The organism is Flavobacterium sp. YO12, assembly GCF_004119495.1.
In the GTDB taxonomy this organism is placed as follows: Bacteria; Bacteroidota; Bacteroidia; order Flavobacteriales; family Flavobacteriaceae; genus Flavobacterium.
Genome location: NZ_NRQU01000022.1, coordinates 1 through 57,671, shown reverse-complemented (window position 1 = coordinate 57,671; position 57,671 = coordinate 1). Strand labels below are relative to the sequence as shown.

General features: G+C 33.3%; 48 protein-coding genes, 1 tRNA gene and 1 pseudogene (1 of these 50 running past the window's edge). 30 read left to right on the top strand and 20 right to left on the bottom strand.

What is annotated here, in order from left to right; all coding sequences use genetic code 11:
- Positions 1-8 (bottom strand): annotated as a pseudogene (locus BOW55_RS09420) (carboxy terminal-processing peptidase) (it extends 2,178 nt beyond the left edge of the window).
- Positions 9-220: 212 nt separating this feature from the next.
- On the opposite strand from BOW55_RS09420, the gene surE reads away from it, so the two are divergent.
- The 6 genes from surE (at position 221) to BOW55_RS21300 (ending at position 5,002) form a co-directional block, all read left to right on the top strand.
- Complete coding sequence (surE, locus tag BOW55_RS09415; RefSeq protein WP_129023911.1) at positions 221-1,000, top strand: 5'/3'-nucleotidase SurE; 780 nt, start codon at positions 221-223, stop codon at positions 998-1,000.
- Complete coding sequence (locus BOW55_RS09410; protein WP_129023910.1) at positions 993-1,265, top strand: hypothetical protein; 273 nt, start codon at positions 993-995, stop codon at positions 1,263-1,265. The genes surE and BOW55_RS09410 overlap by 8 nt, the downstream gene beginning before the upstream one ends.
- 36 nt (positions 1,266-1,301) lie before the next feature.
- Positions 1,302-2,417: a lipid-A-disaccharide synthase gene (lpxB, locus tag BOW55_RS09405; protein WP_089052520.1), complete on the top strand. Its 1,116-nt coding sequence runs from the start codon at positions 1,302-1,304 to the stop codon at positions 2,415-2,417.
- A 10-nt stretch (positions 2,418-2,427) separates the two neighbouring features.
- Entirely contained in the window at positions 2,428-2,913 is a 486-nt protein-coding gene (locus tag BOW55_RS09400) for a C40 family peptidase (RefSeq protein WP_129023909.1), read from the top strand.
- 51 nt (positions 2,914-2,964) lie between these two features.
- Positions 2,965-4,383 (top strand): ComEC/Rec2 family competence protein, encoded by a 1,419-nt coding sequence (locus BOW55_RS09395; RefSeq protein ID WP_241686521.1) that lies wholly within the window; start codon positions 2,965-2,967, stop codon positions 4,381-4,383.
- 142 nt (positions 4,384-4,525) lie between these two features.
- Entirely contained in the window at positions 4,526-5,002 is a 477-nt protein-coding gene (locus BOW55_RS21300) for a hypothetical protein (protein WP_241686520.1), read from the top strand.
- 19 nt (positions 5,003-5,021) lie between these two features.
- On the opposite strand, the gene BOW55_RS09390 is transcribed toward BOW55_RS21300, so the two are convergent.
- The 6 genes from BOW55_RS09390 to BOW55_RS09365 form a co-directional block, all read right to left on the bottom strand.
- On the bottom strand, positions 5,022-5,474 hold the full coding sequence (locus BOW55_RS09390; RefSeq protein WP_089052517.1) for a hypothetical protein: 453 nt from the start codon (positions 5,472-5,474) through the stop codon (positions 5,022-5,024).
- A 218-nt stretch (positions 5,475-5,692) separates the two neighbouring features.
- Positions 5,693-6,160, bottom strand: a complete 468-nt coding sequence (locus BOW55_RS09385) for a thioredoxin family protein (protein WP_129023908.1) — start codon at positions 6,158-6,160, stop codon at positions 5,693-5,695.
- Positions 6,161-6,208: 48 nt separating this feature from the next.
- Positions 6,209-7,693, bottom strand: coding sequence for a peptide MFS transporter (locus tag BOW55_RS09380; protein WP_089052515.1), 1,485 nt, complete (start codon positions 7,691-7,693; stop codon positions 6,209-6,211).
- Positions 7,694-7,707: 14 nt separating this feature from the next.
- Positions 7,708-9,366 (bottom strand): peptide MFS transporter, encoded by a 1,659-nt coding sequence (locus BOW55_RS09375; RefSeq protein WP_129023907.1) that lies wholly within the window; start codon positions 9,364-9,366, stop codon positions 7,708-7,710.
- 77 nt (positions 9,367-9,443) lie between these two features.
- Positions 9,444-11,153: a peptide MFS transporter gene (locus tag BOW55_RS09370; protein ID WP_129023918.1), complete on the bottom strand. Its 1,710-nt coding sequence runs from the start codon at positions 11,151-11,153 to the stop codon at positions 9,444-9,446.
- A gap of 37 nt (positions 11,154-11,190) precedes the next feature.
- Positions 11,191-13,362, bottom strand: a complete 2,172-nt coding sequence (locus BOW55_RS09365) for a S9 family peptidase (RefSeq protein WP_129023906.1) — start codon at positions 13,360-13,362, stop codon at positions 11,191-11,193.
- Positions 13,363-13,542: 180 nt separating this feature from the next.
- Between BOW55_RS09365 and BOW55_RS09360 the strand changes: the two genes are divergently transcribed.
- Both BOW55_RS09360 and BOW55_RS09355 read left to right on the top strand, forming a co-directional pair.
- A complete protein-coding gene (locus BOW55_RS09360) occupies positions 13,543-14,856 on the top strand; it encodes a hydroxymethylglutaryl-CoA reductase, degradative (protein ID WP_129023905.1) in 1,314 nt (437 codons plus the stop codon).
- 131 nt (positions 14,857-14,987) lie between these two features.
- The gene (locus BOW55_RS09355; protein ID WP_129023904.1) at positions 14,988-15,902 is read left to right on the top strand and encodes a GYDIA family GHMP kinase; all 915 of its coding nucleotides are present in this window, start codon (positions 14,988-14,990) and stop codon (positions 15,900-15,902) included.
- Between the two features lie 244 nt (positions 15,903-16,146).
- Here the strand turns inward: BOW55_RS09355 and BOW55_RS09350 are convergent, their stop codons facing one another.
- The 6 genes from BOW55_RS09350 to BOW55_RS09325 all read right to left on the bottom strand — a co-directional run bounded on the left by BOW55_RS09350 (position 16,147) and on the right by BOW55_RS09325 (position 22,379).
- The gene (locus BOW55_RS09350) at positions 16,147-18,246 is read right to left on the bottom strand and encodes a peptidylprolyl isomerase (protein WP_129023903.1); all 2,100 of its coding nucleotides are present in this window, start codon (positions 18,244-18,246) and stop codon (positions 16,147-16,149) included.
- A 109-nt stretch (positions 18,247-18,355) separates the two neighbouring features.
- Positions 18,356-19,615, bottom strand: coding sequence for a hemolysin family protein (locus BOW55_RS09345; RefSeq protein WP_129023902.1), 1,260 nt, complete (start codon positions 19,613-19,615; stop codon positions 18,356-18,358).
- Between the two features lie 2 nt (positions 19,616-19,617).
- Positions 19,618-19,812 (bottom strand): hypothetical protein, encoded by a 195-nt coding sequence (locus BOW55_RS09340; RefSeq protein WP_089052507.1) that lies wholly within the window; start codon positions 19,810-19,812, stop codon positions 19,618-19,620.
- Between the two features lie 8 nt (positions 19,813-19,820).
- On the bottom strand, positions 19,821-20,372 hold the full coding sequence (gene lptC, locus BOW55_RS09335; RefSeq protein WP_129023901.1) for an LPS export ABC transporter periplasmic protein LptC: 552 nt from the start codon (positions 20,370-20,372) through the stop codon (positions 19,821-19,823).
- 50 nt (positions 20,373-20,422) lie between these two features.
- Positions 20,423-21,652: a hypothetical protein gene (locus BOW55_RS09330; protein ID WP_129023900.1), complete on the bottom strand. Its 1,230-nt coding sequence runs from the start codon at positions 21,650-21,652 to the stop codon at positions 20,423-20,425.
- Positions 21,645-22,379, bottom strand: a complete 735-nt coding sequence (locus BOW55_RS09325; RefSeq protein WP_129023899.1) for a type III pantothenate kinase — start codon at positions 22,377-22,379, stop codon at positions 21,645-21,647. Before BOW55_RS09325 ends, BOW55_RS09330 begins: the two co-directional genes overlap by 8 nt.
- Before the next feature lie 103 nt (positions 22,380-22,482).
- Between BOW55_RS09325 and BOW55_RS09320 the strand changes: the two genes are divergently transcribed.
- Positions 22,483-22,555: transfer RNA gene (locus BOW55_RS09320), tRNA-Phe, on the top strand.
- 89 nt (positions 22,556-22,644) lie between these two features.
- On the opposite strand, the gene BOW55_RS09315 is transcribed toward BOW55_RS09320, so the two are convergent.
- Positions 22,645-23,247, bottom strand: a complete 603-nt coding sequence (locus tag BOW55_RS09315) for a hypothetical protein (protein WP_129023898.1) — start codon at positions 23,245-23,247, stop codon at positions 22,645-22,647.
- Between the two features lie 202 nt (positions 23,248-23,449).
- Between BOW55_RS09315 and BOW55_RS09310 the strand changes: the two genes are divergently transcribed.
- Positions 23,450-24,946 (top strand): MFS transporter, encoded by a 1,497-nt coding sequence (locus tag BOW55_RS09310; RefSeq protein ID WP_129023897.1) that lies wholly within the window; start codon positions 23,450-23,452, stop codon positions 24,944-24,946.
- A gap of 12 nt (positions 24,947-24,958) precedes the next feature.
- Positions 24,959-25,189 carry a DUF6814 family protein gene (locus tag BOW55_RS09305; RefSeq protein WP_089057386.1) on the top strand — a complete coding sequence of 77 codons (231 nt, stop codon included), beginning with the start codon at positions 24,959-24,961 and terminating at the stop codon, positions 25,187-25,189.
- 119 nt (positions 25,190-25,308) lie between these two features.
- Here the strand turns inward: BOW55_RS09305 and BOW55_RS09300 are convergent, their stop codons facing one another.
- The 4 genes from BOW55_RS09300 to BOW55_RS09285 form a co-directional block, all read right to left on the bottom strand.
- Positions 25,309-28,179 (bottom strand): alpha-amylase family glycosyl hydrolase, encoded by a 2,871-nt coding sequence (locus BOW55_RS09300; protein WP_129023896.1) that lies wholly within the window; start codon positions 28,177-28,179, stop codon positions 25,309-25,311.
- Positions 28,180-28,254: 75 nt separating this feature from the next.
- Positions 28,255-29,076 (bottom strand): SusE domain-containing protein, encoded by an 822-nt coding sequence (locus tag BOW55_RS09295; RefSeq protein ID WP_129023895.1) that lies wholly within the window; start codon positions 29,074-29,076, stop codon positions 28,255-28,257.
- A gap of 24 nt (positions 29,077-29,100) precedes the next feature.
- The gene (locus BOW55_RS09290; RefSeq protein ID WP_129023894.1) at positions 29,101-30,708 is read right to left on the bottom strand and encodes a RagB/SusD family nutrient uptake outer membrane protein; all 1,608 of its coding nucleotides are present in this window, start codon (positions 30,706-30,708) and stop codon (positions 29,101-29,103) included.
- A gap of 37 nt (positions 30,709-30,745) precedes the next feature.
- Entirely contained in the window at positions 30,746-33,727 is a 2,982-nt protein-coding gene (locus BOW55_RS09285) for a TonB-dependent receptor (RefSeq protein WP_129023893.1), read from the bottom strand.
- Between the two features lie 236 nt (positions 33,728-33,963).
- Here BOW55_RS09285 and BOW55_RS09280 point away from each other — a divergent pair, with 236 nt between their 5' ends.
- The 14 genes from BOW55_RS09280 to BOW55_RS09215 all read left to right on the top strand — a co-directional run bounded on the left by BOW55_RS09280 (position 33,964) and on the right by BOW55_RS09215 (position 51,458).
- Entirely contained in the window at positions 33,964-34,995 is a 1,032-nt protein-coding gene (locus BOW55_RS09280) for a LacI family DNA-binding transcriptional regulator (protein ID WP_089052497.1), read from the top strand.
- Positions 34,996-35,175: 180 nt separating this feature from the next.
- Entirely contained in the window at positions 35,176-36,522 is a 1,347-nt protein-coding gene (locus BOW55_RS09275) for an MFS transporter (RefSeq protein ID WP_129023892.1), read from the top strand.
- Between the two features lie 27 nt (positions 36,523-36,549).
- A complete protein-coding gene (gene pgmB, locus BOW55_RS09270) occupies positions 36,550-37,203 on the top strand; it encodes a beta-phosphoglucomutase (protein ID WP_129023891.1) in 654 nt (217 codons plus the stop codon).
- A gap of 142 nt (positions 37,204-37,345) precedes the next feature.
- Positions 37,346-39,649, top strand: a complete 2,304-nt coding sequence (locus BOW55_RS09265; protein WP_129023890.1) for a glycoside hydrolase family 65 protein — start codon at positions 37,346-37,348, stop codon at positions 39,647-39,649.
- 27 nt (positions 39,650-39,676) lie between these two features.
- Positions 39,677-41,791 (top strand): glycoside hydrolase family 97 protein, encoded by a 2,115-nt coding sequence (locus BOW55_RS09260; protein WP_129023889.1) that lies wholly within the window; start codon positions 39,677-39,679, stop codon positions 41,789-41,791.
- 153 nt (positions 41,792-41,944) lie between these two features.
- Positions 41,945-43,807 (top strand): glycoside hydrolase family 13 protein, encoded by a 1,863-nt coding sequence (locus tag BOW55_RS09255; RefSeq protein WP_129023888.1) that lies wholly within the window; start codon positions 41,945-41,947, stop codon positions 43,805-43,807.
- A gap of 210 nt (positions 43,808-44,017) precedes the next feature.
- Positions 44,018-45,679: an alpha-amylase family glycosyl hydrolase gene (locus tag BOW55_RS09250; RefSeq protein WP_129023887.1), complete on the top strand. Its 1,662-nt coding sequence runs from the start codon at positions 44,018-44,020 to the stop codon at positions 45,677-45,679.
- Between the two features lie 212 nt (positions 45,680-45,891).
- A complete protein-coding gene (locus tag BOW55_RS09245; RefSeq protein ID WP_129023886.1) occupies positions 45,892-46,569 on the top strand; it encodes a glycerophosphodiester phosphodiesterase family protein in 678 nt (225 codons plus the stop codon).
- A gap of 195 nt (positions 46,570-46,764) precedes the next feature.
- Positions 46,765-47,973 carry an NAD(P)/FAD-dependent oxidoreductase gene (locus BOW55_RS09240; RefSeq protein ID WP_129023885.1) on the top strand — a complete coding sequence of 403 codons (1,209 nt, stop codon included), beginning with the start codon at positions 46,765-46,767 and terminating at the stop codon, positions 47,971-47,973.
- A gap of 6 nt (positions 47,974-47,979) precedes the next feature.
- Positions 47,980-48,627: an HAD family hydrolase gene (locus BOW55_RS09235; RefSeq protein WP_129023884.1), complete on the top strand. Its 648-nt coding sequence runs from the start codon at positions 47,980-47,982 to the stop codon at positions 48,625-48,627.
- Between the two features lie 3 nt (positions 48,628-48,630).
- Positions 48,631-49,203 (top strand): Crp/Fnr family transcriptional regulator, encoded by a 573-nt coding sequence (locus BOW55_RS09230; RefSeq protein WP_129023883.1) that lies wholly within the window; start codon positions 48,631-48,633, stop codon positions 49,201-49,203.
- A 59-nt stretch (positions 49,204-49,262) separates the two neighbouring features.
- Positions 49,263-49,940, top strand: coding sequence for an MBL fold metallo-hydrolase (locus BOW55_RS09225; protein WP_129023882.1), 678 nt, complete (start codon positions 49,263-49,265; stop codon positions 49,938-49,940).
- A gap of 73 nt (positions 49,941-50,013) precedes the next feature.
- Entirely contained in the window at positions 50,014-50,739 is a 726-nt protein-coding gene (locus tag BOW55_RS09220) for a hypothetical protein (RefSeq protein WP_129023881.1), read from the top strand.
- An 11-nt stretch (positions 50,740-50,750) separates the two neighbouring features.
- Entirely contained in the window at positions 50,751-51,458 is a 708-nt protein-coding gene (locus BOW55_RS09215; protein WP_129023880.1) for a hypothetical protein, read from the top strand.
- 33 nt (positions 51,459-51,491) lie between these two features.
- On the opposite strand, the gene BOW55_RS09210 is transcribed toward BOW55_RS09215, so the two are convergent.
- Complete coding sequence (locus BOW55_RS09210) at positions 51,492-51,968, bottom strand: TspO/MBR family protein (RefSeq protein WP_129023879.1); 477 nt, start codon at positions 51,966-51,968, stop codon at positions 51,492-51,494.
- Between the two features lie 152 nt (positions 51,969-52,120).
- On the opposite strand from BOW55_RS09210, the gene BOW55_RS09205 reads away from it, so the two are divergent.
- The 5 genes from BOW55_RS09205 to BOW55_RS09185 all read left to right on the top strand — a co-directional run bounded on the left by BOW55_RS09205 (position 52,121) and on the right by BOW55_RS09185 (position 57,008).
- On the top strand, positions 52,121-53,221 hold the full coding sequence (locus tag BOW55_RS09205) for a diphosphomevalonate/mevalonate 3,5-bisphosphate decarboxylase family protein (RefSeq protein ID WP_129023878.1): 1,101 nt from the start codon (positions 52,121-52,123) through the stop codon (positions 53,219-53,221).
- A 48-nt stretch (positions 53,222-53,269) separates the two neighbouring features.
- Positions 53,270-54,208: a mevalonate kinase gene (locus BOW55_RS09200; protein ID WP_129023877.1), complete on the top strand. Its 939-nt coding sequence runs from the start codon at positions 53,270-53,272 to the stop codon at positions 54,206-54,208.
- Positions 54,209-54,281: 73 nt separating this feature from the next.
- Positions 54,282-54,872 (top strand): DUF502 domain-containing protein, encoded by a 591-nt coding sequence (locus BOW55_RS09195; protein WP_129023876.1) that lies wholly within the window; start codon positions 54,282-54,284, stop codon positions 54,870-54,872.
- A 61-nt stretch (positions 54,873-54,933) separates the two neighbouring features.
- Positions 54,934-55,890 (top strand): geranylgeranylglycerol-phosphate geranylgeranyltransferase, encoded by a 957-nt coding sequence (locus BOW55_RS09190; RefSeq protein WP_089052478.1) that lies wholly within the window; start codon positions 54,934-54,936, stop codon positions 55,888-55,890.
- 209 nt (positions 55,891-56,099) lie between these two features.
- Positions 56,100-57,008 carry a pseudouridine synthase gene (locus tag BOW55_RS09185; RefSeq protein ID WP_089052477.1) on the top strand — a complete coding sequence of 303 codons (909 nt, stop codon included), beginning with the start codon at positions 56,100-56,102 and terminating at the stop codon, positions 57,006-57,008.
- 63 nt (positions 57,009-57,071) lie between these two features.
- On the opposite strand, the gene BOW55_RS09180 is transcribed toward BOW55_RS09185, so the two are convergent.
- Positions 57,072-57,671 (bottom strand): DUF937 domain-containing protein (locus BOW55_RS09180; RefSeq protein ID WP_129023875.1); only part of this gene is annotated, 600 nt, incomplete at its 5' end.

Sequence of the window (57,671 nt, the reverse complement as noted above, 5' to 3'; positions counted from 1 at the left end):
GCATTCATCAAATTTTTTAATCTAAGTTACGGTAAAAACTATGCCAACATGCCAAGTTCACTATAATTTTTTGTTAAAGATATAAAAATGTTTGATGTGCAAAAGTCTTCCCGAATTTAGTTTACAATTTTTATTTATTTGTTAGTATTCTACCAAAATCTGTTACTACATTTGTTTTAATAAGCTTTAATTTTGATAAATTAAAAATACAAATCACAGCATGAGTACTCAAAAACCTTTAATATTAGTAACAAACGACGACGGAATTCTTGCTCCAGGAATAAGGGCTTTGATAAGTGTTATGGAAACAATTGGCGATGTTGTTGTTGTTGCTCCAGATAAACCACAGAGCGCCATGGGACACGCTATTACTATAAATAACACTTTGTTTTTAGACAAAATTTCTAAAGATGAAGATACAATTACAGAATACAGCTGTTCTGGAACGCCTGTTGATTGTGTAAAACTAGCGGTAAACGAAATTTTAAAAAGAAAACCAGATTTATGCGTTTCAGGAATCAATCACGGATCTAACTCGTCTATTAATGTGATTTATTCTGGAACTATGAGCGCAGCTGTTGAAGCTGGAATTGAAGGGATTCAAGCAATTGGTTTTTCTCTTTTGGATTTTGACTGGAATGCCGATTTCGAACCTGTTAAAGCTTTTGTGAAGAAAATAACTTTAGAAACTCTGGCTAACAAACTGCCAGAAGGTGTGGTTTTAAATGTAAATTTTCCAAAACTAAGTCAAAAAGAAATTAAGGGAATAAAAATCTGTCGTCAGGCAAAAGCTTTCTATTCTCAAAAATTTGACAAAAGACAAACTCCTTTTGGAAAAGATTATTACTGGCTTACGGGTAAATTTGTAAATGAAGATAAAGGCGAAGATACAGATGAATGGGCGCTGGAAAATGGATATATTTCGGTTGTTCCGGTACAATTTGACTTAACCGCTCATCATTCGATGCAGCAGCTTAATACTTGGAATTTAAATGAGTAAAAAAGATATTATAATTGGATTTATTATCGGAATCTTGACTTCTATTCTTGGAAGTCTTTTATTCATTAAAACCTTTACATCACTTGATCTTTCGACAGGAATTCAAACTATTAAACAGCAAGGTTATTTAGGAAAAGTAATTACGATTGGCACCACTTTAGATCTTGCGGTTTTTCTAATTCTTTTAAACAGAAACAAAGAAATGATGGCAAGAGGTGTAATTTTGGCGGTGATTGTTTTAGCAATTTCAACTCTAATTATTTAAAAACCTATCTTTGCGCAGCAATAAAAATTGGTCAACATGAAATACTACATAATAGCTGGTGAAGCTTCTGGAGATTTACACGGTTCAAATTTAATGAAAGCATTGTATGAGGAAGATCCTCAAGCTGACATTAGATTTTGGGGTGGTGATTTAATGCAAAAGGCCGGCGGAACATTAGTAAAACATTATCGCGAATTAGCTTTTATGGGATTTGTTGAAGTTATTTTTAACCTAAAAACCATATTAAATAATATTAAAATCTGTAAAAAAGACATTACTGAATTTCAGCCTGATGTTTTAATTTTTATCGATTATCCGGGTTTTAATATGCGTATTGCAAAATGGGCTAAAGCACTTAATTACAAAACACATTATTACATTTCTCCTCAAATTTGGGCTTGGAAAGAAAACCGTATCAATGCTATAAAACATGATATTGATAAAATGTTTGTGATTTTACCTTTTGAAAAAAGTTTTTACGAGGACAAACATCATTTTCCTGTTGATTTTGTAGGACATCCATTGATTGACGCCATTCAGAATCAACCTTCTTTTAATGAAATTGCTTTTAGAACAGAAAATAATTTGGGTGAAAAACCAATTATTGCCGTTTTACCAGGAAGCCGTAAACAAGAGATAACAAAAATGCTGAGTGTAATGCTGAGTGTTGTTGACGATTTTCAAGATTATGAATTTGTTATTGCTGGTGCACCGAGTCAGGATTTTGAGTTTTACCAACAGTTTATAAAGAATAAAAACATAGCATTTGTTTCAAATAAAACATATGATTTATTACGTTCCTCTACAGCTGCTTTAGTAACTTCGGGAACTGCTACTTTAGAAACAGCTCTTTTTAAAGTTCCAGAAGTGGTTTGTTACAAAGGAAGTTCTATCTCTTACCAAATTGCAAAACGCATTATTACTTTAAAATACATTTCTCTTGTTAATTTAATTATGGATCAAGAGGTTGTAACTGAATTAATTCAAAGCGAATGCAATACAAAACGCATAAAAGAAGAATTAAACAAATTACTAGAACCTTCTTATCGTACCAAATTGCTTAAAAACTATGATATTTTAGAAGAAAAACTTGGCGGAGTTGGTGCCAGTAAAAAAACAGCTAAACTTATTGTTGCGGATTTAAAAGCTTAAATTTTTTATTTTGAAAAAAATACTCCTTTTCCTTCTTTTAACTGTGCTGCTTGCTTCTTGTAAATCAGCCTCTACTGCTGTAAGCAAAAAAGAATCGAAACGAGAAAATAGATACGTTGTAAATAATTTGATTGAAACAGCAACGGATAATATTGGTGTTAAATACAAAGCTGGAGGAACAACAAAAAGCGGTTTTGACTGCTCTGGATTAGTTTTTACTACATTCGAATCTGAACATATAAAGCTTCCAAGAAGTTCTTTTGAGCAGGCTAAAATTGGAATAGTCATAAAATTTAATGATGCTCAAAAAGGCGATTTAATATTTTTTAAAACCAACAGAAGCAGGCAAATTAATCATGTAGGACTAATTGTTGAAGTCAACTCGAATGAAATAAAGTTTGTACATTCTTCCACCTCAAAAGGTGTCATAATTTCGTCTACCAAAGAACCCTATTATCAAAATTCCTTTGCACAAATCAATCGAGTAATAGAGTAATTTTAATTAATTTATATTCTTTTTCTTACATAAATTTAATACTTTTAAACCATGAAAGTATTAGATTTTCCTTTAGTTAAAATTACGTTATGCTTTATTTTAGGCGTAATAATCTCTTATTATTGCCAGCCTTCTATCTCGACCGCTTGTATATTACTTCTTTTTAGCACGCTTCTATTTTGTCTGCTTTATTTTACATCAAAAAACAACAAAAAAACAACCATTTATTTTGGATTAAGCACTTATCTAATTTCATTATCTACAGGAATATGCGTATTGATTTTTCACACTGATTCTTTTGACAAGTCGAATTATACGCACTCAAAAACTGCATTCGAAAAACCACATTTCATAACTTTTATACTTCGCGAAAAACTCAAAAGTAACAATTACAGCGATCGCTACATTGGGCTCATAAAAGAAATTGACAATAACGTTTATTCTGGTAAAATAATAGTAAATATTCAAAAAGACAGCTTGCACAATCCTATGATTATAGGAAACATACTTAGAGTAAAAGCCACTTTACAGCGAACTCCTTCTAATAAAAACCCAAATCAATTCGACTATTCTAAATACCTATCAGACAAACAAATATATGCGCAATTGTATTGCGAAAAATCAGAAATCACAATAAGTAAAACCATCCAAAAAGACATTTGGTATTATTGCGGACGCTTGCATTCGACTATTCTAAAAAATCTTGAAAGTGCTCATTTTAATAAAGATGAAATGAATGTTGCCCTTGCATTAATATTAGGCCAGCAGCAAGAAATTTCCTCAGATATAATTAAAGATTATCAATATTCTGGAGCGACACATGTTCTTTCGGTTTCTGGATTACACGTTGGTTTTATAATGCTGTTTATCTCTTTTATTCTAAAACCAATTCCTAATACTCGCAAAGGTTCTGCTATTAAACTAATTTCAATTTTAATATCATTAGCTGGTTTTGCCATAATTTCTGGCTTATCGCCTTCTGTGCTGCGTTCAGTAGTAATGTTTTCATTTGTAGCAATTGGAAATCATTTGCGTCGAAGCGGAAATATTTATCATACCCTCCTAGTTTCAATTTTACTTATATTACTATTTGAACCTTATTTTTTGTTTGATGTTGGTTTTCAATTGAGTTATCTAGCGTTGTTGTTTATTGTTTGGCTTCAACCAGAACTAAAAAAAATATGGACTCCTAAAAACAAAGTATCAATTTATATTTGGGATGCATTAACCGTTTCTTTTGCTGCTCAAATTGGCACTCTGCCTCTATGTCTTTATTATTTTCATCAATTTCCTGGTTTATTTTTTGTAACCAACATTGTTATTCTTCCCATTTTATCTTTTATAATGATTGCTGGAATAATCGTTATGATAATTGCCATTTTTATAAGTCCGCCAATATTTCTTATTGAAATCTTTGAAAAAAAGCATTTATCTTTTAAACCAAACAATTCATTATGTTGCATCGTTTGAATCATTTGTTTTTCAAAATATAAGCTTTAACTCCTATTATCTATTTTCTCTTTATTTTCTAATTATCAGCTGTATTATTTGGTCAAAAAACAGAACTTTTAATCATTTTACCGCATTTGCACTATCTATAATTTTACTGCAGTTGTCTTTAATTTATACTAAAAAAGAAATCGCAGGTCAACATGAATTAATTGTTTACAACGTAAAGAAAAGTACGCTGATAACCACAAGGGCAGGAAAAAATATTACATTTTATGCTGCCGATACTATTTTAAAACCTAATACAAGAAACTTTATTCTTAATTCTTATTTAGTGGGAAATTTTGGGACTTTGAGTGAACCAAAAAAAATCAAAAACACACTATTTTTTAATGGTAAAAAAATTCTCATTATAGACAGCACGGGAATTTACGTTGATAAATTACAACCAGATGTTCTAATCTTAACACAATCTCCAAAAATAAATCTTGATCGAGTTTTAGCACATCTTCATCCCAAAATCATTGTGGCTGATGCTTCTAATTCATACAAAATGCAAAAAACATGGGAGGCAAGCTGTGCTAAAAAAAATATCCCTTTTCATGCTACTGCCGAAAAGGGATTCTACAAATTAAACTAAGAAAACTTAATTAAATTCACTATTCACTTGGGTGCAAAATATTATTAGATTCAGCGATCCATGCTTTTGCACCGCCGGGCTTGTAAGCAATTTTACCTAAAGCACTAAAAGTTGTTTTATTTTTTCTTATTGAAGCTATTGCATAGCAAACTTCAGGAAGATCTTCAACGCCAAAAGCATTTTTAAGTTTAATATTTTGCTCTTTATCTGTAGCTGAAGCTGAAGAATCTGACAGGTCTAGTTTTACCAAAACTACATTATCTCGAGACCACACAGCAAAATCTGGGGTTTTAAAAATCTCATTTTGTAAATTTTCTGGTACACCTGCACCAGTGAATAAAATTAACATTGGTTTTTTTTGTTCATTGCTGATTGCGATGGCATCTGTCATGTTTGTCCGCCAAGCCAGATTTTGCGCCTGCATAAAAAATGAACCTAAAAAAAATAGTAGGATAAGTAATTTTTTAGTCATAGTAGATTGGTTTTTGGTTAGTATAGCGTGACGAAATTAACATAATATTTTAATTATCCAAATTTAATAAACACAAAAAATACATTATATGTTTTTTAACCGATGTTTAAACATCAAACCACTAATTACTGCCTAAATGAAGATCTTTTTCTTATGTATAAAAAAACTCCTTACATTACTGTAAGGAGTTTATATTTATAGCAATCTATTTTCTCTTTTTATGACTTTTTAGGATGAACGATCTCTTCTGCCACAGTTAACCAAGCCGAAGGTCCGCCCGCAACATAACCAGTTTTTCCAAGACCTTTAAAATTAATTTTTCCGTCTTTAGATTCTGCACTAGTAAAAAACACGGTAGGAAATCCTTGAATTCCAAAAGCCTGCTGCAATTCATTATTCTGACTTTTTAACTCAGGCGTTTGAGGAACGCTTCTTGGATAATCAAGTTCTACCAAAACAACATTATCAACTGCCCATTTCTTAAATTCAACCGTTTTCAATACTTCATTCTGCAAACGAATACACCATCCACACCAATCACTGCCGGTAAAGAACATCAACATTGGTTTCTTCTCTTTATTACTTACTGCAATTGCTTCTTTAACATCTGTGTACCACTTTAGCTCTTGAGCTTGAGTTGTAAATGCACCAATCAAAAACAATGTTATTAAGAATATCTTTTTCATGTTCTTTTATTTTTTGACAAATTTAATCAAAAAGTCAATAAAAATTAACTATTTAACTTCTTGCATTAATTTTCTAATTATTGGAGAAATAGCAATCAAAATAACTCCCGCAATTAGCGAATAAATTGCCAATTGATAGTAACCCTCTGTGTAAGACTGTAATTTAGAGACTAAAGTATCTCCAGTATTTGATCTTGAAATCTCAGCTCCTAATTTTCCTGCAGCCAGCTGTCCAAAAGCACTAGCCAAAAACCACAATCCCATCATCATTCCAAACAATCTTTTTGGAGACAATTTTGTAATAATCGACATTCCAATAGGCCCTAAACAAAGCTCACCAATTGTTGTTACTAAATAAGCTAAAGTAAACACGTTTAATGATGCGATACCTTTTGAATCAGCAAAAAATCTGGTAAGATAAAATATATAGAAAGAGGCCGCTAGAAACAAAAATCCGATTCCAAATTTAATTAATGTGTTTGGCTCTATTTTTCGTTTCCCTAACCAAATCCACAATAGCCCAATAATAGGACTTAAAACAACTACAAAAAAGGTATTTGAACTATTATTGACAACATTTGGGTCAATATTAAAAAACAACAATTTATTATTCAAGTTATCTTTTGCAAAAAGCGATAATGAACCACCACTTTGTTCGTAAATCGAATTAAACAAGAAATAGAAAAATACAAATAAGAAAGCTGCAAATAGTTTCTTTTGCATTTTTACATCTCCAAGTTTAAACAATTCATATACAAAATACAAAACCGCAACAATACCAATTGTATACATGAAATAATCTGTATAATCAGTATTTTTTACCATTATAAAAATAAACGGTAAACTTAAAATTGATAAAGCGTATACTGCTATTTCGCGAATTCGTCTTTTACCCGGCTCTAGATTTAATAGTGGAGAATCTCCAATTGGCCCTAAATATTTCTTAGTAAACAAAAATGTTATTAAACCTAAAAACATTACTATTGCGGCTGACAAAAAGCATAATTGCCAAGAATAATATTTTCCTAAATAAACACATAAAGCACCTCCAAAAAGACCTCCTACATTGATTCCGGCATAAAACATTCCGTAACCAGCATCTCTACGTCCGTCACTTTCGTGATACAACTCTCCTACCATTGATGAAACGTTTGGTTTAAAAAAACCTGTTCCAATAATAGAAAATGCAATACCATAGTAAAAGAAATCATGAGGTGAAACAGCGATCAAAAGATTTCCAAGAATCATAACTATTCCTCCAAAAAACAATGATTTTTTAAATCCTAAAACCTTATCAGCAAAAATACCTCCAATAAAAGTAAATGCGTACACAAAAGCCTGAATTGCACCGTATTGTAAACTAGCGTGATCTTCTTTCAAAAAAAGCTGATCTACCATAAAAATAACAAGAACCCCCCGCATTCCGTAAAAGCAAAAACGCTCCCACATTTCAACAAAAAACAAGTACCACAATTGCTTTGGATAATTGCCTTTAAAATTTTGAATTTCCTCTAAAGTAATCTTCTGTTCCATTTATATATTTATAATTAATTGATTCCTCTTTCTTTCATCACCTTGTTAAGCTGTTTTACTAAAGCAAACATCAGCACAGTCGCAAACATCAGCAACGCAAAATTAACCCAAAAAAAGTTGACTTTATTATCATAGGTATCCCACATACTCGCCAAAACACCACTCAACTTATTTCCTATTGAAGTTGATAAAAACCAACCTCCCATCATTAATGAAGTAATATTAACTGGACTTAATTTAGAAACTACAGATAATCCCATAGGGCTTAAAAACAGCTCCCCAATTGTGATGATACCGTAATTTGCCACTAACCACCAAACGCTGACTTTCTCTGTTCCGTTGCCGCCAATTTTTACAGCTGCTATCATAACCAAAACAGACAAGGCCGAAATTAACAATCCAAAAGCAATTTTTGTGGGTGTTGAAGGTTCTTTTTTTCTCGCTCTTAAAAAAGAGAAAAATGCAACAACCAAAGGTGTTAATATGATTACCCAGCCTGGATTAATAGACTGACTTAAGTTTGTAGCCCAAAGATGCACTTTACTACCTTCGGCAGGCAGTTTTTCTGGAGCGACATTTCTAAAATACAATGGATAATTCTCTTCTTTTTGAACAACACCATTTACTTTTTGCAAACGAAACTGGTCATCATAAAGCTCTGTTGTTTCTTTTTTATATTCTACTTCTTTTGCTAATTTGATTTTACCAACAACCTGACCAGCTGTTCCAGTTACTTCTCGATCTGTATAACGATCTGCCCAAGTTGTAAGTGCTGAACCATTAAGTTTAAAAACACCCCAAAATAAAATCACTACGCCAAAAATAGCCAATAAAGCTCCTATTGAACGTTTGTCTTCTGCTTTGGCTCTAACATAAAGTGATCCGTAAAACAAAACGATTGGAATACAAGCAAAAATAAAGGCATCTGTACTGTCTGAACCAAAGATTGCACTATTCAAATTAGTTTCTGATGCAACTCCTTTTATCAACCAGCCTATTGCCCCAAAAACAAATGATGGTAATAAAATAAAAAGGATGATTTTATAAAATGGCATATCGCCTTCCTGCACACCTTTTTTCTGATCGTGTCCTACGTAATGTTTAGTTCCTAATAAAAACACTATTACACCTATAAACATACCAACACCTGCAGCCATAAAAGCCCAATGCCAGCCTAAAAGAATCTGCAAAGCGGCACCAAAGAAATTACAAATAAAAGCCCCAACATTAATTCCCATATAGAAAATATTGTAGCCTTCGTCCTTTTTATCCTTATATTCTTCATTGGTATAAAAACTTCCTAACAATGTAGAAATATTAGGCTTGAAAAAACCGTTCCCAATAATTACCAAAGTCATAGCTATATAAAGTACCGTAATATCATGTACTCCCATTAAGAAGTAACCGATACCCATTAAAATTCCACCAAAAACAATAGACTTTTTATATCCTAAATATCGATCAGCCACTAAGCCGCCAATAAAAGGAGTAAGAAAAACTAATGCGATAAAGGTTCCGTACAAATCAGAAGCCTCTTTCTCGGTCATGGCAAAACCACTCTCTACATCTTTAAGATATAAAGTAAAAATTCCAATCATTAAATAATAACCGAAACGTTCCCACATTTCAGATAAAAACAAATAAGGCAGTGCTTTTGGGTGCTTATTCCACATATTTACAAACTCTTTAAAATTAAAATTACCTACAAGCCTAAACCTATAGGTAATTTTTTATATATTATTACAATTATTTATCTAACACCGTGCATCATTTTCTTTAAAAATGGAGTCAAAGCAAATAATATAATTGCCGCGATTCCAGTAAGAACAACAAACACCATAAAAAACTCGTATAAATTATGGATTTCGAATCCTGCAAAAACAGGATTATGATTCATAATTTGATTTTTATCCAATAATTGTAATTGTTCTGCTGTAGGTACAACTGTTTTATCTAAAACAGCCTGTAAATCTATTCCCAATTCTTTTGCTTTATTGAACTTATCTCCAGTTGCAGGAATCAATGCTCCTAATGTCCCGGCTAACGCATAACCTGCCGCATTTGAAATAAAGAAAACCCCATATAATAATGATGCAAATCGTCTAGGAGCAAGTTTACCAACTAACGAAAGTCCTATAGGCGATAGACATAACTCTGCACATGATTGAATAAAATATAACAAAATCAGCCACTTAATAGCTAGTAGTCCAGTGTTTCCAATATCTTTTACATTATGCGCAATAATAAAATAACTTAATGAAATAATTGCCAAACCTAACGCTTGTTTCATAGGTGAAATAGGCTCTCTATTAGAAGCTCTCAATTTATCCCATAGAATACTAAATGGCACTGCTAATAAAACGATACAAATCCCATTAAATATTTGAACCATAGAAGCTGGCATTTCCCAACCAAACATTATGTTCCTATCGGTTTGATTTGAAGCAATAAATGTTAAAGAAGAACCTGCTTGTTCAAATGCTGCCCAAAAGAAAATAATAAAAAATGAAATAATATAAATTACTAAAATTCTTTGCGTTTCAACTTTAGTAAGAGTCGAATCTAACAAAATTAAAACAGCCAATGAAATTCCAGCGCCATATATAATTGGATATATTATTCCCTTTACAAGAGTCCCAATCTCAAAATTGGTAAATCCAAATTCACCAACTAATAGGTATCTAAAAATAAAAAACAAAACAAAAAATAAAGCAGTAACAAATGCAATGGATTTACCTGCGAATTTAGCTTGATCTAACACCTCTCCTGTAGTGTTATTTCTATTTGGCTTTGTCCCTATTGGACTTCCGTCTGGAGAAATTACATGTTTATCTTTAAGAAAAATAAAAATTATAGTTCCTAAAACCATTGCTATACCAGCCATCAAATAACCCCATTTAAAAACGGTAGGGTCTTGAACTCCATTTACTTTAACATCTGCAATCAATGGAACAAAATATTGACTTAATAATGCCCCAATATTAATTCCCATGTAAAAAATAGTAAATGCTGAATCTAATTTTGTTTTTTCTTGCGGTGGATACAAACTTCCAACCATAGAAGAGATATTAGGCTTAAAAAAACCATTACCAAATATAATAACAAACAAGCCCAACCAAAAAACAGTTTTTGAAAGACCTAAAGTAGTATCATAAATTGTAGCACTATAGAACAAAGAAAATTGCCCTATAGCCATTAATGATCCTCCTAATATAATGCATGCTCGGTTTCCTAAATATTTATCAGCAATAAATCCACCTAAAAGCGGAGTTAAATAACATAGTGCTAAAAAGCCGCCATAAATAATTGAGGCATTTGACTCCCCTAGCATTAAAGCGTTTACCATGAATAACGTTAAAATAGCTCGCATTCCATAAAAATTGAATCGCTCCCACATCTCTGTTCCAAATAATACCCAAAGACCTTTTGGATGCGCAGTTTTTACTTGAGTTTCTCCCATATTATTCATTATTATTTTAAGTTAATATATTTTTAGATTATAAATTTTCTTTGATAAAGTTAGTCATTTTATTATAAAGCTGAATTCTGGTTTTCCCGCCATAAATACCATGGTTTTTGTCAGGATAAATCTGAGAATCAAACTGTTTATTTGCTTGAATTAACGCTTCCATCATTTGCATTGAATTTTGAACATGAACGTTGTCATCAGCAGATCCGTGAATCAATAAAAACTTCCCTTTTAATTTATCAACGTGGTTTATTGGAGAGTTTTGATCGTACCCGCTCGCATTTTCCTGTGGAGTCTGCATGTATCTTTCTGTGTAAACGCTGTCATAAAATCTCCAGTTTGTAACCGGTGCAACAGCAATTGCCATTTTAAACACATCATTTCCTTGAAAAATACAGTTCGAAGCCATAAATCCGCCATAGCTCCATCCGAAGATTCCAATTCTTGAAGCATCAACATAAGGATAAGCTCCAATTACTTTTGCAGCATCTATTTGATCTTCAACTTCGTATTTTCCTAATTCTTTTTGAGTCACTTTTTTGAAATCGGCACCTTTAAAACCAGTTCCTCTACCATCAACACAAGCTACAATGTATCCTTGTTGTGTTAAAGAAGCAAACCAATAATCATCAGAGTTGTTCCAGTCGTTATTTACTTGCTGCGATCCTGGACCAGAATACTGATACATGAAAACAGGATATTTTTTTGAAGCATCAAAATCTTTTGGCTTCATGATCCATGCATTCAATTCGTTTCCTTTAGCTGTTTTTAAAACAAAAAACTCTTTTGCAGGAAGATTATATGCCTTCAATTTATCTGCAAGCGCTTGATTGTTTTCTATTACTTGAATTTCCTTTCCAGCTTTAGCCTCATTTAAAGTATAAGTTGTTGGTTGAGAAGCGCTAGAATAAGTATTAATAAAAAATTGGAAATTAGGACTAAATGTCGCTGCACTTGTTCCAACTTTAGAAGTTAAACGAGTTTTGCTTTTTCCATCTAAACCAGTTCTGTAAACATCTCTATTGATAGAACCATTTTCTGTAGATTGGTAGAAAATAGTTTTTGTTTTTTCGTCGAAACCGTAGTATGAAACTACTTCCCAGTTTCCTTTTGTAACCTGATTTTTAAGTTTTCCAGTTCTATCATAAAGATAGATATGATTGAAACCGTCTTTTTCGCTTGTCCAGATAAAACTATTATCTTTTAGGAATGTTAAGTTATCCGTAACATCTACATAAGCTTTATCTTTTTCATTTAAAACCACTTTTGCGGCAGCAGTCGTTCCGTCAACAAATAACAAATCAAGATTACTTTGATGACGATTTAAAACTTGAGCTGACAAAGTATTATTATCATTTGTCCACTGCAATCTTGCAATATAAAAGTCATTGTAATTTCCTAAATCAACTTTTTTAGAAGTATTTCCCGCAGCATCATAAATATGTAATGAAACTACTGAATTTTTTTCTCCAGCTTTAGGATATTTAAACGTTTCAATCGTTGGATATAAATCTTTGTGAAAAATCGACATCGAAAACTCAGGAACCTGACTTTCGTCAAAACGAATATAAGCTATTTTTTTACTGTCTTTACTCCAATCAAAAGCACGTACGAAAGCAAATTCTTCTTCATAAACCCAGTCAGTAATACCATTTATAATTGCATTTTTCTTTCCATCGGTAGTTACTGCAGTAGATTTTTTTGACGCTAAGTCGTAAACGTATAAATTATTTTCTTTTGCATAAGCAATCTTAGTTCCATCAGGAGAAAAAGTTGGCTCTTGAATTTGAAAATCGACAAGTTTTGTTAGTGATTTAGAAGCAATATCATATAAAAAATAATCTGCTGTAAAAGAGTGACGGAAGATTTTTTTAGAATTGCAGGCAATTAAAATCTTTTTTTCTGAAGCATCGAAAGTATAACTGTCAATTCCGTCTGAAAGTGCTTTATGGTTTTTAGTATCTATTAAGTTTGATACTTTTTTTAGAGTTGCAAAGTCATATAAATCGATCTGCATACTCCTGCTGGCTTGGTCAACATTTAAAACCGTATATTGGTTTGTGTTTTTTAAAGATTGCAATGCATCCATTCCTTTTGCCCGAAATGCCCCGCCGTAGATGTTTTCAACCGTTATCTTTTGCTGCCCAAAAACTGTCGCAACTATTAACAAAAGCACAACAGTAATTTTACTTGTATTCATCAGAATTATTTTAAATATAAAAAGAGCCCAATTTTAGTAAAAAAAATAAACATAATACACATTTTAAGTGTTAAATGTTAAAAAAAATAACGATTGCGTATTTTCAAGTTTGAAATACATTGCAAACAAAACTCTTAAAATAGTATCTTTGCCGCAACAATATTATTTAATATACTGAGAATGAACAACGCTGTTGCCGGATTTTCTAAATTATCCAAAAAGGAAAAAATAAACTGGATTGCAAACGAATATTTTTCAACGCCTGGAGAGGCCTTAAATATTATAAGAAATTACTGGAATTCAGACGAAAAGCTCCAACAATTGCATGACGAATTTATCGAAAACACGATTTCAAATTTATATATTCCACTTGGAGTTGCTCCGAACTTTTTGATAAACGGAAAATACAAAACCATCCCAATGGCAATTGAAGAAAGTTCAGTTGTTGCTGCAGCATCAAAAGCCGCGAAGTTCTGGTCGACACGTGGAGGTTTTAAAACAACAATTATTGATACTGAAAAAATAGGTCAGGTTCATTTTACCTATAATGGAGATGTTGAAAAACTTCAAACTTTCTTTCAAGAAATAAAATCAAAATTCTTCTCTGACACACAAAGCATTACAAAAAATATGCAGCAGCGTGGCGGAGGAATATTAGATATCCAGTTAAAGGACAAAAGAAGTTTACTTGAAAATTATTTTCAACTTCACGCCACTTTCGAAACAAAAGACAGTATGGGCGCAAATTTCATAAACTCTTGTTTAGAACAATTTGCATCAACTTTAAAAGAAGAATTTCAAGATTCTGATTTATTTTCTGATGAAGAAAGTTTGAAAGTAATAATGAGCATTTTATCTAATTATGTTCCAAATTGTATTGTAAGAGCCGAAGTTTCGTGCCCTATTCAAGATCTAGCCGAAAAACACATCCAAAATCCGTTGGAATTTGCAGAACGTTTTGTTCAAGCTGTTCAAATTGCCGAAGTAGAACCTTTTAGAGCAGTCACACACAACAAAGGAATTATGAATGGCGTAGACGCTGTAGTTTTAGCGACTGGAAATGACTTTAGAGCTATTGAAGCAGGAGTTCATGCTTATGCATCAAAAAACGAGCAGTATTCAAGTTTATCGCATGCTAAAATTGAAAACGGAATTTTTACTTTCTGGCTAGAAATACCTTTGGCTTTAGGAACCGTAGGAGGTCTAACTTCGCTGCATCCTTTGGTAAAATTGTGTTTAGAAATTCTTCAAAAACCTTCAGCGAGAGAATTAATGGAAATTACTGCTGTTGCCGGTTTAGCGCAAAATTTCGCTGCATTGCGTTCTTTAACTACAACTGGAATTCAGGAAGGACACATGAAAATGCACCTGAACAACATCATCAATCAATTTGAAGCTACAAGCGAAGAACGTCATTTAATCAAATCACATTTCAAGAAAACTGCCGTTTCTCATAGTGCTGTAGTTGAATTTATTGAAAACTTAAGAAAATAACCGAATTTAAAAATTCCAATATTTCAAGCTTTTAAGCAAATTCCAAATCCTAAAATTGAAATTTGGACTCAAGCGAAAGCGAACAGACGCAGCATTTTAAAATATTGGAATTTACATAATAAAGACAAAGTATGTCAACAACCTTTTACAGCAACGGAAAATTACTCATTTCTGGAGAATACTTAGTTCTAGATGGTGCGGATGCATTTGCACTGCCAACAAAATTTGGTCAAAATTTAGTTGTAGAAAATAGAGATAATAAAATTATTGAATGGAAAAGCTACGACTACGATCAAAAAATTTGGTTTGAAGACACTTTTACATTTGAGGAAATTATAACCAACGCTGATTCAGAAATCGAAACTGTAAGAACAACTTTAATTGATATTCTTCATGAGGCTTTTTTGTTAAACTCAGATTTCATCATGCAATCTAATGGGTACAAAATTAGCACGCATCTTACTTTTCAAAAAAATTGGGGATTAGGAACATCTTCTACCCTAATTAACAACATTGCTCAATGGACAAAAGTTAATGCTTTTACACTGCTTAAAAACAGTTTTGGAGGAAGTGGTTACGATATTGCCTGCGCTCAAAATAATACGCCGATTCTCTACAAAATAGAAAACAACAATGTAGAACCTGTTTCTTTTAAACCTGATTTTACAAAAAACATTTTCTTTGTTTATCTAAATAAAAAACAGAACAGCAAAGCAGCAATACATGCATATAACAGGCATAAAGACCAAAACCTAACTAAAAGCGTTGCTGAAAACAATAAAATCACTAAGGCAATTTTGAACGCTAAGACTTTAAAGGAGTTTGAATATGCATTAGAAAAACACGAAATCCACTTAAGTAATATTCTTGAAATTGAAACTATTAAAGAAGTTGCTTTTCCTGACTTTAATGGCACTATAAAAAGTCTTGGTGCTTGGGGAGGAGATTTTGTAATGGCTGTTTCTGAAGAAAATCCTAAAGCCTATTTTTCATCAAAAGGATACGAAACTATTCTTTCTTATGATGAAATGATTCTACAAGAATAGAGACAATTAACACAAACTAAATCAATTTGCTCTTCACATACTATGTGACGCTTTTTTAGATTCTGTTTTATTCTATTACACTAATTTGCTAAAGAGAGAACTCTCTTTTTGAAACGTTTTTTGATAAAAATCAAAACTATATTCTCTTTCTCCTTTTCCACATTTAAAATACTAGTAAACGAAAAAACCCGAAGTATCCAGTAGAACACTTCGGGTTTTATATTTTTAATTTAATTACTAAATATTAGTAGTTAAATTGTAATCTGTTATCTTCGATTTTAGCATTGTTTTTTAATGCTGGTAAAATTCTTCCTGCATCAGATGCACTTTGAGCTTTTACTTTAGCAATATACTCTGCATGATTTGGAAGAGCCGGAGCTTTAACTGTACTTATGTTTTTCACTACATAAACTCCAGTGTTTCCTTCAATTGGAGCAGAAATTTTATTAGCAGCTAAAGCAAATGCATTACCTACAACTTTAGGCTCTTGTCCAACTCCTCCAGGTAAAACTGGATTCTCTAAAGTAACATTAGCAGCTTGTTGTACAGCTACACCAGCACTTTTAGCGATAGCTTCGATACTTGAACCTGTCATTTTAGCTTTCAACATTTCAGCTTTTTTCTTGTTTTTCAAGATTGGCTCAACATAAGGTCTAGCCATAGTAACAGAAACTAAACCTGATTTGTTTTCGCTTTTGTATTGTGCAATTACGTGACCAATATTAGCTATTTCAAAACGTTTTACATCTCCTGTACTTGTTTCTTTGTCAAATGCCCATCTAATGATGTTTCTTTGATTTCCTAACGGACCAAATGCTTCATCCATTGCTTTTGCAGTAACCGGCGCAGCAACTTTTAAACCTAATTCTTTTGCTGTAGCAGCAAAATCTTTATTAGCAGCATCCATTTCAAATTTCGTTGCTAATGTAAATACTTTATCAGAAGTAACTTCAGATGGCTCAATTTTTTGAGCAATTGTAGCTAAACGAATACCGTCTTGTTTATCTGTAATTTTGATAATATGGAAACCGAATTGAGTTTCTACTAAACCAACTTTTCCAATTCCGTTATTGAATACAAAATCATTGAATGGTTTTACCATTTGACCTTGACCAAAATATCCTAAATCACCACCTTGTTGTGCAGATGAATCATCAGAGCTTGTAAAAGCAAGCATCATAAAACTATCTGGATTAGCTTGAACTTGAGCTAAAATTTCTTCAGCTTTCGCTTTTGCTTCTTCTTTTGTTCTTTTTTCTTTTGGACTTGGAGTTTGAGATCCTTCGTAACCAATTAAAATATGACTAGCTTTTGCATTAACACCAGCTTTAAAACCTAATGATTTAGAAATAGCATAATATCTTCCGTAAACATAAGGACCATAAATAGACCCCGCTGGTAAGCTGAATAATTTATCAGCATCTACTGCTGGAAGATTGTTTTTTGCAACATAAGTAGAATCGTAAGGAACATCAGAATTTGAGTTTACAAATTCAGCAATGTTTGTTGCATTTTTGAAACCTGGCAATGTATCGTTTTTACCAGTTTTTGCATTATACTCAACTCTTCCGTTTAATAAAGCTGTTAATTTAGCTTTAATTTCAGCTTCGTCTTCTTTTGAAGCTTTATCTTCAACTAAAACGTATTGAATTTCACGAGTAGCATCAGCTTTGAATTTTTTCTCGTTTTTCTTCATGTAAGCTACGATTTCATCATCAGAAATTTTCACTTCACTATCTTTTATAGACGAATATAAAGCAGCAGCATAAGCAAAGTTTACTTTGTTTGCTTCCATTTCATATTTCAACTTTCCTTCACTAGCAGTTGTGTAAAGTCCAGATTTTACTAAAGTATTGTAAATTTGAAATTTTGCGTTTAACTCAGCATCTTTTTCTTTTTCAGAAATAAATTGAGCCGCTTCAGGGTTTGCTTTAAAGTAGTCTTTAAATTTTACTACATCAAACATTCCTGCTGCATTCAAAAACATTGGGTTTTTACCAATATTTGGATCTGATTTTAAAACTTCAAGTAAGTGTTTTTCACCAACTCTCAATCCTAATTTATCAAACTGAGTTGATAATAATGCGATTGAAACCTCTTGATCCCAAACTCTATTTGCAGCTTCAGTGGAAGTAATTCCTTGACCACTTTTTTCAACATTACTAACTTTAACTCTAAAGTCTTCAAATGAAATATCTTTTCCATCGATGCTTCCTACATCTTTTGAACTTTGACCAAATGTTCCTCTAGTAAATAGATCTTGTATTATAAATGCAAATAATGCAAGTGCAATAACTCCTATCAATAAAGCGGAACGCTGTCTAATTTTTGCTAAAACTGCCATTTTTAATTATCGTTAATTTTATATTCAGTTTGCGAAAATACAATTATCTAGTTAATAACAATACAACTAGGGTTTTATTTTACACAATTTTTTTCAATTACTAAAAAAATCACTCTTTTATTGTCATTTTGACCAACTCGATTTTCTTGTTTGAAGCTTGTTCTATCACAAAATGATACTTGTCGATTACAATTTCATCTCCTTTTTGAGGGATTTCTTTGGTATGATTTACAATAAAACCTCCTAATGTTCCGTACGAATCTTCTTCGGGAATCATAAGTTTATAGGTTTCGTTTAAATACTCGACATCTAATCTTGTCGAAAACAAATATTTTCCTTCGCCCAATTCCTGCTCAATCAATTCTTCGTCTAAATCGTGCTCATCTTCTATTTCTCCAAAAAGCTCCTCGACAATATCTTCAATAGTAATAATACCAGAAGTCCCGCCATATTCATCAAGAACAACGGCTACATTTTTTCGCTTTTTTATCAAAATATTTAGTGCGTCCTTTATCAATATTGTTTCCGGAACGTACTCCACAGTCATCAAAACTGATTTTATTGTTTTTGGTTTTTTAAACAAATCAAATGAATGAACATAACCTACAATATCATCTAGAGAATTTTGACTTACGACAATTTTCGAGTATCCTGTTTCGATAAACAGCTCTTTTAGATCTTTGATGCTGTCAAACAAATCTATATCGACTATTTCTGTTCTCGGAGTCATAATATCACGTGCTTTTACACCTGAAAATTCTAACGCATTTTGAAAAATTTGGATCTCAGAGTCGACTTCTTCATCATCTTCTACTGAACTCATTTGTTCTGTGATATAATTACCCAGTTCAACTTTACTAAAATACAATTGAACTTGATCTCCTTCTGTTTTAAAAAATTTCCTTAAAACAAAGTCAGAAATCCAGATAAAGAAGGTCGACAAATAATAAAACAATCGATAAAAAAAGTAGGCTGGAACAGCAAAAACTTTAATTAATGTATTGGCATAAATTTGAAAAAAAACTTTTGGAAGAAATTCTGCTGTAATTAAAACTACAAAAGTCGAAATTAAAGTTTGAAGCAAAACTGTTGAAAGAGCCGAAAATTGAAAACCAAAACCAACAATACAGCCAATAATTAAATCTCCCATATAGAAGCCATAAATTACTAATGCTATATTGTTGCCAATAAGCATCGAAGCAATAAACTTTGATGGATTTTCTGTAAGTTTTGTTAGAATTTGCGACAAGAAATTATCTTGTTTTTTCTCAATACCAAGATAAATTTTGTTTGAGGAAATAAAAGCTATTTCCATTCCAGAGAAAAAGGCTGATAGTATTAAACATAATATTATAATACTAATTTCCATTTTTATTGTTTTTTGTTACGATCGTCAAATTTCTTGACAAATCTTCTTCTAAAGAAAAACATAAACACCGCCATTCCGGCAATAATTAAACTCATTGGATAACTTTCGTTTCCTTCGTTTAATTTTGTCACACCGTCATAAATAAAAAAAACGGCAAAAAGGATGTAAACGTATTGTGTATATTTTAAATAACCCATAATTATATTTATTCATTTGATTCAATTTCGCCGCTTATTCGCTGCGAATTAATCACTTTAAAATCTTTACTAAAATCAATTCCCTGCCCATAAGAAACTCCCTTTGCATCTGTAAGTTTGAATTTCCTTTCTGTATAAAACCATTCATTTTTCTGGTCAAAATACAGCTGCTCGGTTTCTAAAACCTGACCTTCTTCAGATGTTATTCGCACTTTTCCCTGTAAATCAATTATACTGGTAAATTTATAGGAAACAGCATAATTTGACTTTATAAAAGTACGCTTTTGTTTCTTATCATATAAAGTAACATCTATTCCTTTTGGAAATTCTGTAAACGGAAAATCAAGGTTAGAATAATCTAACATTTTTGAACTTATCAAAACTCCTGTTATGCGTCCTGAGTCAGTATATTTAATATTTACCGTATCAGCATCACTTGCCGGAACAAACTCTGAGAAGTTAATTTTTTGAACTTCTTTAAAATTGCTTTCGCAGCCAAAAAAAAGTGTTACGACAGCAAATACAACAACAGGAACAATATATTTTTTTGGTAAAATCATTTGCCAAATGTAGTAAATTGTAATGAGCTTAAAAAAACATTAGGTTATGCTTAATTAAATTTACTCTTCACAAACCATTTATCATTAAATGAGAAACTCGCACTGAAGTTAACATAGTTTTCTTGAATCAATCCCGCTGACGTTGTTCCTCTTTTACCAAATTCAACTCCAATATTTACATTTGAAAAATATCCCGGAATTGGAATTCCAGCACCTAAAGTCATCCCAATATCATTTATTGACTCATTATTAACTATTAAACCTAATTTTTCATATTTCAATCCGGCACGGTAAGTAATTCTGCTCAAGTAACTTGTGAATGAAGTATAGTTTGGAATAAAATAACCCCCAACAGCATATTTAGCATATTTTTCGTAACGAACTTTTGGGTTTGCGTTGTAATAATTTGCAAATTCTCCGTTTCCTTGAAAAGCCATTGTAGTACCTACTAACCATTTTCTGGCTTCACCAATACCTGCACCAATAGTTAGCTTGTTTGGCAATTTTAAATCTTCTGCATCTGGATTATAAACATAAGGATCTGGATCACCGCTTACTGTAATTTCTCTAGTATTATTAGATCTTAATGTACTTGCAAATGTGTAATTCAAACTCGTAAACAACGAAACTTTTTTATAAATCTTTGTCTGATACATGGTACCAATATTAAAATTCACACCAGATAATTCAGAAGTATTTAACTCTGTAGTTGAATTTTGCACACCTGATATAGCTTCTACGCTTGTTGTTTTGATGGTTCCGAAATTATACTGCATATCAGCACCAATATTCCAATTTCGTCTAATTTTATACCCTAAACCAAAATAAGCTTTATTTACACCTCCTTTACCGCTAAGCTGAGTACTTGTTGCTCCAGGAGTGGCTGTATTGTCATTTAAAATTTTATATCCAACTGATGATAACGGAACTAAACCAAATGAAGCTCCAAATTTTCCCATTGGAATTCCAATCGCCAAATAATCAAAAGTGGCTCTTTGTGCTTTTGCCGATTCTGTATCTGTTTTTAGAGTAGAAGTTCCAAACGATCCCCCAACTGTAAATGTTGTTTGCAGCAAACTCGCATAACTCGCAGGATTTTCAATATTCAAGTGAATACTATCCTGTTCAACTGCAACTCCTGCCATAGACCTAAATTCCTGAGTTCCTTTAAATCTAGTATCACCAATTCCATAAAAAGAATATGGAGAAGCAGTACCTTGTTGAGCGAATGAAACGAACGATATAAGCAAACAAGCGCTTATTATAATTTTTTTAATCATTGTTGATTTTATATTGAAATGTTTGGTTCAAACTCTCCAAAAGGAAATTTGAATTGGCAAATATGGTATTTTTTAATCGTTTAGCCAAAAATTCTGCATCTCCTCCCGTTAAAATTATTATAAAATTTGAAAAGTTTCGGCGATATTCATCGATAAAACCATCAATCTCATAGACGAAGCCGTTCACAACTCCTGAATGAATCGCCTGCATTGTGGTGTTTCCTATATATTGATCTGGTTCTTCGAAACTCAGCAAAGGCAGTCTGGCTGTATAATTATGCAAAGATTCGTAACGAAGACGAAGTCCTGGAGAAATCGCTCCGCCCAAATAATTATCATTTTCGTCGATGAAATCGTAGGTTATGCAAGTGCCGGCATCAACCACTAATCTGTTTTGTTTAGGAAACTGCAAAGTTGCTCCTGCTGCCAAAATCATCCTATCTATTCCTAAAGTTTTTGGTGTTGCATATTTATTATAGAAAGGAAATTTATCTTCGTGAGTAAAAAAATGAACCTTTAACTGCTTTTCAAAAATCAAAAAGGATTGTTTTTCGACATTGCCTACTGAGGCAACTACTAAATCTGAGCATTTTTGATAGCTACCTAAAATTTTTTTAATTTTTTTTTCGAGCTCATTTTTCTCAAAAACAAAACTCTCCAAAACAGCAGTTCCCTCAAAAACAGCTGCTTTAATTCGAGTATTTCCAACATCAACAGTTAAAATCATATTTCCTTTTTGTTTCTGCGAAGATACGAATTGATTTTTTTTTTAAAATGTTTTGGATAAACGAAAAATGATTCTATCTTTGCACCCGCAATGTGCACAGCACGGTACCTTAGCTCAGATGGTAGAGCAATGGACTGAAAATCCATGTGTCCCTGGTTCGATCCCTGGAGGTACCACGAAACCCACTCAATGAGTGGGTTTTTTGTTTTTAATCCTTTTCTGTTTTTTTTTAAGCAAAAGCACTACAGACATAAAAAACTAAGATTTAAGAATCCTTACGTTTTTTCATTGCCTTTTTTAGCGTTATACTTTTATAATAATTTCGATCCATTATACTAAAAATTTCCTTAATCAAATTGATGTTCGTATCTGACGTTTCTATTTCATATAGATTAGTCATTGGAGAATAATACTGAGCCTTTACTTCATTATTATATCTTACAATCAATACATATAAAGTACTATGACCATGATCTTTTAGACATCGTTGATAGTAACTCTCTTTTTCTAAAATTTCTGAAATAAACTTCATCTTTTTTTTATCCGCTGTAGAAAAATCAACTTTCTTGACAAACTCTTTTGTTCTTATTGAAGCATTAAAGTCTTCATCAAAATCAACTGTGAAAAAATTATTACTTCCGCTTCCTTCTTGCCATCTATAAAGTAAGACTCCATTTTTTATTTTCGCAAAATTTGCAAATTGACTTTTATAAAAGATAGAATCTTTCATAAAATTAAGATACTCCCACTGAAGAGTTTCCGAAGGCGTTAAGACTGCTTGGCATTTCTTTTCATTAGAAACTTTTCTTTCCTGACTTTGGCAAACCGCAAAAATCAAACAGAGAAATAACCCAAAAATCTTCTTCATATAATAAGTATGATAAAAAAAATACACTTCAAATATAAATACATTTCCCTATCTTTAAACTGAACGAAATTACATTAACACTAAATGTCAACAAATAATTATTTTTTGTTAAAAAAGTATTAAGTGAATAAAAAAATATCTTCTATATTCGTAAAACTATAATTTTATCTTTCATTTATTAATAAGATTTCAAAGCAGTTTTATGAGCAAAACTTCTACTAAAGGCATTTGGAAAGTAATTTCTGCCTCTTCCATGGGAACAATGATTGAATGGTATGACTTTTACATTTTCGGAAGTTTAGCCGTTGTAATTTCAACTAAATTTTTCCCAAGCGATAATCCTACTGCAGCATTTTTATCGACTTTAGCCACTTTTGCTGCGGGATTTGTTGTTCGCCCTTTTGGGGCTTTGTTTTTTGGCAGACTTGGTGACATTATTGGTCGAAAATATACTTTCATGGCTACTTTATTATTAATGGGCGGTTCTACCTTTTTAATAGGCTGTATTCCGAGTTATGAAACAATTGGCTTTCTAGCTCCTTTATTAGTTTTAATTTTGCGTTTACTGCAAGGATTAGCACTTGGAGGAGAATATGGCGGCGCAGCTACTTATGTTGCAGAACATGCGCCGGCAAATCAAAAAGGATATTGGACTTCCTGGATTCAAACAACTGCAACTGTTGGTTTGTTCATTTCATTAATGGTAATTCTAGCCACTAAAAATGTACTTTCGAGCGAGGCTTTTGATTCATGGGGATGGCGCGTTCCTTTTTGGGTTTCTATTGCAATGGTTGGTGTTTCTTATTTAATTAGAAAAAACATGGACGAATCTCCCGTTTTTGCTAAAGCTAAAAAAGAAGGAACAACAAGCGCGAATCCGTTAAAAGAAAGTTTTGGGAATCGATACAATTTAAAATTTGTTTTGCTGGCATTATTTGGTGCGACAATGGGACAAGGTGTTGTTTGGTATACTGGGCAGTTCTATGCTATGAGTTTCATGAAAACGGTTATGAACATAGATTCATCACAAGTGGATGGATTATTGGGAATTGCTTTATTAATAGGAACACCATTTTTTATTGTCTTTGGATGGTTGAGTGACAAAGTTGGGAGAAAATACATTATGATGGCGGGAATGCTTTTGGCCATTTTATTCTACAGACCAATTTACAAAATGATGTACAGCACTACCGATGTAAGTTATAAAACCGAAATCACAGAAAAAACAACAGAAAACACCGAAACAACAGCCGAGAACAATACCATAACAACGATTTCTAAAACGTATACAGACGGAACCACTTATATTGAAAAGAAAACTGATTTTGCTGATAAAAAAGAATCTCAAAGCAGTATTTCGATCAATATCAATTCAAGCGACGAATGGACTTTGATTTTTCTGGTTTTCATTCAGGTTTTATTTGTCACTATGGTTTACGGTCCAATTGCTGCCTTTTTAGTTGAAATGTTCCCTACTAAAATTAGATACACTTCGATGTCTCTTCCTTACCATGTAGGAAACGGCATTTTTGGAGGTCTGCTTCCTGCAATTTCAACTTATTTTGTAACTCATTCAAAAGCGGCAGGAAAAAGTGATTTTTATCTCGACGGACTTTGGTATCCAATTATCATTGCTTCTATATGCTTTGTAATTGGAATGATTTATATTGACAACAAAAACAAAACTAACCACCTTTAATAAACCACTATTATGAATGCGATTAAACAAATTTTAGGTGTTTTATGGATTGTACTTTCCATTGCTGCCGCCTATTTCTGTGTGTTTGAATTTGGCTTGCCCAAATTGCTCTCAGACAAACAAGACGATTTGGTCTTTGGCATTATTATTCTTTTTATTCTTACGCCGCTAATTGTTTTAGGTCTTGGCACATTTGGCTACTTTGCTTTAATTGGAGAGTACAACGATAAAAAGAAAGCATAATAATCATCTATAAAAAAAGGGCCTTCTATTACTAGAAAAGCCCTTTTCACTACTAACCAAACCAAAACTTACTATTGTTTTAATTGAGTTCAAACGCATTGTAAAAAATCAACTAAACACTATTTTTTTATAAATTTCATTACCTGAGTTTTCTTATTCTCATCTATTGCTTTTACAATGTACAATCCCGCCTCTAAATCACTTACTTCGTACTGAAAATCTGTTTTCCCGTTTACATTAAAGCTTTTTACTAATTGTCCTGATATATTATAAACCTGCACTTTTGCCGTCGATATGTTTAATGTAAAATAATCTGAAACTGGATTTGGATATAAATTGACTGTTGCTCCTTTTTCGAAATCGGCTATAGCTAAATTCGCAACTTTATTTCCATAAATTCTAAATTCTCCAGCGGGAATATTTATTAAAGCATTAACATCAGAAACATTTATTGTGGTGTTATCCATTAAATTATACCATGTTCCAGTATATTGAAAACCTGTTGGTAGATTTTGCGCTGTCACATCAAAATTCGCCAAAATCAATACGTCTTTTAACTGAGTAGCCGCCAAAGCGCTGTTTGTAATTTTTATGTTGACCGAAAGTGAATTAGCACTTGCAACTGTTGCAGTTCCTAAAAATACAGGCTCCGTTATTTTAAGATTAATTATTTTTGCCCAGTCGTAATAAATTTTATTTCGATTGGTATTTCCTAACCAATTATTTGCCCATTGAGGCTGTGGTTTTGTATCTAATTTACAATCGCCAGAAGCGGCATCTGTATCTGTATTTACTGTACTATTACTGCAGGTAAAAATTGAGCTGTCCCAGCCTAACTCTCCAAAATGCCAAATCATTTTTGGCCCTGGAATCAATAAGGAAATGGCTCCAATTGCAGACATTCTTGATAAGGCTGTGTTTAACGTTTTTACATCATAAGTACCGCCCGAAGCTCCATATTGTAAATTTCTATACATTAAACGTTCTTCATCATGGCTTTCTGCATATCCCATTAATCTGTTTGCTGTAAAACCACGGCTTGAACTTGTCATTCTTGAAATATTACTATTTGATGCATATCCCATTGCCAATTGACTGTATTGATCTGTCATTTTTCCCCACATCATCACGCCTTTACTAACGGGATCATTTACTCTATAATTTGCCCATTCTTTTTCCTCTGTATCAGATCCTAAATGCTCAAAAATTGTATAATGAGTAGGATCTAAACTCCAAGAATAATCGGCATATTTCTTTAGTATATCAACTCTATCCTGCTGATAATTATTAGTACAACTTTCGTCTGATGTTGTACAGGCTTGCGTAAATCCTTTGGTTAAATCCCAACGAAAACCATCAATTTTATATTCTTCGATCCATTGTTTAATGACACGCTCTACATAATATTGTGTTTTTGCAGATTGATGATTAAAATCTTCTCCTACACTAAAAGTATGTTTTGCAACGGTATTAAAATACGGATTTTCAGTCGTAGGCGAACCAAAACCATCTCCATCAGGATCGTTCATCCACATTCTCACCATCGGATTACGTCCAAAGGCATGATTTAAAGCTACATCTAGAATTACAGCAATTCCGTTTTGATGACATAAATCGATAAGTTCTTTTAATTTATCTGAGGTGCCATAGAATTTATCTAAAGCCATATGAAACGAAGTATTATACCCCCAACTTTCATTGCCTTCAAATTCCATTATCGGCATCAATTCTATTGCATTTATTTTAAGCGTTTTAAAATAATCAATCTTATCAATTAAGCTTTGATAGCTTCGAGCGGCGTCAAAATCGCGAACTAACACTTCGTAAACAACTAACTTGTCTTTTTCTGGTTTTGTAAAATTAGTAACCTGCCAATTGTAAGGTGTCTGCCCTGTTTTAAGTACCGTAACTTCAAAACTCTGTCCTTCTGGATAAACGGGCATATTTGGATAAGAAGCTGCAGGAATTGAAGAATCATCATACGGTGACAATACTAAAGTTGAGTAAGGATCAGCCGTTTTTACCATTGAAGGTGAATTGGCTAAAGGAGTTTTATCAACAACCCAATATTGATACGTATTATTTTGTCCTGAAACCAATCCTGTCAATTCTAACCAAAATTTACCTGAAACAGGATCTTTTTTCATGGCATACGCTGATGTGGGCTGCCAGTTGTTAAAACTTCCTGCAACGTAAACAAAATCTTTTAAAGGAGCATCTAATACCAAAGTTGCTTTTGTAACATCAGCATTGTAATTAATTCCATCTGCCAAACCTGCAGGCATAGCTTCAGAAACGGTATTAGGATCAACAATCGCAGTAAATTTTTTAACTAACGTTGTTGATGCCTGAGTAACACTCAATTCATAACTTTGATTGCTCGTAATGTTTGCATGATTAAACGAATAACTAGATGAACTAGAATTAGAATTTATTACTACTCCATTTGATTTTAATGTATAACTCGCTGTTCCATTTGTATTTGTCGCTGCAATATTTAAACTTCCTCCATTTGCAACAACGGTATTACTGTTCTCTACAGGAGAAGTCAATGTTACCTGAAAGGAACCAACCTCAACTAAAATATCTTGTGACTGTTTAGATCCAGTACCATCCTTAGCTTTAACCAGGAAACCAAATTTTCCGATTCCGTTTCTATTAAAATAGGCAGACGGCGTAAATGTTTTTGTATAAGTATCTGTTCCTGCATTATAAGTAAATTTACCAGCTTCGGCCGAAGCGGTCCAAGATCCATTAGAAGGCGAATCTTGTTGATTCGCATCATTTACATCGTAAGACCATGACCAAAGATATAGTGCATTTCCTGTTACTGACCAAGCTGATTCATTTACACTATTTCCATTTATTGTAATTGTAATAGAGGTCGTATCTTCAAAAGTCGGCGGATTTATGGAATAGGTTATAGTTTGCACCTGTCCAAAAATTACCGTAGATAACAATAGAAAAATTAATAGTAAAGTTTTTTTCATATTTGCGGTTAATGGTTAGTTAGATTAAAAAAGGGCTACCTTTTACAGATAGCCCTTTAATTATTCATGCTAGAACTAATCTACTGTTATAGTTTTTGCACCATTGTCAATTGTCAAAGTTCTTAGTCCAGTTGGTCCAGTGTATTTAAAGTTGCTGTCACCATCACCAGCATTTACTAATTCTGAATCTATTGTATAACCTAATCCAGAATAGTAAGGGAAGTTACGGCTGTTACTAGCGCCCCAGTTTCCACCACTTGTAAAGTCATTTGATAAAAACTCTCTAAATGCTTCTCCGCTTTTAAGAACAACTTTTACTTGGTAAACATTTGTTTTCCCAACTACTAAAGGGAATTCTGTTTCAGCATCACCATCCCATGACCATCCACCTGGAGTAGCTGCTCCAACTAACCAATGTGAACTTGCCAACGGCACGTGATATGGAGTCGCTTTAATAGTATAGAAATTAGAATATTGCGCTTCTGCACCAGTACCAACCGTAGATTTAATACGGATATCAACATTATTTTCCTCTTTTTCAACAAAACCTCCATTAACTAAAGCAGAGTTTAATTCGGCTACTGTTAAAGCTTTAAAACGAGCTGTAGTTGTAGTTACTGCAATAGGAGCCGCAAATTTAGTTCCTGCTTTTGCAATTTCGATCGTATAATTTACAACCGTTGCAGTACCATCATACTTAGCGTCATTCCATATTACAGTTGTTGCAATTTCTTTTTCTTTTTCCTTTGTAAGAACAATATTAAAATCGTTCTGAGGGCTTAATAAAACTGGAGCCGTAACTGGCTGTATTACTGGTCTGTTTTCTACATCATCTGAATTACATGACACCGCTAAAACACCAATGAATGCGATTAAAATTTTATGTATATTTTTCATTTTATTTATTTTTTATAAGGTTAGTTAGTATCCTGGATTTTGTTTTAAAGTTGGGTTCGCCTGAATAGTTCGAGACGGAATAGGCATTAGATCTCTAAATGAATCTGTTCCGCTTCCATTTTTAACGCCGCCTTTCCACTGCCAGATTTTAGATGCTCCTGTAAATTTTCCAAAACGAATCAAATCTGTTCTTCTGTGACATTCCCAAAACAATTCTCTTGCTCTCTCATCTAGAAGAAAGTCCAGAGTTAAATCAGAAGTTGTAATAACCCCTGCTTTTGCTCTAACTCTAATTTTATTTACATATTCTAAAGCTTTTGCAGTATTACCTGTTGATGCTCCTCTAAGTGTTGCCTCAGCATACATTAAATACACATCTGACAATCTGTACATTGGAAAATCTGTATCTGGCATATCATTTCTTTGCGCAGCAGTACCATCAGAATTTACATTGATAAATTTTGTAACTGCATATCCATTAGTAAATACTCCATAATCAGCAATATCTAGAGTTTGACCGTTAGTATAAAAAGTACCTCTTTGATCAGCAGTTGCAGTTGCGTCAGGAAACAATTTAACAAATTCTGGTCTTGCTCTTGTTCCAGACCAGCCTCCGTCCATACCTTGATTAGCTGATACCATACTTCCTCCGATAGACGCATGAATAATAAAACTCATACCACCCCCAATTGCTCTGATAGCATTACCATCTCCAACAATAGGAAAGATAAACTCTGTTTGAGCTCCATTTCTGTTATTGTCAGCAGAGAATAAATAACGATATGGTACATCTGCAAAACGGTAAGTAGAACCTGTAATTATTTCATTACATACAGTAGCTGCATCATTATTTCTTTCAGTTCCTGTATATACTTTAGAGTTTAAATAAATCTGTGCCAATAAAAATTTAGCTGCTATTTTATCTACTCTTCCATATTCATTAGCTCCAGAAGCTGCTAAAGTCTTATCCATATCTTTTAATTCAGCCTCTACAAAAGCGAAAACTTCAGCTCTTGTTTTTTGTTCTGGATAAAAGAAACCAACAGGATCATTCTCAGTAGTAATTGGCACATTACCAAACAAATCTATCAAATTAACATAAGAGAACGCTCTTAAAAAACGAGCCTCAGCTCTAAATTTTATAATTTCTGCTTTCAAATTAGCATCAACACCTCTTGCAGTTAATTTCTCCTCTGTAGTTTGTCTTAAAAACTCATTGGCAACACTGATTTCATAAAAAGCTCTCGAAAAAATTCCGTACAAGAACTGATTACTAGGGCTCCATTTTTGTCCATTTATCGCAGGTAAACCATCATCTGACCAAGCTATAATAGCTTCATCTGTTGGAAACTCCTGGGTAACAAACATCAATCGTAAATAACTGCTAAAATCACCACCAAGTCCTGAAATATCAGGAGAGGCGTCACCGTCATTTCCTCCTACATACAAACCTGCATATAATTTTGCCAATACTTGCTTATATGATGCCGGATCTTTAAAAAAGTCGTCAGAAAGAAACTCATCATCATCTGTTGGCTTCACGTCCAAATCTCCCGTACATGAAGTAAGCGTCATACTTAATCCTAATATGAATAGGAGAAAATAAGATATATATTTAAATGATATTTTCATTTTGTTTATTTTTAAAATTTTATTTTTCAATGTACTATTAGAAATTCGCATTTACTCCAAACAAGAATGTTCTAGCTCTTGGATAAACGTTATTGTCAATTCCGTTGAATTTTTCAGGATCTAAACCATTGTATTTCGTAAGAACAAAAACATTTTGCACCCCAGCAGTAAATCTCAATGTTGCCGCTTTTAATAACTTTTTATCAAAAGTATATCCTAGTACAATATTATCTAACTTGATAAAAGAAGCATCTTTTACAAAATAATCAGAGTAATTGCGCTGCGTTCCATTAGAATTACTTTCTGTAGTAAACCCAGTATTGAAATAATCTGTAGTTATGTTGGCTAAATCAGAATCTCTTCTTAAACCAGCTTGTAAATATCCTTTATCAGAACTTACGTTATCGAAAATGTAATTTCCTACGCTGGCTCTCCAGTTCATTGTAAAATCGAACTGTTTGTAATTTAAAGTAGAGAATAATCCAAAAGTGTAATCTGCAGTTGGTTTATGAAATTTATAACGATCTGCATCGGTAATAGCACCATCGCCATTTCTGTCTGCATACGCACCTTGAATTGGACGTTTATTTGCATCATATAATTGTTCGAAAACAAAGAATGAATTTGGAGCAAATCCTTCAGAATGTATCAACACTTGATTTCCTGTACCACCAGCAATAACATCACCTGTAATATATCCTTGAAATCCTGGAACAGTAGTTCCTAAATCAGAGATTTTTTGATCAATGTAAGTCGCATTAACAGCAACATTCCATGTTAATTTATCATTTTTAATAATGTCAGATTGAAGATTAAACTCAACCCCTTTTGTTCTTACACTACCAATATTACTATATCCTTGATTTCTGATATTTGCTCCATCTGGAACTGGAATCTCAGCTAAAAGATCACTAGATTTTTTATCAAAATAATTAAGAGTACCTGTTAATCTATCATTAAGAAAACCAAAATCAACCCCTACGTTCATCTCTGCTAAATCTTCCCATTTGATATCTTTGTTATATCCTTCAGGTTTTGCTGCTCTGTAGATAACGCCATTAAAAAGATATTGTGTATTAAGCGTTCCTAATGTTACACGCTGCAAATAATCGTATGCAGGCGGAATATCTTGCTGACCTGTAGTTCCGTACCCAACTCTTAATTTTAAACTTGACAAAGTCGAGTTGTCTTTTAAGAATTCTTCCTCAGCCACGTTCCATGCAAAAGCACCTCCGGCAAAATTACCCCATCTGTTTTCTTTAGAAAAACGTGAAGTTCCGTCTCTTCTGTAATTTACTGTTAATAAATATCTACTGTCGTAACCTAAATTCAAACGTCCAAAATACGATTGTAAGTTAATGTCTGGATCTGTAGTAACATCCGCAGGCGGATTTGGTCTCATAACATCGCCAGAGTTATATCCCTCACGTTGAAACAATTGGTAGTTATATCCAGCTGTAGCATCAATTTTAAATTTGCCTAAATCTTTAGTATAATTAAAGTAAGTATTTAAGTTTTTATTCTGACGACTGTCTGTATAACCTGTATATCCTCCTAAATTAGTCCAGTTACCTTTATCAAATGTAGTAGGCTGGAATCCTGTAATACTTTCAGTACTCACTCTTGTATACCCATTACTATCAAATTTATCGATACCTGCCTCAGCAACAATTCTTAAATCTTCGAAGAAATGAAATTTATAATCTAATCTAATATTTCCCCATTTTCTAGTAGAAGTTGCTCTACGCTCATCTTGATTCAATCTTGCAACAGGGTTTCTTGCTGGCAACAATGGTACATTTCCATTTGCTTCCAACCATTCAAAATAACCTCCGTAACGAGAACCTGCTTGGTAAACTGACTGAGTTGGATCAAATATAATAGCACTGCTGATTACCGGACCTTCATCTTGAAATTGATTTTTTCCAAAAGCTAAGTTTCCAGTAACATCAATTTTTAAGTGATTGTCAAATAAAACTGGGTTTAACGATATCGATGTCGTTGTTCTTTCAAAAGAAGTATTTCTTAAGATTCCAGGAGTATCTACATTTCCGACAGATAAACGTACTGGCAATTTATTAAACAATGAACCGCTTACAGATATATTGTTGTTTGTTGTTAAAGCAGTACGGAAGATTTCTTTTTGCCAATCCGTATTTGCTGTACCTAACAAAGCTTTTTGAGCAGCAGTCCCTTTTTCATTTACTAAAGCACGATATTGATCAGCACTTAAAACATCTACTGTATTAGCAACAGTATTAATACCTACTTGAGAATTAAAGTTAACTTTTACACCGCCTTTTGTTCCTTTTTTAGTAGTAATAACAATTACACCATTTGCAGCTCTAGAACCGTAAATTGCAGCTGCCGAAGCATCTTTTAATACCGTAAAAGATTCGATATCATTTGGATCAATTGTAGACAAAATACTTGTTGATCCGCTAGGAACAGCATTACTCATAGGAAGTCCATCAACTACAATTAATGGCTCATTTGATGCGCTTAATGAAGATCCTCCACGAATTCTAATATCCGCTTTAGCCCCCGGAGCACCTCCTGTAATAACATTTACACCAGCAATACGACCACTGATCAAACTCTCTGGAGTAACGTTAATTCCTTTATTAAATTCTTTAGCCGAAATTTGAGAAACAGATCCTGTTGCGTCTTTTTTCTTAACAGTACCGTAACCTACTTGTACCACAACTTCTTTTAGCTGATTAGTATCTTCTTCTAAAGAAACGTTTAAAGTTTTTTGTCCGGTGTAATCAAGTGTTTCTGTTTTGTATCCAATGAAAGAAACAACGATTTTACTTCCGTTTTTAACATTTGACAGCTGGTAATTCCCATCAAATCCTGTTGATGCTCCATTCGGAGCACCTTGTACATTTACGTTTACTCCTGGTATTGGCTGACCTGTTGTTTTATCGACAACAGTCCCACTTAAAGTGCTTTGAGCTAGCACCGTAAATGGCAACAATAGGAATAAAAATAACAACTTTTTGTAAATTGTTTTCATACTTTTTGTTTAAATTAGTTTGAGTTTTTGATTGTTAGTTAAGTTTTTAATTTTACTTCGAATTTCAAAATTATGAATTAATTAACACGCTCAACAAGAGGCATTTTTAATTGGTTTACGAAAACGTGGTAGTGTTGAAAACTTTCTATTTTTTGTAATCTTTTAAGTCAAAAATTGTCAATCCCAAAAATATTATTCACCTTTATTGTCAATTAGATTTTTTTCAAATAAGTACTATGAAACGCAAAATAACACTGAAACAAATTGCAAAGGAACTTGACGTATCCATTTCAACTGTCTCAAAATCACTAAGAAACAGTCTTGAAATAGGTGAAGAAACACGCTTAAAAGTGCAGGCATTTGCAAAGTTTTACAACTATAAACCCAACAATATTGCCCTTAGTTTAAAAAATCGAAAAACCAAAAGTATTGGTATTATCATTCCGGAAATTGTACATCATTTTTTCTCGACTGTTATCAACGGAATTGAGCAGGTTGCCAACGAACACGGTTATAGTGTTGTGATCTGTTTATCTGATGATTCTTTTGATAAAGAGGTACTAAATATGGAAATGTTAGCCAACGGAAGTATCGACGGTTTTATCATGTCACTGTCTAAAGAAACACAGTTCAAAGGCGATTTTCACCATATTACTGAAGTTATCAATCAAGGAATGCCCGTAGTAATGTTTGACCGCGTTACTAACGATATTTTATGTGATAAAGTTATTATTGATGATAAAGCGGCTGCCTACGAAGCGGTGCAAAGCTTAATTGATAACGGTCGAAAAAAGATTGCATTAGTAACTACAGTAGATTATGTAAGTGTTGGAAAACTAAGAACCGATGGATACGAAAAAGCACTTCGCGATAACGGAATACCATTCAATGAAGATTTAATCATAAAAATTGAAGATGTAGATACTTGCGAAATTACCATCAGTCAGCTTTTGCACGACAGAGCTTTTGATGCTGTTTTTGCGGTAAACGAACTTTTTGCCGTAACTATTATTAAAACCGCTTCTAAAATGGGATTAAAAATTCCTGAAGATTTAGCGGTAATCGCTTTTACAGACGGAATTATTTCAAAATACTCTACTCCAAGTATTACAACAGTAAGTCAAAGCGGAGAAAAAATGGGAAATAAAGCAGCTAAAATGCTGATCGAAAGACTCGAAGCCGAACATGATGATGACGACGAAGAAAACGAAAATTACACTACAGAAGTTATAGAAACACATTTAATAGAACGAGAATCTACTGACTAAAATTCTTAAAATCAACCTTTTCTAAAGCCATAAAAAATATTTATGGCTTTTTTGTTAGCATATTTAAAAAAATAATTAATACTTTTACGCCTGCTCAAAGCTTTTACTTTTACTTCGAAAAAAACAGTAAGTTTTGATAAGCAAAGCGCTTATCGTCTAATTAATTCTTTAATTACGATAATGGAAAAGCGTAAATTAAGTTTCTGGGAAATTTGGAACATGAGTTTCGGTTTCTTAGGAATACAAATGGGGTTTGCACTTCAAAATGCAAATGCCAGCAGAATTCTTCAAATTTTCGGTGCCGATGTACATGAACTATCATGGTTCTGGATTATTGCTCCCCTTATGGGATTAATAGTACAGCCTGTTATTGGTCATTACAGCGATAAAACTTGGGGTAAATTCGGCAGACGAAAACCTTTCTTTTTAGTGGGCGCAATTTTAGCTTCGGTAGGATTAATTTTAATGCCTCAGGCTAATATTTTCATATCCGTTTTACCCGCTTTATGGGTTGGAGCTGGAATGTTAATGATCATGGACGCTTCTTTCAACATTGCTATGGAGCCGTTTCGCGCACTTGTTGGCGATAATTTAAGAACAGATCAACGCACAGCAGGATTCAGTATCCAAACTTCATTGATTGGTTTTGGAGCGGTAATTGGTTCAGCATTACCTTATGTTTTAACAAAATGGTTTAATATACCAAACAGTACAGTTCCAGGAAGCGTTCCATTAAACCTTACTTTGTCATTTATTATTGGCGCCGCAGTTTTAATTGGTTCTATCTTAGTAACCTTATTCACAACCAAGGAATATTCGCCCGAAGAATTAGCCAAATTTGAAGATCCACAAAATGACGTAATTTCTGATTCTGAGGAAAAATCAAAACTTACCGATATTTTTACTGATTTTGCAAAAATGCCAACCACAATGCGTCAGCTGAGCTGGGTGCAGTTTTTCTCTTGGTTTGGATTATTCGGAATGTGGGTTTTTACAACTCCTGCAATCGCCCATCACATCTACGGATTACCATTAGACGATACGTCTAGCCAGCAATATCAAGACGCTGGTGACTGGGTCGGAATTCTATTTGGCGTTTACAATTTGGTTTCCGCTATTGTCGCTTTATTTTTCTTACCCTACATCGCAAAAAAAATCGGGCGAAAATCAACTCACGCTGTATCATTAATCATTGGAGGAATAGGTTTAATCTCTATTTATTTCATGCCAAATGAAGATTGGGTTGTATTGCCAATGATTTTAATTGGAGTTGCCTGGGCGAGTATTCTAGCAATGCCTTATGCAATTCTTGCAGGATCTATTGCTCCAAAAAAGATGGGAGTTTACATGGGAATCTTCAACTTTTTTGTTGTTATCCCACAAATTGTAAACGCATTAATTGGTGGTCCAATTGTAAAATATCTTTACAATGGCGATGCCATTTATGCCTTAATTACAAGCGGAGTAAGCTTTTTAATTGCCGCTCTTTTAGTCTACAAAGTAAAAGATGTAGACGACACTATTTAAAATCATAAAGAAGAATTTCAATTTACAATGAACAAAAAAGCTTTCATATTCGATCTTGACGGCGTGATCGTTGATACCGCTAAATACCACTTTTTAGCTTGGCAGAAAATTGCCAAAGCATTAAACATAAATTTTACACATGAAGACAACGAACTTTTAAAAGGCGTAAGCCGAGTTCGCTCTCTTGACATTATACTTGGATTAGGAAATGTTCAGGCTTCGCAAGAAGATAAAGACAAATGGCTGATTCAGAAAAACGAAGATTATTTATCTTATTTAGTTGATATGGACGAAAGTGAGGTTCTTCCAGGAGTTATTAAAATTCTAAAACTATTAAAAGATAAAAATCAAGGAATTGCATTGGGCTCTGCCAGTAAAAATGCAAGACCAATTTTAGAAAAAACAGGAATTCTATCTTACTTCGATGTTATTGTTGACGGAAATGACGTTACCAATGCAAAACCAGATCCTGAAGTATTCTTAAAAGCGGCTCAATTATTAAACATTGATCCAAAAAATTCAATTGTATTTGAAGATTCTGTTGCAGGAATTCAGGCAGCGAACATAGGCGAAATGGTAAGCGTGGGAATTGGTGAGGAAACAATTTTGCATGAAGCGGACTATATTTTTAAAGATTTTACCCAAATCGAAACAAGCTTTATTGAAAAGTTAATTGGATAATTAGAAAATGTGTCAATGAGATAATTAATCTTATGACAAATATTCTGATGCAACAATTACCCAAATGAATGTAAAAAAGTTATTAAAAAACCTAGGCAATTATCTAATTATCAAATTGCCATATTTTCTAATTTAAAGAAAAATGAATCAAGATTATATAAAACCAGACAATTGGTCGATCATTGAAGAAGGATTTGATGCCGAAAGAGTCAAATCGTCTGAAAGTCTCTTTAGTATCGGAAATGGTGCTATGGGACAACGCGCCAATTTTGAAGAAACATACTCAGGCGAGACTTTCCAAGGAAGTTATATCGCTGGTATTTATTATCCAGACAAAACAAAAGTGGGCTGGTGGAAAAACGGATATCCGAAATATTTTGCCAAAGTACTTAACGCTCCAAACTGGATAGGAATTGACATTGAAATCAACGAAGAAAATCTTGATTTAAACACGTGTACCGAAGTTAGAAACTTCCGCAGAGAACTGAATATGAAAGAAGGATGGTACAATCGTTCTTTTGAAGCAGTTCTAAAAAACGGAACTGAAATAGCAGTAAACGTTCGTCGTTTTCTTTCCTTAGATTTAGACGAAGCCGGAATTATTAAATACGATATTACACCTTTAAATAAAGATGCAAAAATCGTTTACAAACCTTACGTTGATGCTGGTGTAACCAATGAAGATGCCAACTGGGAAGAAAAATTCTGGGAACCGCTTGAAGTTAAAAAAGGCACAAACGAAGCTTTTGTAACCGCACAAACCTTCAAAACGCATTTTAAAGTTACAACTTTTATGCACAATACGATTTTGGCAAACGGAGAAAACATCAATGTTTCGCCATCGACAATCGATTCAACGGCAGATAAAGTTCAGTATACTTATGGAACTATTATTGCAAAAGGACAAACCTCATCTATTCAAAAAATTGGTGGATATACGGTTTCTTTAAACCACGAAAACACTTTGGCTGGAGCCGAAAAAGTAATTAAATCTGCTGTTGCTTTAGGATATGATGCTTTATTTCAAAATCAAATTGAAGCTTGGGCAAAAATCTGGGAAATGTCAGATATTACAATTGAAGGCGATGTAAAAGCACAACAGGGAATTCGTTTCAATATTTTCCAATTAAATCAAACCTATTCAGGAAAAGACAGCCGATTAAACATTGGACCAAAAGGATTTACCGGAGAAAAATATGGCGGATCAACTTATTGGGATACTGAGGCGTATTGTATTCCGTTTTACATGGCAACAAAAGATCAGCAAGTTGCTAGAAACTTATTGACTTATCGTTACAATCAATTAGATAAAGCCATTGAAAACGCAAAAGATAATTTAGGTTTCAAAAATGGCGCTGCATTGTACCCGATGGTTACCATGAATGGTGAAGAATGTCATAACGAATGGGAAATCACACACGAAGAAATTCACAGAAATGGTGCGATTGCTTTTGCGATTTACAACTATTACCGTTATACGGGCGATTACTCTTATATTCCAGAAAAAGGATTAGAAGTTTTAATTGGAATTGCGCGTTTCTGGCACCAAAGAGCTTCTTTCTCAAAAGATAAAAATCAGTATGTGATTTTGGGAGTTACAGGTCCAAACGAATACGAAAACAACATCAACAATAATTTCTACACCAATTATATTGCAAAATGGTGTATTGATTTTACGACAGAACAAATCGAAAAAGTGTCTTCAGAATATCCTGCAGATCACAAACGCATTTTAGAAAAAGTTAGCCTTTCGGCGAATGAAATTCAGGAATGGAAAAAAGTTGCCAATGATATGTATTTCCCAATTTCGGAAGAACTTGGAGTTTATTTACAGCAAGACGGTTTCTTAGACAAAGATTTAGTTCCTGTAAAAGATTTAGATAAATCACAGCGTCCAATTAACCAAAAATGGTCTTGGGATCGCGTTTTACGTTCGCCATACATTAAACAAGCCGATGTTTTGCAATGTTTCTATTTCTTCGAAGATCATTTTTCACGAGAAGAATTAGAAAGAAACTTTGATTTCTATGAATCATTTACCGTTCACGAAAGTTCTCTTTCGCCTTGCGTTCACTCGATTCAAGCTGCAGTTTTAGACAAAATGGATATGGCATATACATTTTATTTAAGAACATCCCGTTTAGATCTTGATGATTACAACAAAGAAGTTGAGGAAGGTTGTCACATCACATCTATGGCAGGAACTTGGATGAGTATCGTAGAAGGTTTTGGAGGAATGCGTGTTAAAAATAACCAATTGCATTTCTCACCAAAAATTCCAAAAGAATGGAAAGGCTACTCTTTTAAAATAAACTTTAGAAATCAAGTTCTAAAAGTAGCTGTAAATCAAGATAAAACCACTTTTACTGTAGATGGCGATCAAGATTTAACAATTGTAGTTAACGGAAACCCAATAACTGCAAGTAAATTTGTACAAATTAATTAAATTACAATACTCTAAAATCTAAAAAACATGAAAAACTTATTTTTCGCAAGTTTAATCTTGTTTGCTTTTAGCTCAATTGCAGAAGCACAACAATTAAAATCACCCGAAGGCAAGTTCGTAATGGAATTTTCTCTTCAAAACGATGGAACTCCAACGTACAATTTAAAATACAAAAACAAAGAAGTTGTAAAAACCAGTAAATTAGGTCTTGAGCTTAAAGATGATAAAAAATCTTTATTGAATGACTTTACTGTAGTTGATACCAAAACTTCAACTTTTGATGAAACTTGGAAACCGGTTTGGGGAGAAGTAGATCAAATTAGAAATCATTATAATGAATTGGCTGTGACTTTAAATCAAAAAGGAACAGACAGACAAATCGTAATTCGTTTCCGTTTATTCGAAGACGGTTTAGGATTCAGATATGAATTCCCAGCGCAAAAAAATCTTACTTACTTTACTATTAAAGAAGAAAGATCTCAATTTGCAATGACTGGAGATCATACTGCATTCTGGATCCCTGGAGATTATGATACTCAGGAATACGATTATACAAAATCTAAATTATCTGAAATTAGAGGTTTATCTGAAAAAGCATATACCTCAAATGTTTCGCAAAAGAACTTTTCTCCAACAGGAGTTCAGACTTCTTTGATGTTAAAAACAAACGACGGAATCTACATCAACTTACACGAAGCGGCTTTAATCAACTATTCTTGTATGCACTTGAATTTAGATGATAAAAACTTAGTTTTCGAATCTTGGTTAACGCCAGACGCAAAAGGTGACAAAGGTTATATGCAGGCGCCAAGCCACTCGCCTTGGAGAACCATTATGGTGAGCGACGACGCTAGAGAAATCTTAGCTTCAAAAATGACTTATAACTTAAACGATCCATCAAAAATTGAGAATACTTCTTGGATTAAACCAGTAAAATATATTGGTGTTTGGTGGGAAATGATTACAGGAAAAAGCTCTTGGTCATATACTAACGATTTTCCAACAGTTCAATTGGGCGTTTCTGATTTCTCAAAAGCAAAACCAAACGGAACGCACGGAGCAACCAATGCTAACGTAAAAAAATACATTGACTTTGCCGCTGCAAATGGTTTCGATGCTGTTTTGGTTGAAGGATGGAACGAAGGCTGGGAAGACTGGTTTGGACATTCAAAAGATTATGTTTTTGATTTCGTAACACCTTATCCAGATTTTGATGTAAAAGGGCTGCACGCTTACGCAAAATCTAAAGGAGTAAAAATCATTATGCACCATGAAACATCAGGATCTGTTCGTAACTACGAGCGCCACATGGATGCGGCTTACAAATTCATGAACGATAACGGATATGATGCTGTAAAAAGTGGTTACGTAGGTGATATTTTACCTAGAGGTGAAAACCACTACAATCAATGGATTGTAAACCATTACCAATATGCTATCGAAAAAGCAGCAGATTACAAAATTATGGTGAACGCTCACGAAGCAGTTCGTCCAACAGGAATTGCAAGAACGTATCCAAACTTAATTGGAAACGAAGCAGCAAGAGGAACAGAATACCAAGCTTTTGGAGGTTCTAAACCAAATCACGTAACGGTTTTACCATTTACACGTTTAATTGGAGGCCCAATGGATTACACTCCGGGAATCTTCGAAATGGATATCAGTAAAATGAATCCTGATAACAAATCGCATGTAAACAGCACAATCGCAAATCAATTGGCATTATACGTTACAATGTACAGTCCATTGCAAATGGCTGCTGATACTCCGGAAAACTACAACCGTTTTCCAGATGCATTCCAATTCATTAAAGATGTGGCTGTAGATTGGTCAGAAAGTAAATATATTGAAGCTGAACCCGGAGATTTTATTACTGTTGCCCGTAAAGCAAAAGGAACAAACAACTGGTTCGTTGGAAATGTAAATGGCGAAACTCCACGAACGTCAAACATCGATTTCAGTTTCCTTGAAAAAGGAAAAAAATACACAGCAACAATTTATGCTGATGCAAAAGATGCGCATTACAAAACAAATCCGCAAGCTTATACAATCAAGAAAATTGCTGTAACAAGCAAATCAAAATTATCGCAGCTTTCTGCTCCGGGCGGAGGTTATGCGATAAGCATTATAGAAACCAAATAATTCTTTAAAAGGCAAGTAACTCTCCCCCAAGATTACTTGTCTTTTTTTTAATCAACAACTTTTTGTCACATCGAGCGAAGTCGAGATGCCACATAGGTTCTCTCCCGAAGCTTCGGGACGCTTGGACTGACAATTAGAATAATTATTATGACTATGAAAAACCAAAAAACATCATTCATCTATAAATTAGTTTTAATGGTTTTGTTGTTTTCCGCTTCCGCGAAAGCGCAAATCCAAAAAGTAGAACCGCCATTTTGGTACGCAGGAATGAAAAATTCGGAACTGCAGATTATGTTCTATGGAAAAAATATTTCGCAATACGAAGCTTCAGTTTCCAATAATGTGGCGATTAAAAATGTAGAAAAAACAGAAAACCCGAATTATCTTTTCGTAACAATTGACACAAAAGATGTAAAAGCTTCTGAATTGATTTTCTCATTCAAAAACAATAATAAGATTGCCTTTAAACAAAAATATGTTCTGAAAGAAAGAAGAGCAAATTCTGCCGAAAGAAAAAGTTACGATGCCTCTGATTTGATTTACTTAATCATGCCGGATCGTTTTGCAAACGGAAATCCGAAAAATGACAGCGACGCTTCTTTAACTGAAAAAGGAAATCGTCAAGATCCAAGCGGACGCCACGGTGGAGACATAGAAGGAATTATCAAAAACTTAGATTATATCTCTTCTCTTGGCGCGACTACAATTTGGAGCACGCCTTTATGCGAAGACAACGACAAACAGCATTCGTATCATACGTACGGGCAATCTGATGTTTACAAAATTGATCCGCGATACGGAACGAATGATGATTACGCTCGTCTTTCTGCAGAAATGCACAAAAAGAACATGAAACTGGTTATGGATTATGTGACGAATCACTGGGGAATTACGCATTGGATGATGAAAGATATTCCAACTAAAACTTGGTTCAACCAATTCGAAACTTTCACACAAACACATCACAGACGCGAAGTAATTACAGATATTCATGCTTCAAAAATAGATCAGGAAGTTTGTGTTGATGGATGGTTCGTTCCTTCAATGCCAGACTTGAATCTTAGAAATCCTTTGGTTGCAAAATACTTAACTCAAAACGCTATTTGGTGGATCGAATTTGCAAATCTGGACGGATTTAGAGTAGACACTTATAATTATTCAGATAAAACTGCGATGGCTAATTGGGCGAAAGCCATTACAGATGAATATCCGAATTTCAATATTGTAGGCGAAATCTGGATGCACAATCAGGCGAATTTAGCTTTTTGGCAGAAAGACAGTAAAATTGGTGCTATTGAAAACTATAATTCAAATCTTCCAAGTGTAATGGACTTTACGCTTCAAAGTCAGATTGCTTCTGCTTTCAATGAAGACACCCCAAACTGGGACAGCGGATTGATTAAATTCTACAACAATTTTGCAATGGATTTTCTATATCCAAATACGAATAATCTTTTGGTTTTTGCCGAAAATCATGACACAGACCGTTTAAATCATAATTTTAAATATGATTTACCAAAATACAAATTGACGATGACATTATTGGCTACTGTTCGTGGAATTCCGCAAATCTATTACGGTTCAGAAATCGGAATGGGCGGAGATAAAGGCAAGGGCGGAGATGCCGATATTCGTCAAGATTTCCCAGGCGGATGGGCTGGCGACAAAAACAATGCTTTTACAAAAGAAGGAAGAACTCCAGAACAGGCAGCTTATTTTGATTTCAGTTCGAAATTATTCAACTGGAGAAAAACAAACGAAGCAGTTCATTTCGGAAAAATGACACATTATATTCCAGAAAACAATACGTATGTATATTTCAGATATACTGATGCTAAAACCGTAATGGTAGTTTTCAATAACAATGCAAAAGAACAGATTGTAAAAACAAACCGTTTTAAAGAAAGCATCAAAAACTTTAAATCTGGAAAAGATGTTATCACAGGAAAAACATTCGATTTAGCTTCTGAAATTAATTTAGAACCAAAATCAGCTTTGGTTTTAGAATTGGAATAACGCTTAACCGCAAAGTCCGCAAAGGTTTTTAGCCACAGATTACACAGATTAACACAGATTTTGTCTGCCACAAATTACACGAATTTCCACGAATTTATTTATCATATTTGAATTAGTGGAATTCGCGAAATTCGTGGCAAAAGAAAAAAATCCTTTAAATCTTTTTAATCTGTGGCTATTTTTTTCAACATGTTTAAAATTTCCCAAATAATGAAAAAATATACTTTCCTTTTTTTATCTTTAGTATACTTAACAATGAGTTGTTCTGGCTCAAAATCAGTTACAATGAATAATACTTCGAAAACACCTTTCGTTTGGGAAGGAGCAAATGTTTATTTTTTACTTACAGATCGTTTTTACAACGGAGATACTTCCAACGACGTCAATTTTAACCGAACCAAAACTCCCGGAAAATTACGTGGATTTGAAGGCGGTGATATCATCGGAATTACCAAAAAAATCGAATCAGGATATTTTGAAAAACTAGGAATAAATGCCATTTGGCTTACGCCGATTGTTGAACAAATCCACGATGGCGTTGATGAAGGAACGGGTCTTAGTTACGGCTATCATGGCTATTGGGCAAAAGATTGGACAGCTCTCGATCCAAACTTCGGAACCAAAGAAGACTTGGCTAAACTGGTAAAAAAAGCACACGAAAAAGGCATCAGAATCATTCTTGACGGAGTAATTAATCACACGGGACCGGTAACTCCAGAAGATCCTGTTTGGCCGTCTGATTGGGTAAGAACAGGCGTTGTCTGCGATTACAAATCGTTCGAAAACACAACCATGTGTACTTTGGTGGACAATCTTCCAGATGTAAGAACTGAAAGTGTACAGGAAGTTGAATTGCCTCCTTTATTAATCGAAAAATGGAAAAAAGAAGGCCGTTACGAAAAAGAAATTACATCATTAAATGAATTCTTTAAAAGAACAGGTTATCCAAAAACACCAAAATATTACATTATAAAATGGCTTACCGATTACATTCTAGAATTTGGAGTTGACGGCTATCGTGGAGATACAGTAAAACATACAGATGAAAATGTCTGGGCGGATTTTAAAAAAGAATGTGATTATGCATTCGAAACATGGAAGAAAAACCATCCAAAAGAAGTTTTAGATCAAAATCCGTTTTATACAATCGCTGAAGTTTACGGTTACGGAATAAGCGGCGGGCAGGATTATGATTTTGGAGATCGAAAAGTTAATTATTTTCAGAATGGTTTCAACAGCATGATCAACTTTGAGTTCAAATGGAATGCAGCCCAAAACGATTATGAAGGTTTATTTTCGAAATATTCCAATGCTTTAAACAATAACTTAAAAGGATATTCTGTCCTTAATTATATGTCTTCTCACGACGACGGACAACCTTTTGATGCGAACCGAACAAAAAGCATCGAAGCAGGAACTAAATTATTACTCTCACCAGGAATGTCTCAAGTTTATTATGGAGACGAATCGGCAAGATCTTTAGTTATTGAAGGAACTCAAGGCGACGCAACTTTACGTTCAAACATGAATTGGGATGATATTCAAAACAATCCCGAAACACAAAAAACACTTTTGCATTGGCAAAAATTAGGACAGTTTAGACGAAACCATCCTGCTGTTGGTGCAGGCGTTCACAAACTGATTAATCCCTATCCTTATACTTTCTCCAGAATTTTTACAAAAGGTGCTTTTACAGATAAAGTAATTATAGGCGTTGATCTACCAAAAGGCCGAAAAGAACTTCCTATTGGCGATATCTTCCCAAATGGAACTAAATTAAGAGATACTTACTCAAATAAAGAAGTTGAAGTAATTGACGGAAAAGTCATTATCGACAATGATTTTGATATTGTTTTACTAGAATTAATTTAATCGCAAAGATTAATCTGCCACGAATTTTCACAAATTATTTTATCATATTTAAATTTGTGAAAATTCGTGGAATTGCTACGCCAGTTCGCTATCGCACGAGTCGTGGCGAAAAAAAAATCATTTTAATCCTAATAATCTGTGGCTAACTTTTTTTATAATCCTTGCGACCTTTGCGTAAAACTTTGCGACCTTTGCGCTTAAACTCACAACAGATGCTCAAGATCGCACATCGAGGCGCCAAAGCCTACGAACCTGAAAATACTTTACAAGCTTTCCAAAAAGCCTTAGACTTAAATTCAGACGGAATTGAACTTGATGTTCATGTAAGCGCTGACGGACATATTATAGTAATTCATGACGAAACCATTGACAGAACCACTAACGGAAAAGGTTTAGTTAATAATTATTCTTTAGCTGAATTAAAATCATTTCTGATTGATGGGAAATATCAAATCCCAACTTTAAATGAAGTTTTTGATTTGGTCGACAAAAAATGTCTGATCAATATCGAATTAAAAGGGTTAGGAACTGCACCTAAAGTTGTTGCATTAATTGAGGAATACATTTCAGAAAAAAACTGGAATTACAATAATTTCATCGTTTCAAGTTTTGATTGGAATATGCTGCAGGAAACTTCAAACCTAAATCCAAATATCCAAATTGGTGTTTTAACAGAAGAAAATCTTGAGACAGCTTTGGCTTTCGCCGAAAAAATCAAAGCAAAAGCTATTAATCCTGATTTTCAGCTATTAAACACAGAAAATGTACAGGAAATTCAAGAAAAAGGATTCTTAGTTTTTCCTTGGACTGTAAACACAGAAAAAGACATTCAAGAAATGAAAAGTTATAACATAAACGGAATTATCTCTGATAATCCAGACAAAATATAAACGTAAAAAATAGCCACAGATTGAAGGATTAGCACAGATTTGTTTGCCACGAATTACACAAATTTTCACAAATTTAAATAGGATAAAATAATTCGTCGAGATTTGTGACTCGGGCGATAGCGAATAGGCAAAGCAAATTCGTGGCGAAAAGAAAAATTAGTGCCAATTCGAGAAATTCGTGGCAACCAAAAAAATATGATCAAAAATTTCGACATAATCATCGTTGGCGGAGGCGCTGCAGGTTTTTTTACTGCGATTAATATTGCAGAGAAAAATCCGAAACTAAAAATTGCCATTTTAGAAAGAGGAAAAGAAGTTCTTTCTAAAGTCCGCGTTTCTGGCGGCGGACGATGCAACGTTACGCACGCTTGTTTTGAGCCCAACGAATTGGTTAAATTTTATCCAAGAGGAGAAAAAGAACTTCGCGGGCCTTTTCATCAATTTTGTTCAGGTGATACGATCGAATGGTTCGAAAAACATGGCGTAGAATTAAAAATAGAAGAAGACGGCAGAATGTTTCCTGTTTCTAATTCATCACAAACCATAATAGATTGTTTCCTAAAAGCAACCGAAAAACTAGGTATAAAAGTGCTGACTGGACAAAGTGTTCAATCGATTTTTAAAAAAGAAAATCACTGGAAAATCGATACACAAACTGACAATTTCGCTGCCGAAAAATTAGTCATGGCAACAGGAAGCAACCCAAAAATATGGGAAATGCTTCAGGAGCAAGGACACGCTATTGTAAGCCCAGTTCCTTCCCTATTTACTTTTAATATCAAAGATTCTAGAATTAAAGAATTACCAGGCGTTGCCGCACAAGTTACCGTATACGTAAAAGATACTAAACTGGAATCAACAGGGCCTTTGTTAATCACACATTGGGGAATGAGCGGTCCAGCGATTTTAAAACTTTCTGCTTGGGGCGCACGCATTCTGCACGACAAAAATTATCAATTTACCATTTTCGTCAATTGGTTAAATGATCTTGATACAGAAGATGCAGAAAAGATCCTAAAAGACTTGAAACAGGAAAACGCTAAAAAAGCGGTTTCAAAAAAATCTCCTTTTGACTTTCCGAATCGTTTATGGGAAAGTTTGGTTTTGGCTTCGGGAATTGATTCTGAGACGAAATGGGCCGATTTATCTAAAATTCAATTGCAGAATCTAACTTCACAATTAACAAAAGCCGAATTTAAAGTCAACGGAAAAAGTACCTTTAAAGAAGAATTTGTAACAGCTGGCGGAATCGATTTAAAGGAAATCAACTTTAAAACAATGGAAAGCAAAATTCACGAAAACCTTTATTTTGCTGGTGAAATTGTAAATATCGACGCTATTACAGGCGGATTTAATTTTCAGAACGCCTGGACAAGCGGGTTTATTCTGGCTCAAAATATTTAATACAAAATGAAATTTAAAGGAATTATTTTTGATTTAGACGGAACACTAGTCGATTCACTGCACGATATTTCAGATGCAATGAATACCGTCCTTGAAAGTCTAAATTACCCAACACACACTTACGATACCTATCAATATTTTATCGGAAGCGGTTTACGAAATCTTGTTAGTAAAGCACTTCCTTCAACAAACAATTCTGACGATCAGATTGAAATTTGTTTTGAATGCATGATTAACGAATATCGTGAAATCTGCACATTGAAAACAAAACCATACGAAGGCATTGTCGAACTATTAGAAAATCTGACTTCGCAAAACATCAAAATGGCAGTTTTCTCCAACAAAGCTGATGAATTGACAAAGAAAATAGCCTCTGAAATATTTCCAAATTATTTTGATACCGCAGTTGGTTTAAGCACCGAAGAACTTAAAAAACCGAATCCGTTTGAGGCTGTAGAAATAAGCAAAAACTGGAATTTAAAACCTGAAGAAATTCTGTTTGTAGGAGACTCAGATATTGATATGCAAACGGCAGTAAATGCTAATATGTTTCCTGTTGGTGTTTCGTGGGGTTACAGAACCGAAGAAGAATTGAAAACCAGCGGCGCAAAATTGGTTATTAATAATGCTTCGGAATTAATCGAGATATTATAAATCATGAATGCTGAATTACAAAAACAAATACTATCAATCGCTTCGTTTTCTGAAAATGAAATCGAAAAGATCGATTCTTGTTTTGAATATGAAAGTTTTAATGCTAAAGAATATCTTTCGTCAATGGGAAAAATCAGCAATAAGATTTTCTTTATTGTTGAAGGTTTAGCACGAGTTTATTATCTGAAAGATGGAAAAGAAATCACAACTTATTTAAGCTGCGATGAAGGTTTTATCGCTTCGTATTCCAGTTTCATTAATCAATCTGTTTCTTTTGAGAATATTCAATGTATAGAAGATTGCGAAGTACTTTCGATCACTTTCGAAAAAATGCAGTTTCTGTATCACGAAATTCCAAATTGGGAACGTGTCGGAAGAATTTTAGCAGAACAAAATTACTTGTGTATGGCTGATCGTGTTCTAAAACTCCAAATGATTCCGGCAAAAGAAAAATACCAGACTTTTTTAGCTTCGGCTCCAGCCAAAATAATCCAGCGCACTCCATTGATTTATATAGCTTCCTTTCTTGGAATTACGCCAGAATCTTTGAGTAGAATTCGCCAAAGTATTTCTTAACATTTATCAAGTAGATTAAGAAACCAAATTCAAATCTTTGTCAATATAAAATTCAAGAAATGAAAAATATTGCCAAAGACGTTTACCAAATTCCATTGTTTCCTCGAAATGCTATCAATTGTTATATAATTGAAGATGTTTTGATTGATGCCGGAATTCGAAGTTCTGCCAACATAATTCTAAAAGCTCTAAAAGATAAAACGATAACCAAACACGCCTTGACTCACGCACATGCAGATCATCAGGGAAGCAGTAAAGTAATCTGCGAAACGCTAAATATTCCTCTTTTATGCAGTAAACCTGAAAAGACTGCTGCAGAAAATGGAAATGTAATTTTCGAATATCCAAATCCGAATCATTTTATTCCGAAATTTCAAAAACAATTCTGGGCAGGAAAAGGGCATCACGTTTATGAAACTTTAAAAGAAGGCGATAAAATTGGCGGATTCACAGTTATTGAAACTCCAGGGCATTCCAGCGGACATTTATCCTTTTTTAGAGAAAATGATGGCGTTTTAATTGTGGGTGATGTAATGACAAATATGAACCTTTTGACAACAAAAGTCGGCTTACACGAACCGCCGCAGTTATTTACCTCTGATAAAGAAACGAATAGAAAATCCGCCTTAAAATTAGCCGCTTTAAAACCTAAAATACTTTGTTTTGGACATGGTCCTATTTTAAAAAACAATGGAGAGTTAGAAAGTTTCGTTCGAAAACTTAAACCACATTATTAACAAGAATTTACAGATTTCACAAGTTTTCGTTAAGACTATTCTAATAATTTTACTCTCAACTAATTAATTCTATATGAGAGTAAAATTACTTACCACAATTTCTTTTTTCACGTATCAAATTTCTATTTCCCAAACCGAAAAACTCCTTCACGGAAAAGTTATTTCTAATAATTCACCTCTCAATAAAGTTGAAGTAATAAATAAAACAGCTCAAACTAGCACAAGAACAAATGAACGTGGAGAATTCTCGATTCTAGTAAAAGCAAAAGACAGCTTACTATTCTTCTCTAAAGATTATCTCTTTACGAGATTGAAGCTTACATCCAAAGACATCCAAACGAATAATCTTGTCGTTAAAATGGTCATTAAGCCCGAAGAACTTGAGGAAGTCACCATTACATCGGTCAAATTTGATCCAATACCATTAGATCCAGAAGCCATTGCAGCTATAGATGTAGATAAAAGGAGTAAGAATTTAACACGATTTATTACAGGCTATAAAGATGGTTCAATCACAAATGGAGCACAAGCTTCATTTCCGCTCGGCGGTAAGAAAAAGGTAAAAAGAGAAGATTCAGAAACTCCTTTCAAAAAGCTCATAAAAGCAACTTGTTCAACAGATTTTTTTACTAAAACTTTACAAATAAAGCCAGAAGAAAAAAACTTATTCATTGATTTCTGCGACGCCGATCCAAAATCTAAAGTGATTTCAGCAAATCCAAATATCTTATCTACTATAGAATTTTTGAATGCTAAAAATGAAGAGTTTAAAAAGTTAAATTCAGAAATTAAAAACTAAAAATTCTTTAAATGAAACTAAAATTACTTACCACAATTTCTTTTTTCACGTATCAGCTTAGTATTTCACAAACCGAAAAACTACTTCACGGAAAAGTGCTTTCTCAAAATCTAACTCTGAAAGATGTTGAAGTCATTAATAAAACAACACAAACTAGTACAAGAACAAATGAATTAGGAGAATTCTCGATTTTGGTAAAAATGAAAGACAGTTTAATTTTCTATTCAAAAGATTACTTCTTTACTAGATTAAAAATCACCACCAAAGATATTGAGAGCAACAATCTCCTCGTTAACATGATTCTGAAACCTGAAGAATTGAATGAAGTTGTAATAAATAAGGTCGAATTTGATAAAGTTAAGATTAGTGCTGATGATGTTGCAGATGTATTAATTAGTAAAAATGCCAAAGATTTATTCTGGAATACAGGAGTTAGTGATAATTCAATTAGAGAAGCGCTTCGAGTTTCATTCCCTTTAAAAGGTAAGCAGAAAAAAACAATTGAAGTTGCCGACGACCGTTTTAAGAAACTAGTTGTCGCTGTTTGTCCTTCAGATTTCTTTATAAAAAATTTAAAAATAAAACCTCAAGAAAAAGAGCTTTTTATTGATTTTTGCGACTCAGATCCGAAATCGAAAACGCTTCTGGAAAATCCAAATGTTTTAGCTGTTATGGATTTTCTTTACACTAAAAATGAAGAATTTAAGAAACTTGAGTAAGTTGAATCATTTAATAAACTTGAAACAAAAAAATTATTTATTCAGCCACCAAATACTAGCATTCAAAATCGTTGCAAATCCAACCCAAGCCAGATAAGGAATTAATAAATAACCCGAAATTTTATTGATTTTAGTAAATTTTAAATACGTTTCGTAAATCATCAGCCATAAAAGAACAATTTCGATTAAAGCCAAAAGCGGATTTTTTAATCCGAAGAATAAATACGACCAAATCGCATTAAGCGTTAATTGAATCAAAAAGAAAAGAAGTGCTGTTTTTACCTTTTCGGTTTGTTCCTTTATTTTATCCCAAACTAATCCCGCTGCAATTGCCATAAAAATATAAAGTAAAGTCCAAACAGGCATGAAAATCCAATTTGGCGGATTAAAAACTGGTTTTACAATTGTTGGATACCAGCTTTCAACACTCGGTCTAGTTACTGTACTGGCAGAATATCCCACTGCTAAACAAACCAATAAAGCTATTGCAATTTTTACGTATTTATTCATTTCATTAAATTTTGTATTCAAAAATAGTCAAAAGAAAAGTTTAAACCATATAAGTAATATAAGTTCATTTTAGCAAAGCCGATTTATATTTTCTTATATTACTTATATGGTGAAAAAATTTAAAAACTATCTTTGCCAAAATTTTATAATTCATGTTTACAGCAGCTGATTTTATTCCATATATATATACTTCAACAATCGAAAACGGAAACTTTGAGTGGAGCGCTCCCAGCAATATTGCATTAGTAAAATATTGGGGAAAAAAAGACAATCAGATTCCGGCAAATCCTTCGGTTAGTTTTACTTTGAATAATTGCAAAACAATTACCAAATTGGCTTTTTCGAAAAAAGACGCTTCGACTCCTCTCAGCGAGACAAATAGTTTTTCTTTTGATTTACTTTTTGAAGGAAAACCAAAAGAAGATTTCAAACCAAAAATTCAGAAATTTCTAGAAAGAGTTGAAGTTTACCTGCCATTTTTGAAAGACTATCATTTTACGATTGATACCCAAAATACATTTCCGCACAGTTCTGGAATTGCCTCTTCGGCATCAGGAATGGCAGCACTGGCAATGAATTTTATGAGTTTAGAAAAATTACTAAACCCTGAAATGACAGATGATTATTTTTATCAAAAAGCTTCATTTTTGGCTCGTTTAGGATCAGGAAGTGCGTGCCGAAGTGTAAAAGGAAAAGTAGTTGTTTGGGGAAATCAAGCCAATATTGAAGGAAGCTCTGATTTATTTGGAGTTGAATTTCCGTACACAATTCATGAGAATTTCAAGAATTACCAAGACACAATTTTATTAGTCGATAAAGGCGAAAAACAAGTTTCAAGCACAGTGGGTCATGATTTAATGCACAATCATCCTTATGCTGAAAGACGTTTTGCTCAAGCTCATGAAAACTTAGATCAGTTAATTTCAATTTTTGAAAGTGGAAATTTAGACGAATTCATTAAAGTCGTCGAAAGTGAAGCTTTGACTTTACACGCCATGATGATGACATCGATGCCGTATTTTATCTTGATGAAACCAAATACGCTGCAAATCATAAATGCAATTTGGAAATTCAGAAACGAAACTCAGATTCCAGTTTGTTTTACACTTGATGCGGGAGCAAATGTGCATGTGCTTTATCCCGAAAACGTTACCGAAAAAGTATTACAATTTATTCAGGACGAATTAGTTGTATTTTGTCAGAATCGTCAGTACATTTGCGACAAAATTGGAGAGGGAACTATTGCATTATAATTTTCCGTATCTTTAGTTGAATTTTTTAAGAAAGACATAAAATAAATCATGAAAGGACCCTTATTTTACTCAAAAATATTACTCTTTGGAGAATACGGAATTATCCGCGACTCTAAAGGACTTTCTATTCCTTATAACTTTTACAACGGTGCATTAAAAAAGTCTGAAGAACCTTCGGCTGAAGCTATTGCATCAAACAGAAGTTTAAAAAGCTTTGCCTCTTACCTTGAAGTTTTGCATGTACAGCAGCCTGAATTAGTTACTTTTGATTTAGACACTTTAAAAAATGATGTCGAAACTGGAATGTACTTCGATTCTAGTATTCCGCAAGGTTATGGTGTTGGAAGCAGCGGCGCACTAGTAGCGGCTATTTATGATAAATATGCTACAAACAAAATCACCGTTTTAGAGAATTTAACTCGCGAAAAGCTATTGCAGTTAAAAAACATATTTTCTCAAATGGAGAGTTTTTTCCACGGAAAAAGTTCTGGTTTAGATCCATTAAACAGTTATTTGAGCATTCCGATTTTAATTAATTCTAAAGATAATATTGAAGCAACGGGAATTCCAACTCAAAGTTTTGACGGAAAAGGCGCAGTGTTTTTATTAGACTCTGGAATTGTTGGTGAAACTGCTCCAATGGTAAGCATTTTTATGGAAAACTTAAAAGACAAAGGTTTCCGTGCGATGCTTAAAAACCAATTTGTAAAATATACCGATGCTTGCGTAGAAAACTTTTTACATGGAGACATGAAATCATTGTTTACCAATACTAAAAAGCTTTCTAAAGTGGTTTTAAATAACTTTAAACCAATGATTCCTGAGCAGTTTCACGGAATTTGGCAAAACGGAATTGACACAAACGATTACTACTTAAAACTTTGTGGTTCTGGCGGCGGAGGCTATATTCTTGGTTTTACTGAAGATTTAGAACGTGCAAAAGCATCTTTAAAAGATTATAAGCTAGAAGTAGTTTACCAATTTTAAGTTTAATTTTCTTAAAAAGCATAATTATTTGAATACACTTTCCTAATATTTAATCCTAAAAAAGTTACTGAATATGAAAAGTATTTTAAAAATTATCAAAGCAACTTTTTTAGGAGGAATTCTATTTTTAGTGCCTTTAGTTGTATTACTTATTGTATTAGAAAAAGGATATGGTATTATTCAAAAAACCACACTTCCGCTTGTAAACAACTTACCAAGAGTAAATGTTTTAGGAATTGCCATTCAAGAGCTTATTGGAATACTGATTATAATTCTTATTTGTTTTATTGCTGGAGTATTGGCAAAAACGGCAAATGCTAAAAAGCTGATTCAGAAATTAGAAGATGGTATTTTGAGCTTCGTTCCAGGTTATTCATTTATGAAAAGCATGAATGAAAATATTTTAGGATTTGAATCTAATGAAGACTTAAAAGTAATTTTAGTTCCTACCGATGCTGGTTTGCAATTTGCTTTTTTAATAGAGCAGATAAATGAAAATCAATTTACAGTTTTTATTCCAGATGCACCAAATCCGTGGAGCGGATCAGTAGTTTTTGTTGAAAAAAAAGATATTACAGACATTCAAATTACACAAAAACAAGCGCTAGCCTGCATTCGAAAATTAGGTTATGGCTCTAAAGAATTGTTAAAAAACAAACTCTAAATTTCAGAATCAAAAAATAACTTTTAACTTCCCCTAAATCTAATCAATCCCCTCATAACTCATGTTAAGCAGACAACACAAACTTTTATTAATGAAAATTGTAAGTTTGTTCTCTGTCGTTCGCGGTTACAACATTCCAATTATTATTCTGGCACAGTATTTATCAGCAATTTTTATTTTAGCACCAGAAAAAAGAGCACTCGACATTCTGCTTGATTTCAATTTATTCCTAATAGTCTTTGCATCTGCCGTAACAATCGCCTCAGGTTATATTATTAATAATTTTTACGACAGTCAAAAAGACTTAATAAACAGACCCAACAAATCAATGCTGGATCGATTGGTTAGTCAAAAAACCAAATTATCAGTCTATTTTAGTTTAAATTTTTTAGCTGCCTTAATGGCTTTTATAGTTTCTTGGCGTGCTTTTTTATTCTTTTCTGCTTATATTTTTATAATCTGGTTTTACTCTCATAAAATAAAAAGATACCCCATTATAGGCAATTTAACTGCTGCATTTATGGCTGTTATTCCTTTTTTTGCCATTTTATTGTATTTCTACAATTCGATTTCATTTGAAGAAATTGAAAATCACAGAAGTCATTTTGCGGTAATTTCGGCGCACGCAATGTTCTTATTTTTACTGCTTTTGATTAGAGAAATGATAAAAGACTTAGAAAATCTAAAAGGAGATTTAGCTAACAATTACCACACAATTCCGATTATTTATAACGAAAAAGTATCTAAACAGATCATTACCATTTTGACGTTTTTAACGGTAATTCCGGTTTATATTCTAGTCAATATTTATGATGTTGGCTATATGGATATTTACTTTTACACCTGTTTTATTGTTTTATTGTTTTTCCTGCTTTATCTGTGGAAATCAAATTCTAAGGAACAATTTTTACTGCTGCATAATGTTTTAAAATTCTTGATCGTTTCGGGAGTTTTTTGCATCGTCTTGATCAATCCAAGTGTTTTGTGGCACGGACGTGAATTGATCTCTAATTACTAAAAGTTGGTTCAAACAGGTTTAAAATGGAAATCTATTTATTTTCCAATTCAAAAAATAAAATATGCAGAGCGGAAAACAGAAAATTTTAGCTAAAAAAAGCTGCTTATTATGCTTTAAATCAACTAAAATTTTATTGCTATTAATCTAAGAACATAGAACTTAAGATTAATTGGGCAGAAAAAACTATCTTTGCACAAATTACAGAATTTATGAACAATAAGGAAGGCAATAATAAAAGAGGCGGATCTAGACCAAACAGCTCAAGATCAAACTCTAGCAAGCCAAAACCTCCTATGGCGAAACGTGCTCAAGGGCCGAAAAAAGTGAAGCCTGAAGTTAAAGCGGCACAAGAAGCTGCGGAGCAAAAAATTAAGAAACAAAATCAGGCACCAAAAAGACAGAAAGCTTCTGATGAGATTCGTTTGAATAAATATATCTCAAACTCAGGAGTTTGCTCTCGTCGTGATGCTGATATATATATTCAGTCTGGAAACGTTAAAGTAAACGGCGTTCCAGTTACAGAAATGGGTTATTTAGTAAAATTAAATGATGTTGTAAACTTTGACGGTGTTACTTTGACTCCTGAAAAGAAGGAATACATTTTATTGAATAAACCTAAAAACTTTACAACTGCGCTTGACGAAGGACAAGAATATCGTAACGTTCTAGAACTTGTTCGTGGTTCTACAACTGCAAAAATTGCACCGGTAGGAAGAATGGACAAAAACACAACAGGATTACTGTTGTTTACAAACGATACTGATATGATTCGTAAATTTACTTTACCAAGTCAGAAATCGTCAAAAATCTATCAGGTTTCTTTAGATAAAAATCTAAAATTTGAAGATTTAGAAAAAATCAGCAAAGGTTTAGTTCTTGACGGACACCGTGTTTTTGTTGAAGAAATAAGCTACATCGAAAAAGAAGCAAAAAGCGAAGTGGGTCTTAAATTACGCTCATCAAATGTAAAAGTGGTTCGTGCCATTTTTGAACATTTTGATTATGATGTGCTTCGTATAGACCGCGTATCTTTTGCCGGTTTAACTAAAAAGAATCTGCCAAGAGGAAACTGGCGTTTCTTAACAGACCAAGAAGTTATCAATTTGAAAAATGCTTAATACATTTTCAAAATGGTTTAAAAATATCAAATCCTGTTTTACTTTGTAAGACGGGATTTTTTTTTAGAATGCAAAAAAGTTATGCCCAAAAAGTGTAAAAATAGATCTTCCAATATTTTGGTTTTTATCTTCAACGTTTTCATAACATGAAAATCCTAGAATTATTTTTATTCCCGGCTGAATACTGTTTAAGATATCTCTTTTTTGTTCTTCTAATAGTAATTTTAAACTATCCAGTAATTGCAGATTATTTTTAAGATACGAGATAACTAAAAGAGCTGAAAAATTAAGAATTTCTCGGGCTGTTTCGCTTTTAATACCAACTTCATTCGATATCATTTCAGAAATTCTTCCCTTTTTATTCGTAAAAATTTCTTTCAACAAAACATTTCCTTCTATACGGTAACAGTCATCTACTGATAATATTCTCCCTGAATTAAAATCTACTTCTTGATAAAAAGTCGAATCATCTTCAATAAGCGATACAATATCTTTATAAAAACCAGATTCTTCGGCTTTATTGTACAGCCCCATTAAAACTGTACCTATTGAAACATCAATTCCTTTTATTAAAAGTGCATCATTTTCAAAATAAAATTTGTTAAGCTTTGAAACAACATTAGAAGAAATAAAACGTCTAAGTTCAATTTGTAGGTTTGGGGT

Excerpts from the sequence above, each read along its gene's own strand:
- BOW55_RS09390 (WP_089052517.1), bottom strand. The coding sequence starts at position 5,474 with ATGACTAAAAAATTACTTATCCTACTATTTTTTTTAGGTTCATTTTTT.
- BOW55_RS09235 (WP_129023884.1), top strand. The coding sequence starts at position 47,980 with ATGAAATTTAAAGGAATTATTTTTGATTTAGACGGAACACTAGTCGAT.
- BOW55_RS09210 (WP_129023879.1), bottom strand. The coding sequence starts at position 51,968 with ATGAATAAATACGTAAAAATTGCAATAGCTTTATTGGTTTGTTTAGCA.
- BOW55_RS09410 (WP_129023910.1), top strand. The coding sequence starts at position 993 with ATGAGTAAAAAAGATATTATAATTGGATTTATTATCGGAATCTTGACT.
- BOW55_RS09325 (WP_129023899.1), bottom strand. The coding sequence starts at position 22,379 with ATGATTTTAACTGTTGATGTTGGAAATACTCGAATTAAAGCAGCTGTT.
- BOW55_RS09195 (WP_129023876.1), top strand. The coding sequence starts at position 54,282 with ATGAAAAGTATTTTAAAAATTATCAAAGCAACTTTTTTAGGAGGAATT.
- BOW55_RS09225 (WP_129023882.1), top strand. The coding sequence starts at position 49,263 with ATGAAAAATATTGCCAAAGACGTTTACCAAATTCCATTGTTTCCTCGA.
- BOW55_RS09345 (WP_129023902.1), bottom strand. The coding sequence starts at position 19,615 with ATGGAAATTAGTATTATAATATTATGTTTAATACTATCAGCCTTTTTC.
- BOW55_RS09240 (WP_129023885.1), top strand. The coding sequence starts at position 46,765 with ATGATCAAAAATTTCGACATAATCATCGTTGGCGGAGGCGCTGCAGGT.
- BOW55_RS09370 (WP_129023918.1), bottom strand. The coding sequence starts at position 11,153 with ATGGGAGAAACTCAAGTAAAAACTGCGCATCCAAAAGGTCTTTGGGTA.
- BOW55_RS09380 (WP_089052515.1), bottom strand. The coding sequence starts at position 7,693 with ATGGAACAGAAGATTACTTTAGAGGAAATTCAAAATTTTAAAGGCAAT.
- BOW55_RS09385 (WP_129023908.1), bottom strand. The coding sequence starts at position 6,160 with ATGAAAAAGATATTCTTAATAACATTGTTTTTGATTGGTGCATTTACA.
- BOW55_RS09200 (WP_129023877.1), top strand. The coding sequence starts at position 53,270 with ATGAAAGGACCCTTATTTTACTCAAAAATATTACTCTTTGGAGAATAC.
- surE (WP_129023911.1), top strand. The coding sequence starts at position 221 with ATGAGTACTCAAAAACCTTTAATATTAGTAACAAACGACGACGGAATT.
- BOW55_RS09285 (WP_129023893.1), bottom strand. The coding sequence starts at position 33,727 with ATGAAAACAATTTACAAAAAGTTGTTATTTTTATTCCTATTGTTGCCA.
- BOW55_RS09350 (WP_129023903.1), bottom strand. The coding sequence starts at position 18,246 with ATGGCAGTTTTAGCAAAAATTAGACAGCGTTCCGCTTTATTGATAGGA.
- BOW55_RS09305 (WP_089057386.1), top strand. The coding sequence starts at position 24,959 with ATGAATGCGATTAAACAAATTTTAGGTGTTTTATGGATTGTACTTTCC.
- BOW55_RS09310 (WP_129023897.1), top strand. The coding sequence starts at position 23,450 with ATGAGCAAAACTTCTACTAAAGGCATTTGGAAAGTAATTTCTGCCTCT.
- BOW55_RS09215 (WP_129023880.1), top strand. The coding sequence starts at position 50,751 with ATGAAACTAAAATTACTTACCACAATTTCTTTTTTCACGTATCAGCTT.
- BOW55_RS09250 (WP_129023887.1), top strand. The coding sequence starts at position 44,018 with ATGAAAAAATATACTTTCCTTTTTTTATCTTTAGTATACTTAACAATG.
- BOW55_RS09365 (WP_129023906.1), bottom strand. The coding sequence starts at position 13,362 with ATGAATACAAGTAAAATTACTGTTGTGCTTTTGTTAATAGTTGCGACA.
- BOW55_RS09300 (WP_129023896.1), bottom strand. The coding sequence starts at position 28,179 with ATGAAAAAAACTTTACTATTAATTTTTCTATTGTTATCTACGGTAATT.
- BOW55_RS09275 (WP_129023892.1), top strand. The coding sequence starts at position 35,176 with ATGGAAAAGCGTAAATTAAGTTTCTGGGAAATTTGGAACATGAGTTTC.
- BOW55_RS09205 (WP_129023878.1), top strand. The coding sequence starts at position 52,121 with ATGTTTACAGCAGCTGATTTTATTCCATATATATATACTTCAACAATC.
- BOW55_RS09190 (WP_089052478.1), top strand. The coding sequence starts at position 54,934 with ATGTTAAGCAGACAACACAAACTTTTATTAATGAAAATTGTAAGTTTG.
- BOW55_RS09280 (WP_089052497.1), top strand. The coding sequence starts at position 33,964 with ATGAAACGCAAAATAACACTGAAACAAATTGCAAAGGAACTTGACGTA.
- BOW55_RS09395 (WP_241686521.1), top strand. The coding sequence starts at position 2,965 with ATGAAAGTATTAGATTTTCCTTTAGTTAAAATTACGTTATGCTTTATT.
- BOW55_RS09230 (WP_129023883.1), top strand. The coding sequence starts at position 48,631 with ATGAATGCTGAATTACAAAAACAAATACTATCAATCGCTTCGTTTTCT.
- pgmB (WP_129023891.1), top strand. The coding sequence starts at position 36,550 with ATGAACAAAAAAGCTTTCATATTCGATCTTGACGGCGTGATCGTTGAT.
- BOW55_RS09355 (WP_129023904.1), top strand. The coding sequence starts at position 14,988 with ATGTCAACAACCTTTTACAGCAACGGAAAATTACTCATTTCTGGAGAA.
- BOW55_RS09375 (WP_129023907.1), bottom strand. The coding sequence starts at position 9,366 with ATGTGGAATAAGCACCCAAAAGCACTGCCTTATTTGTTTTTATCTGAA.
- BOW55_RS09260 (WP_129023889.1), top strand. The coding sequence starts at position 39,677 with ATGAAAAACTTATTTTTCGCAAGTTTAATCTTGTTTGCTTTTAGCTCA.
- BOW55_RS09245 (WP_129023886.1), top strand. The coding sequence starts at position 45,892 with ATGCTCAAGATCGCACATCGAGGCGCCAAAGCCTACGAACCTGAAAAT.
- BOW55_RS09265 (WP_129023890.1), top strand. The coding sequence starts at position 37,346 with ATGAATCAAGATTATATAAAACCAGACAATTGGTCGATCATTGAAGAA.
- BOW55_RS09290 (WP_129023894.1), bottom strand. The coding sequence starts at position 30,708 with ATGAAAATATCATTTAAATATATATCTTATTTTCTCCTATTCATATTA.
- lpxB (WP_089052520.1), top strand. The coding sequence starts at position 1,302 with ATGAAATACTACATAATAGCTGGTGAAGCTTCTGGAGATTTACACGGT.
- lptC (WP_129023901.1), bottom strand. The coding sequence starts at position 20,372 with ATGATTTTACCAAAAAAATATATTGTTCCTGTTGTTGTATTTGCTGTC.
- BOW55_RS09185 (WP_089052477.1), top strand. The coding sequence starts at position 56,100 with ATGAACAATAAGGAAGGCAATAATAAAAGAGGCGGATCTAGACCAAAC.
- BOW55_RS09295 (WP_129023895.1), bottom strand. The coding sequence starts at position 29,076 with ATGAAAAATATACATAAAATTTTAATCGCATTCATTGGTGTTTTAGCG.
- BOW55_RS09340 (WP_089052507.1), bottom strand. The coding sequence starts at position 19,812 with ATGGGTTATTTAAAATATACACAATACGTTTACATCCTTTTTGCCGTT.
- BOW55_RS09315 (WP_129023898.1), bottom strand. The coding sequence starts at position 23,247 with ATGAAGAAGATTTTTGGGTTATTTCTCTGTTTGATTTTTGCGGTTTGC.
- BOW55_RS09255 (WP_129023888.1), top strand. The coding sequence starts at position 41,945 with ATGAAAAACCAAAAAACATCATTCATCTATAAATTAGTTTTAATGGTT.
- BOW55_RS09220 (WP_129023881.1), top strand. The coding sequence starts at position 50,014 with ATGAGAGTAAAATTACTTACCACAATTTCTTTTTTCACGTATCAAATT.
- BOW55_RS09360 (WP_129023905.1), top strand. The coding sequence starts at position 13,543 with ATGAACAACGCTGTTGCCGGATTTTCTAAATTATCCAAAAAGGAAAAA.
- BOW55_RS09330 (WP_129023900.1), bottom strand. The coding sequence starts at position 21,652 with ATGATTAAAAAAATTATAATAAGCGCTTGTTTGCTTATATCGTTCGTT.